The sequence below is a fragment of the Frankia sp. Mgl5 genome, assembly GCF_023242985.1.
Classification (GTDB): domain Bacteria; phylum Actinomycetota; class Actinomycetes; order Frankiales; family Frankiaceae; genus Parafrankia; species Parafrankia soli.
This window is the reverse complement of record NZ_JALKFY010000806.1, coordinates 1-57,671: the sequence shown is the minus strand read 5'-3', so window position 1 is coordinate 57,671 and position 57,671 is coordinate 1. Positions and strand designations below refer to the sequence as shown.

42 protein-coding genes and 2 pseudogenes (1 of these 44 running past the window's edge) are annotated in these 57,671 nt (G+C 73.5%); 21 read left to right on the top strand and 23 right to left on the bottom strand.

Annotated elements, in window-relative coordinates; all coding sequences use genetic code 11:
• The 5 genes from MXD62_RS29600 to MXD62_RS29580 form a co-directional block, all read right to left on the bottom strand.
• On the bottom strand, window positions 1-834 hold the 5' portion of the coding sequence (locus tag MXD62_RS29600; RefSeq protein ID WP_248832667.1) for a serine/threonine-protein kinase. The gene continues 636 nt to the left of window position 1, outside the view; the window shows 834 of its 1,470 coding nt (coding positions 1-834); the start codon lies at window positions 832-834; its stop codon lies beyond the left edge, outside the window.
• A 45-nt stretch (window positions 835-879) separates the two neighbouring features.
• Complete coding sequence (locus MXD62_RS29595; RefSeq protein ID WP_248832666.1) at window positions 880-2,061, bottom strand: TAXI family TRAP transporter solute-binding subunit; 1,182 nt, start codon at window positions 2,059-2,061, stop codon at window positions 880-882.
• A gap of 389 nt (window positions 2,062-2,450) precedes the next feature.
• Window positions 2,451-4,319 (bottom strand): hypothetical protein, encoded by a 1,869-nt coding sequence (locus MXD62_RS29590; RefSeq protein WP_248832665.1) that lies wholly within the window; start codon window positions 4,317-4,319, stop codon window positions 2,451-2,453.
• Window positions 4,320-4,597: 278 nt separating this feature from the next.
• Window positions 4,598-5,089, bottom strand: coding sequence for a hypothetical protein (locus tag MXD62_RS29585; RefSeq protein WP_248832664.1), 492 nt, complete (start codon window positions 5,087-5,089; stop codon window positions 4,598-4,600).
• Window positions 5,086-5,292: a hypothetical protein gene (locus MXD62_RS29580; protein WP_248832663.1), complete on the bottom strand. Its 207-nt coding sequence runs from the start codon at window positions 5,290-5,292 to the stop codon at window positions 5,086-5,088. The genes MXD62_RS29585 and MXD62_RS29580 overlap by 4 nt, the downstream gene beginning before the upstream one ends.
• 127 nt (window positions 5,293-5,419) lie before the next feature.
• Here MXD62_RS29580 and MXD62_RS29575 point away from each other — a divergent pair, with 127 nt between their 5' ends.
• A complete protein-coding gene (locus MXD62_RS29575) occupies window positions 5,420-6,301 on the top strand; it encodes a TIGR03854 family LLM class F420-dependent oxidoreductase (protein WP_248832662.1) in 882 nt (293 codons plus the stop codon).
• Window positions 6,302-6,322: 21 nt separating this feature from the next.
• Here MXD62_RS29575 and MXD62_RS29570 read toward each other — a convergent pair whose 3' ends face one another.
• Window positions 6,323-7,084 carry a glucose 1-dehydrogenase gene (locus tag MXD62_RS29570; RefSeq protein WP_248832661.1) on the bottom strand — a complete coding sequence of 254 codons (762 nt, stop codon included), beginning with the start codon at window positions 7,082-7,084 and terminating at the stop codon, window positions 6,323-6,325.
• Window positions 7,085-7,448: 364 nt separating this feature from the next.
• On the opposite strand from MXD62_RS29570, the gene MXD62_RS29565 reads away from it, so the two are divergent.
• Window positions 7,449-7,868, top strand: coding sequence for a hypothetical protein (locus MXD62_RS29565; protein ID WP_020463852.1), 420 nt, complete (start codon window positions 7,449-7,451; stop codon window positions 7,866-7,868).
• A 21-nt stretch (window positions 7,869-7,889) separates the two neighbouring features.
• Here the strand turns inward: MXD62_RS29565 and MXD62_RS29560 are convergent, their stop codons facing one another.
• Complete coding sequence (locus MXD62_RS29560; RefSeq protein ID WP_248832688.1) at window positions 7,890-8,678, bottom strand: SDR family oxidoreductase; 789 nt, start codon at window positions 8,676-8,678, stop codon at window positions 7,890-7,892.
• Window positions 8,679-8,779: 101 nt separating this feature from the next.
• Window positions 8,780-10,309 carry an adenylate/guanylate cyclase domain-containing protein gene (locus tag MXD62_RS29555; protein WP_248832660.1) on the bottom strand — a complete coding sequence of 510 codons (1,530 nt, stop codon included), beginning with the start codon at window positions 10,307-10,309 and terminating at the stop codon, window positions 8,780-8,782.
• A gap of 565 nt (window positions 10,310-10,874) precedes the next feature.
• Between MXD62_RS29555 and MXD62_RS29550 the strand changes: the two genes are divergently transcribed.
• From MXD62_RS29550 to MXD62_RS29540, 3 genes are all read left to right on the top strand, one after another.
• Window positions 10,875-12,152, top strand: a complete 1,278-nt coding sequence (locus tag MXD62_RS29550) for a phosphatase PAP2 family protein (RefSeq protein ID WP_248832659.1) — start codon at window positions 10,875-10,877, stop codon at window positions 12,150-12,152.
• Window positions 12,153-12,203: 51 nt separating this feature from the next.
• The gene (locus MXD62_RS29545) at window positions 12,204-13,601 is read left to right on the top strand and encodes an FAD-dependent oxidoreductase (protein WP_248832658.1); all 1,398 of its coding nucleotides are present in this window, start codon (window positions 12,204-12,206) and stop codon (window positions 13,599-13,601) included.
• A 162-nt stretch (window positions 13,602-13,763) separates the two neighbouring features.
• Window positions 13,764-15,770, top strand: coding sequence for a PAS domain-containing hybrid sensor histidine kinase/response regulator (locus MXD62_RS29540; protein WP_248832657.1), 2,007 nt, complete (start codon window positions 13,764-13,766; stop codon window positions 15,768-15,770).
• A gap of 6 nt (window positions 15,771-15,776) precedes the next feature.
• On the opposite strand, the gene MXD62_RS29535 is transcribed toward MXD62_RS29540, so the two are convergent.
• The 3 genes from MXD62_RS29535 to MXD62_RS39460 all read right to left on the bottom strand — a co-directional run bounded on the left by MXD62_RS29535 (window position 15,777) and on the right by MXD62_RS39460 (window position 21,288).
• Window positions 15,777-16,445 carry a histidine kinase gene (locus MXD62_RS29535; protein WP_248832656.1) on the bottom strand — a complete coding sequence of 223 codons (669 nt, stop codon included), beginning with the start codon at window positions 16,443-16,445 and terminating at the stop codon, window positions 15,777-15,779.
• On the bottom strand, window positions 16,442-16,852 hold the full coding sequence (locus MXD62_RS29530; RefSeq protein ID WP_248832655.1) for a response regulator: 411 nt from the start codon (window positions 16,850-16,852) through the stop codon (window positions 16,442-16,444). Before MXD62_RS29530 ends, MXD62_RS29535 begins: the two co-directional genes overlap by 4 nt.
• A 155-nt stretch (window positions 16,853-17,007) precedes the next feature.
• The gene (locus MXD62_RS39460; RefSeq protein WP_285224231.1) at window positions 17,008-21,288 is read right to left on the bottom strand and encodes a diguanylate cyclase; all 4,281 of its coding nucleotides are present in this window, start codon (window positions 21,286-21,288) and stop codon (window positions 17,008-17,010) included.
• A gap of 1,325 nt (window positions 21,289-22,613) precedes the next feature.
• On the opposite strand from MXD62_RS39460, the gene MXD62_RS29510 reads away from it, so the two are divergent.
• Together MXD62_RS29510 and MXD62_RS29505 are read left to right on the top strand one after the other, a co-directional pair.
• Complete coding sequence (locus MXD62_RS29510; RefSeq protein ID WP_248832654.1) at window positions 22,614-23,399, top strand: TetR family transcriptional regulator; 786 nt, start codon at window positions 22,614-22,616, stop codon at window positions 23,397-23,399.
• A complete protein-coding gene (locus tag MXD62_RS29505) occupies window positions 23,396-25,129 on the top strand; it encodes an acyl-CoA dehydrogenase family protein (RefSeq protein ID WP_248832653.1) in 1,734 nt (577 codons plus the stop codon). The genes MXD62_RS29510 and MXD62_RS29505 overlap by 4 nt, the downstream gene beginning before the upstream one ends.
• A gap of 844 nt (window positions 25,130-25,973) precedes the next feature.
• Here the strand turns inward: MXD62_RS29505 and MXD62_RS29500 are convergent.
• Window positions 25,974-26,126 carry a hypothetical protein gene (locus MXD62_RS29500; RefSeq protein ID WP_248832652.1) on the bottom strand — a complete coding sequence of 51 codons (153 nt, stop codon included), beginning with the start codon at window positions 26,124-26,126 and terminating at the stop codon, window positions 25,974-25,976.
• Between the two features lie 3 nt (window positions 26,127-26,129).
• Window positions 26,130-26,810 carry a hypothetical protein gene (locus tag MXD62_RS29495; RefSeq protein WP_248832651.1) on the bottom strand — a complete coding sequence of 227 codons (681 nt, stop codon included), beginning with the start codon at window positions 26,808-26,810 and terminating at the stop codon, window positions 26,130-26,132.
• Window positions 26,811-26,983: 173 nt separating this feature from the next.
• Between MXD62_RS29495 and MXD62_RS29490 the strand changes: the two genes are divergently transcribed.
• Window positions 26,984-27,913 (top strand): hypothetical protein, encoded by a 930-nt coding sequence (locus tag MXD62_RS29490; protein ID WP_248832650.1) that lies wholly within the window; start codon window positions 26,984-26,986, stop codon window positions 27,911-27,913.
• A 546-nt stretch (window positions 27,914-28,459) separates the two neighbouring features.
• On the opposite strand, the gene MXD62_RS29485 is transcribed toward MXD62_RS29490, so the two are convergent.
• Window positions 28,460-29,008, bottom strand: coding sequence for an NAD(P)H-dependent oxidoreductase (locus tag MXD62_RS29485; RefSeq protein WP_248832686.1), 549 nt, complete (start codon window positions 29,006-29,008; stop codon window positions 28,460-28,462).
• 477 nt (window positions 29,009-29,485) lie between these two features.
• Between MXD62_RS29485 and MXD62_RS29480 the strand changes: the two genes are divergently transcribed.
• From MXD62_RS29480 to MXD62_RS29470, 3 genes are read left to right on the top strand one after another with little or no spacing between them, the layout of a single operon-like run.
• Window positions 29,486-31,669 carry an HAD-IIIC family phosphatase gene (locus MXD62_RS29480; protein WP_248832649.1) on the top strand — a complete coding sequence of 728 codons (2,184 nt, stop codon included), beginning with the start codon at window positions 29,486-29,488 and terminating at the stop codon, window positions 31,667-31,669.
• The gene (locus tag MXD62_RS29475) at window positions 31,669-31,905 is read left to right on the top strand and encodes an acyl carrier protein (RefSeq protein ID WP_248832648.1); all 237 of its coding nucleotides are present in this window, start codon (window positions 31,669-31,671) and stop codon (window positions 31,903-31,905) included. The genes MXD62_RS29480 and MXD62_RS29475 overlap by 1 nt, the downstream gene beginning before the upstream one ends.
• Window positions 31,895-32,470, top strand: a complete 576-nt coding sequence (locus MXD62_RS29470; RefSeq protein WP_248832647.1) for a transferase — start codon at window positions 31,895-31,897, stop codon at window positions 32,468-32,470. Before MXD62_RS29475 ends, MXD62_RS29470 begins: the two co-directional genes overlap by 11 nt.
• A 779-nt stretch (window positions 32,471-33,249) precedes the next feature.
• On the opposite strand, the gene MXD62_RS29465 is transcribed toward MXD62_RS29470, so the two are convergent.
• The 4 genes from MXD62_RS29465 to MXD62_RS39455 all read right to left on the bottom strand — a co-directional run bounded on the left by MXD62_RS29465 (window position 33,250) and on the right by MXD62_RS39455 (window position 37,480).
• Window positions 33,250-34,245, bottom strand: a complete 996-nt coding sequence (locus tag MXD62_RS29465) for a hypothetical protein (RefSeq protein ID WP_248832646.1) — start codon at window positions 34,243-34,245, stop codon at window positions 33,250-33,252.
• Window positions 34,246-34,554: 309 nt separating this feature from the next.
• Complete coding sequence (locus MXD62_RS29460; RefSeq protein ID WP_248832645.1) at window positions 34,555-35,712, bottom strand: cystathionine gamma-synthase; 1,158 nt, start codon at window positions 35,710-35,712, stop codon at window positions 34,555-34,557.
• A gap of 125 nt (window positions 35,713-35,837) precedes the next feature.
• Entirely contained in the window at window positions 35,838-37,229 is a 1,392-nt protein-coding gene (locus MXD62_RS29455; RefSeq protein ID WP_248832644.1) for a cystathionine beta-synthase, read from the bottom strand.
• 128 nt (window positions 37,230-37,357) lie between these two features.
• On the bottom strand, window positions 37,358-37,480 hold the full coding sequence (locus tag MXD62_RS39455; protein ID WP_285224230.1) for a hypothetical protein: 123 nt from the start codon (window positions 37,478-37,480) through the stop codon (window positions 37,358-37,360).
• 91 nt (window positions 37,481-37,571) lie between these two features.
• Here MXD62_RS39455 and tnpA point away from each other — a divergent pair.
• Window positions 37,572-37,921: pseudogene (tnpA, locus tag MXD62_RS29450) on the top strand (IS200/IS605 family transposase); the annotation flags it as partial.
• Window positions 37,922-38,567: 646 nt separating this feature from the next.
• Here tnpA and MXD62_RS29445 read toward each other — a convergent pair.
• Window positions 38,568-38,978 (bottom strand): YccF domain-containing protein, encoded by a 411-nt coding sequence (locus MXD62_RS29445; protein ID WP_248832643.1) that lies wholly within the window; start codon window positions 38,976-38,978, stop codon window positions 38,568-38,570.
• 586 nt (window positions 38,979-39,564) lie between these two features.
• Here MXD62_RS29445 and MXD62_RS29440 point away from each other — a divergent pair.
• The 3 genes from MXD62_RS29440 (at window position 39,565) to MXD62_RS29430 (ending at window position 44,338) form a co-directional block, all read left to right on the top strand.
• Window positions 39,565-41,997 (top strand): EAL domain-containing protein, encoded by a 2,433-nt coding sequence (locus tag MXD62_RS29440; RefSeq protein WP_248832642.1) that lies wholly within the window; start codon window positions 39,565-39,567, stop codon window positions 41,995-41,997.
• A 110-nt stretch (window positions 41,998-42,107) separates the two neighbouring features.
• Window positions 42,108-43,769 (top strand): AlkA N-terminal domain-containing protein, encoded by a 1,662-nt coding sequence (locus MXD62_RS29435; RefSeq protein ID WP_248832641.1) that lies wholly within the window; start codon window positions 42,108-42,110, stop codon window positions 43,767-43,769.
• On the top strand, window positions 43,766-44,338 hold the full coding sequence (locus MXD62_RS29430) for a methylated-DNA--[protein]-cysteine S-methyltransferase (protein WP_248832640.1): 573 nt from the start codon (window positions 43,766-43,768) through the stop codon (window positions 44,336-44,338). Before MXD62_RS29435 ends, MXD62_RS29430 begins: the two co-directional genes overlap by 4 nt.
• Before the next feature lie 59 nt (window positions 44,339-44,397).
• On the opposite strand, the gene MXD62_RS29425 is transcribed toward MXD62_RS29430, so the two are convergent.
• The 3 genes from MXD62_RS29425 to MXD62_RS29415 all read right to left on the bottom strand — a co-directional run bounded on the left by MXD62_RS29425 (window position 44,398) and on the right by MXD62_RS29415 (window position 48,726).
• On the bottom strand, window positions 44,398-45,411 hold the full coding sequence (locus MXD62_RS29425) for a hypothetical protein (protein ID WP_248832639.1): 1,014 nt from the start codon (window positions 45,409-45,411) through the stop codon (window positions 44,398-44,400).
• 812 nt (window positions 45,412-46,223) lie between these two features.
• Window positions 46,224-47,414, bottom strand: a complete 1,191-nt coding sequence (locus MXD62_RS29420) for a serine hydrolase (protein ID WP_248832638.1) — start codon at window positions 47,412-47,414, stop codon at window positions 46,224-46,226.
• A 166-nt stretch (window positions 47,415-47,580) separates the two neighbouring features.
• Window positions 47,581-48,726 (bottom strand): acyl-CoA dehydrogenase family protein, encoded by a 1,146-nt coding sequence (locus tag MXD62_RS29415; RefSeq protein WP_020463826.1) that lies wholly within the window; start codon window positions 48,724-48,726, stop codon window positions 47,581-47,583.
• Between the two features lie 273 nt (window positions 48,727-48,999).
• Here MXD62_RS29415 and MXD62_RS29410 point away from each other — a divergent pair, with 273 nt between their 5' ends.
• Complete coding sequence (locus MXD62_RS29410; RefSeq protein WP_248832637.1) at window positions 49,000-49,887, top strand: SDR family oxidoreductase; 888 nt, start codon at window positions 49,000-49,002, stop codon at window positions 49,885-49,887.
• 87 nt (window positions 49,888-49,974) lie between these two features.
• Window positions 49,975-50,088: pseudogene (locus MXD62_RS39450) on the top strand (DUF1254 domain-containing protein); the annotation flags it as partial.
• A gap of 75 nt (window positions 50,089-50,163) precedes the next feature.
• Here the strand turns inward: MXD62_RS39450 and MXD62_RS29405 are convergent.
• The gene (locus MXD62_RS29405) at window positions 50,164-50,307 is read right to left on the bottom strand and encodes a hypothetical protein (protein WP_248832636.1); all 144 of its coding nucleotides are present in this window, start codon (window positions 50,305-50,307) and stop codon (window positions 50,164-50,166) included.
• A gap of 604 nt (window positions 50,308-50,911) precedes the next feature.
• Here MXD62_RS29405 and MXD62_RS29400 point away from each other — a divergent pair.
• The 4 genes from MXD62_RS29400 to lysS all read left to right on the top strand — a co-directional run bounded on the left by MXD62_RS29400 (window position 50,912) and on the right by lysS (window position 57,199).
• Window positions 50,912-51,379, top strand: coding sequence for a hypothetical protein (locus MXD62_RS29400; protein ID WP_020463824.1), 468 nt, complete (start codon window positions 50,912-50,914; stop codon window positions 51,377-51,379).
• Window positions 51,380-51,796: 417 nt separating this feature from the next.
• Window positions 51,797-53,530 (top strand): ABC transporter ATP-binding protein, encoded by a 1,734-nt coding sequence (locus MXD62_RS29395; protein WP_248832635.1) that lies wholly within the window; start codon window positions 51,797-51,799, stop codon window positions 53,528-53,530.
• Complete coding sequence (locus MXD62_RS29390; RefSeq protein ID WP_248832634.1) at window positions 53,527-55,476, top strand: ABC transporter ATP-binding protein; 1,950 nt, start codon at window positions 53,527-53,529, stop codon at window positions 55,474-55,476. The genes MXD62_RS29395 and MXD62_RS29390 overlap by 4 nt, the downstream gene beginning before the upstream one ends.
• Window positions 55,477-55,690: 214 nt before the next feature.
• Window positions 55,691-57,199 (top strand): lysine--tRNA ligase, encoded by a 1,509-nt coding sequence (gene lysS / locus MXD62_RS29385; protein WP_248832633.1) that lies wholly within the window; start codon window positions 55,691-55,693, stop codon window positions 57,197-57,199.
• Window positions 57,200-57,671: the final 472 nt, after the last annotated feature.

Here is a 57,671-nt window from a genome sequence, read left to right as displayed (position 1 = left end):
CCGACGTTCGCCGGCCAGCTCCGCGCGCAGGCCGTCTCCGGTCAGCATTGTGAGGAGGTCGTGGGCGTCGGGGCGGTCGTGCGGTGACTTGTCCAGGGCGGCGAGCACCGGTCGGAGCAGGCGCTCGGGGATGTCGCTCAGGTCGGGCCGCGCGGAGCTGATCTGTAGTGCCACGATCTCCTGGGTGTCGCCGCGGAAGAGCCGGCGGCCGGTCGCGGCGAACCCGACGCAGAGGGCCCAGGCGTGGACGTCCGCCGCGGGCCCCGCGGTCTGCCCGCTGATCTGCTCCGGAGCCATCCAGGCGACGGTGCCGACGACCTCGCCGGCCCGGGTGTAGCCGCTGTAGTCGGCGGAGCGGGCCACTCCGAAGTCGATGACCTTCGGTCCGGACCAGGACATCACGATGTTCGCCGGTTTGAGGTCGCGGTGCACCACGCCGGCCTGGTGGATGGCGACGAGCGCCTGGGCCAGCCCGACGGCGAGCGTGTCGAGCTGGCGGTCGACCAGCGGGCAGCCGTCGCTCACCGCCGCGTTCAGGCTCGGGCCCTCCACGTACTCGGTGGCCAGCCATGGCTGCGGGCCGTTCACCTCGGCGTTGATGACGCGGGCGACGGTGGGGCCGAGCACGCCCCGCGCCGCCGACACCTCTGCCCGGAACCGGGCGCGGAACTCCGGGTCGGTGGCGTGCTGCGGGTTCGGGACCTTCACCGCGACCGGCTGGTCGTCGGGGCTGAAACCGAGGTAGACAATGCCCATCCCGCCGGCGCCGATCCGGTTGTACAGCCGGTAGGGGCCGATGACGCGGGGGTCGGAGTCGGTCAGCGGGCGCAGCACGGCCCACCTCCGCGTGGCCGGAGCCGGGCCGCTGCCACCGCGCCGTTACCGGCCACAGTCGGGTCCGCGGTGGAACCGCAGCCGGTAGTACTCGGCGGCCGCCGGATGCAGCGGGACGTAGCAGAACAACGGGCTCTCGTAGACGGTCAGCGCGTCCGGGACGCGGCGGCCGGCGGGATTGTCGCCCCACAGGGCCTGCTCGTACTCGGCCGGATCGACGAAGAGGTCGCCCGTCGCCCGCCGGACCAGCGCCGGGTCGGCCTGTTCGTGTGCCAGGACGCCGTTGGGCAGCGAGACGGTGTCCACGTCGGTCATCCCCGGGTAGTCCCGTGGCCCGAGGTGCCCGGGTGGGAAGACCGTGCCGGGGAAGTACCGCCCAGGCGGGTGGTAGACCTTCTCCCAGTCCGCCATGATCGCGTCGCGGAACTGCGCCAGGTCGAGGACCTGGAGTTTCACACCGTTGGCGAGCTCGGTCCGGATGCGCTCGGTGCCGGCGCCGCCGGCCCAGAACACCGCGTCCACGGCACCGGCGACCAGCAGCCGCAGCCCGTCGTCGATGGTGCCGTCCTCCAGCCGGGGGGAGCAGCCCGGCAGCCCGACGCGGATGAGCACGGTGCCGATCTGACGGGTGCCCGAGGCCGGTGGCCCGGCGGCGATGGCCCGGTCGCAGAGGTCCGCGAAGGTCCGCACGTCCGCGGTGCCGGCCGGGCTGCTCCCGGGCGCGCGGACGATCACGTGGAGGAGGTCGTCGTGGGCGGGCCCGAGCGTGCGCAGCCCCTCGACGAGGTGGCCGCCCCGCTGGGGCGAGAACTGGTTGACCGCCGACCCGGCGTCCACGGTCGTGCCGAGCTGGGCCAGCGCCAGCGAGCACGTCCGGTACTGCTGTTCCTCCAGGTGGTAGATGTTCTCCGCGGAGCCGCCGGTCGGGACGACCTCGACGTCCCAGTGCTCGGGCGCGGCCTGCAGCCGGGTGCGCAGCACCCGCGCGAACCGGTTGTAGGGCGATCCCACCTGGCCGGTGAAGATCTTCACGTCGTGGCAGGACGTCGCCTGCCGTTCCGGCGGCCAGGCGGTGTCCGGCGGGTCGTCGCGGGCGGTCAGCCCGAGGCCGATCGCCACCGCGACGGAGAGCGCCACAAGGCCGACGACTGTGACCCGCTGCAGGGTCGTCAGCGTTGCGCTCGACTGGCCGTGCCCCGGCCGGTCGAGCCTGGATTCCGTGGGCAACCCTCGTCCTTCCGCGTCCGATCGCGTCTGCTGAGCCCGCGACGACCCGAAATCGCGCCGTCCGTCGTCCTCCGCGTACTGTTCGTCGCCGAACAACGGCGGGCGCCCGCTTGGCGTGGCCGGCGGGCCCCGCGATTTCCGGGACGCCGCGAGTTGTCTCCGGAGAACGACCGTCCGTACCCGACACTGTCCGGAGCGGACACGTCCGAACCGGACGCCGAAACGTTGCGCCGCAGGCTATCGACTGGCGATTAACCGGCAGTCAACAGCCGGGTCCGGGTCCTGTCCCACGCTTTGGGTGTCGAACACCGGACACCTGGTCACAGCGCGTCGCACTGGTGGAACATCCCGGACATACCGGGGCGCCAATGGTGATCACAAGGTGGTGATCAGGGCGCTGTCAGCCACAGCTGGACCCCGTCGACGTCCGCCGGCCCGGCGCCGGCCAGGCCGGTCACCAGCCGGGCGAGCTCGTCCCGGTTCGCGCTCGGGCCGAGGATCACCGCGGCGGGCGCGAGCCGGTCGAAGGCGGCCCGCACGGCGGGATCGGCCAGGGCGGCCGCCGCGTCCGACCGGCCCTGCTCGACCGCCACCAGCGCGCTGTTGAGCGGGTCGGTCCACGCGTTGAAGACGGCGCGGCCGTCCGGCCCCGGGACGGTGCAGTAGCAGCCCGGGAGCCGGAACCGGTAGCCCGCCTCGGCCTGCCAGAGCATCGCCTCGGTGCGGGCCGGATAGGGGTAGGGCAGCACCAGCGCCGTCGATCCCTCGGGAACCGCGCGGACGGCGTCGCCGGTGAAGAAGGCGGGCGTGGCGGCCGGTGTCGCCACGTGGCTGCGCGGCACGAGCGGCGCCAGCATCACCGCGGTGAGCAGCACGAGCCCGGCCCGGGTGACCGGCCGCGGGAACCGGGCGGCCGCGGCGACGCGGGTCAGGCCCACCGCGAGGACGATCGCCACGGACATCGCCAGGTACAGCGCGAGCCGGGACGGGAGCGCGCTGCTGATCACCGGGAGGTTCTCCAGTGGCAGCCAGGGCAGGCGGATGCCGGTGACCCGTCCGTCCACGTGCAGGTGGCCGCCCAGGGAGAGCAGCGCCGTCACCGCGCCGAGCGGGGCGAACACCGCCACCAGCGGCTCGCGGCGGAACCGGACGGCGATCGCGGCCACCCCGAGCAGCAGGGGAAGCCCGAGGTAGCCGGTCACCTCGACCGCGTTGCCGGTGAAGCGCAGGCTGTGCCGTAGCGCCGCGTCGGGTGCGATCCGCTGGGCGGGGGTCGGCGTGACGAAGGTCAGCAGATCGGACACCGCGACGTTGTGCGGCTGGATGTTGCCGTGGACCCGCTGGTCGCCGAGGAACTGCGCGGTCAGCGGCCAGGCGAGCAGCGCCCCGGCCGTCGTGCCGCAGGCCGCCAGGCCCCGCAGCAGCGCGCCCGCCCGCGCGCGGACGGCGGCGCGGTGGACCAGCCCGGCGATGGCGAGCCCGAGCGCGCCGAGCAGCGCGGCGGTGGCCAGCACCTCCTCGCTGATCATGGCCTGGGCGGCGACCGCCAGGCCGAGCAGCACGCCGGTGCGCCCCGGTGGGCGCCGGCGCACGATCAGGTCGTCGAGCAGGAGCAGCAGCAGCGGCGGGAAGACCGCGAAGGTGAGATGCAGGTGACCGTACGACTCGCCGACCATGTACGGGCCGAAGCCGTAGAGCAGGCCGGCGACGGCGGCCGGCGGCGCCGGCACCCAGCGCCGCAGCACCCAGAACAGGGCGAACGCGGAGAGCGCCGGCGCCAGTGTCAGCAGCAGGGTGAGTGAGACGACGGGGCCGAACAGCGCGGTCACCGGCGCGGTCACCAGCCCGAGCAGCGGGACGGGCGTGCTCCACAGGATGTTCGTGCCGGTCGGGGCGTTCAGGTACGAGGTGACGAACGGGTCGATGCCTGCGGACAGGGCGTGCGGGACCCAGCCCAGGTACCACGCGAACAGCACCGAGTCGCTGTAGCCGTAGACCACGCCGCCGGGATCGGCCCACGCGGCACGGAAGACGGCGACGGCGAGCGCCAGGTACCCCGCGAGGACCGCCGCCGGGACCAGGCCCGCGCGGCCCAGCGGGCGCCGGCGGCGCCGCTGACGTCGGTGCCGGTGACTCGGCCGCGGCCCGTCCCGCCGCGCACCGGCGGGGACGGGATCAGGGGGGACGGGATCAGCGGGGAGGGGGTCGCTCGGCTCGGCGGGGTCAGCGGGATCCGCCGCGGTGCCGGTTGTCCGCACGGTTCCCCCTCGCTGCGCGCCGTCGCGCCACCCGGGGCCGGGCGCGTCCCCGACCCGGGAGCGATCTACCGTGACCAGACCCGGTTATGCCCGCATCGTGCCGTTGCGTGCCGGTCTGACCCTAGTCGGCCGGTGCGCGATCTTTGTCGCCACGTGTGACGTTCTACGGGCACAAAGACACTTCTGGCTACCCCCGTTCAGGTATCGGCCATGCAAAAGTCACGTGGGGTGACCGTTCCTCGGTGGGTGCTCCCGGGTCGCGCCCATCGGTCATCGGGCTACTCGCCCGTCTCGTCAGGGTGTGCGCCGACCTGCTCGCCGCCGCGGGGCCCCGCGGCGTGCCACTCGGCGACCAGGGCCGGCCACCTGCGGTAACGCGCGACCGCGTACCGGGGCGAGACGATGCCGCGGGGGTCGAACACCGCGACCGGGTAGCCCAGCTGCGCCCGGTAGCCGCGCTCGGCGACGATCACCCGCCCGCCGAGCCGCGCCACGCCGATCACGCAGGGGCATCTCGTCCACCGGGGCAGCCGCGCCGTCACCAGCAGGGACGGATCACGCCAGGCGTAGAGGCCGCACACGCAGTCGTCGCCCGGCAGGCGGTCGTGCCGCTCCTGCCCGGAGTCGTCGGTGCGCAGGCAGTGCGCCTCGGTCAGACCGTCCGGGTGCCACAGCAGGAACTCGGGCGGGAACGGTGACCAGGGGGTCCAGGCGGGGCGCAGCAGGCCGTCGGAGTCGACCGCCCACTGGCGCCACCCGAGCAGGCTCACCGTGGGATCGGCACGCGGCCGTCCTGCCCCGCCTGCCCGGTGGGGGCCGGCTCCTTCGCCGGTTCGGCCGGTACCGGTACCGGTACCGGTGGCGCCGTGGCTGGTGGTGCGGGGACCGGGGCGGGAGCCGTCAGCGGCTCCTGTTCCGGGAATCCGATCGGTTCGTCCTCGACGATGCGTTCCGGCTTGCCGACGTCGCCCATCAGACGACGGTCCTCCGGGATTCACGCCGGGGTCAATGCCCCGATTTGCCTGTCTCGCCGGGGCAGGCGGGCTACCCGGGACACTCGGCGCGGGGCCCCGTTGGGCGCTTCGATCTAGGCTGACCGTATGAAAATTCGCATCGGTGTCGGGTTCGCCGCCGTCCCCGGCCGGGAGTTCGCCGCCCGGGTCGACACGGCCGAGGCACTCGGTGTGGATTCGTTGTGGCTTTCCGAGCAGCTCTCCGCCGCGAGCGTCGATCCGCTCGCCGGCATGGCGTACGCCCTGGGCCGCACCAGCTCGATCAAGGTGGGTACCGGGGTCGCGGTCCTCCCCGGCCGCAACCCCGTCCTGCTGGCCAAGCAGCTGGCCACCATGGCCGCGCTGGCGCCGCGGCGGGTCCTGCCGGTGCTCGGGCTCGGGCCGGCCCGTCCGGCCGAGCGTGACGCGTTCCCGGTGCCGGCCGGGCGGCGCGGCGCGGTGTTCGACGAGGCGCTCCAGCTCCTGCGCCGGATGCTCGCCGAGGAGACGGTGACCTTCCGCGGCGAGTTCTTCGACGTCACCGACATCGGGATCGGGGACCGCCCGGCCCGTCCGCTCGACATCTGGCTCGGCGGGGCGGCGCCGGCCGCGCTGCGCCGTATCGGCCGCTACGGGGACGGCTGGCTGGCGAGCCTGGTCGACCCCGCCGAGGCCGCCGCGGGCATCGCCGCGATCAACGCGGCCGCCGCGGAGGCCGGGCGCGAGGTCGATCCGGAGCACCACGGGCTGAGCCTGCGGATCGCGTTCGGTGAGGTCCCCGCGGCGACGGCGGCGGCACTGCGGGGGCGGCGCCCCGAGCGCGACCCCGCCGACCTCGTCCCGCGCGGGTGGGCGCAGGCGCGCGAGCTCGTCGCCCGGTACGTGGACGCCGGGGTGAGCAAGTTCGTCGTGTACCCGCTGATCGACTCCGCCGGCTGGCCGGAGTTCCTCGACGGGTTCGCCCGCGAGCTCATGCCGTTGGAGACCTGACCGGCTCCCTGCGCAGCGCGGTCAGGTGATGGAGACGCCGCCGTCCACGACGAGGGTCTGCCCGGTGACGTAGCCGCCGGCGTCGGAGGCGAGGAAGACCAGCGCGGCGGTCAGCTCCTCAAGGTCGCCGAAGCGGCCGGCGAGGATCCGTGCCGACTGGCTCTCCAGGTACCCGGGCAGGTACTGGTCGGTCATCTCGGACTCGAAGAACCCGGGCGCCAGGGCGTTCACGCGGATCCCGCGCCGGCCCGTCCACTGCTGGGCGAGGTCGCGGGTCAGCCCGAGCAGGGCCGCCTTGCTGGCCGAATAGGCGGCCTGCGGGAGGCCGGCCGTCGTCAGGCCGAGCACGCTGGAGATGTTGATGATGCTGCTGCCCGGCCGCATGACGGCCGCGGCGGCCTGGGCCATCCAGTAGCAGCCGTTGAGGTTGACGTCGATGACCGAGCGGAACTGCTCCGGGGTCTCCCGCAGCGCCGGGTGGGCCGAACCGACCCCGGCGTTGTTGACCAGGATGTCGACCCGCCCGAAGGTGTCCATGGCGGCCGTGACGAGGTTCCGGCACGACTCCGGGTCGGCCACGTCGGTGCCGACGGCGACGGCCCGGCGGCCTTCCGCCTCGACCAGCGCGGCGGTCGCGGCGAGCCGGTCGGTGCGCCGGGCACCGAGAGTGACGTCCGCGCCGGCCTGGGCGAGCCCGCGGGCGAAGCCGACGCCGATCCCCGACGAGGCCCCGGTGACGATGGCGACCCTGCCGTCGAGGCGGAATCTGTCCAATACCGACATCTGTTTTCCGCCTTCGTGTGACCGGCGATGACATACCAGGACGGGCGGCGCGTACCCGCTGGGTGAGCTTCACCGGCGCGCCCCGGATCTCAGGATTCTCGGCTCCGCGGCGACCGGCCGCGACTGGTCCGCGTACGGGCGATCGGGGCGGGGCAGAAAGAGGAGGACGGCACCCGGATCACGTGGTACGGGCAGGTCGCCGCGTGCGGGCGATCGAAGGGACGGCGAGTCGGATGCGTGAACCACGAGCGTTCGACAAAATCAGGTCTCTTCGGTACTTCCCCTTTCTGGTGTTTCCCATCACAATCGTGGCCACCATCCTCGGCGGTAACCCGACCGGGACGGCGCCGGTGGAGGAGGAACCGTGGAGCAGGCTGAGGGACGTCGAGTCGCCGCGCGGACAACAACGGGAAGTCATGTGATCGTGGGCCTACGCGCGGGTGACGCCGGAGATCTCGCCGATGTCCTGCTCGCGGCGGAGCTCGCGGCGCGGATGGGTTCCTGCTTAGTCGTGGTCGCCGTGCGTGACCGATGGACGCGATGGGCCCGGTGGTCGGCCGGGATGTACGGAGCCTTCGGCATGGAGGGCGTGGCCTATGCCTCCCGCAGCGCCGAGCAGGAGGTCGACGACGAGTTCCAGCAGCGCGTCGCCGACGTCGTGGGCCTGGTGAACGTCGACTGGACGCTGGAGTGGGTCAGCGGCTCCTGCGAGCGGGCGGCCCTGCGCTACGCCCGCCGGAACCCCACCGCCCTGGTCATGTTCCGGCCCCCGTCGGCCCGGTAGCCGCGCCCGTTCGGCCTCCGTTCAGCGGCCGCCGGCGACGTCCAGGATCGCGCCGGTCGTGTAGGACGCGGCCGACGAGCACAGCCAGGCCACGGCCTGGGCGACCTCGTCGGCGGTGCCCGCACGGCCGATCGGGATGCTGCCCGCCATCCGGGCGGGCCGCCCCGGGTCCCCGCTGCTGAAGTGGATGTCGGTGGCGATGATTCCCGGGCGCACCGCGTTGACCCGCACGCCCTCGCCCGCGACCTCCCTGGCCAGGCCGAGTGTCAGCGTGTCGATCGCGCCCTTGCTCGCCGCGTAGTCGACGTACAGCCCCGGGCTGCCGAGCCTGGCCGCCGCCGACGACATGTTGACGATCGACCCGCCGGTGCCGCCGTGCCGGGTCGACATCCTGCGGACGGCCTCCCCGGCGCACAGGATCGACGAGACCGTGTTGACGGTGAACATCCGGGTCAGCCGGCCGGCGGTCATCTCGTCCACCCGCATCTGGCGGTCGACGATCCCGGCGTTGTTCACCAGGACGGTGAGCGGGCCGAGGCGGTCGGCCGCGGCGAAGACCCCGGGGATCTGCTCCGGATCGGCCAGGTCCACGGCGACGGCGGCGGCCCCGGCCGGCGTGCCGAGGGCCCGCGCGGCGGCGTCGCACTCCCGGACAACCTCCTGCGCGGCGGCCTCGTCCGAACGGTAGGTGACGCAGACCGTCCACCCGGCCCGCGCCAGCAGACGGGCGCAGGCGGCGCCGATGCCCCGGCTGCCCCCGGTCACGACGGCGACCCCCCTGCCCGCGTCCGACTGCTCCGGCTGAGTCATCGCGGTCATCACGACCCTCCCGATCAGCCGGGGATCTCCCCGGCGGCCCCGGCCTGCGTTTCGGGGCCCATTTTCCATCGGGTGGGGCTCGTGCCCGGCGCTCAGGCGGCGGAGCGGGCCAGCAGACGGCGGCGGCGCGGCCGCGGGACCGGCGCGGTGAGCGCCGGCCCGGTGAAGGCAGACGCGGTGAGGGCAGGCGCCGGAACGACGGGAGCGGGGACGGAGGCGGGAGCGGGAATGGGGGCGGAGGCGCCGCCGGCGATGACGCGGTAGGCCCGGACGTCCCCGACCCGTCCCTTCACCGGCCGCGGGTCGAGGGGGACGACGACGTCGGCGGGCAGCGCCGCCGCGGTCGCGGCGCTCACGATCGTGACACCCGCCTCCGCCATCGACTGGAGCCGCTGCGCGAGGTTCATCGTGTCCCCGACCAGCGTGTACTCCCGGTGCGCGTCGCAGCCCAGCAGGGCCGCCGCGACCTCGCCGGTGGAGACCCCGATGCCCAGCCCGAACGGCTCCAGACGGCGCCTGATCCACCGCTCGTCCAGGCCGCGCTGGCGCTGGTGCATCGCGGCCGCGGCGCGCACCGCACGCTCGCGATGGTCACTGGTCGGGTCCGGCGCGCCGAAGACGGCGATCACCGCGTCCCCGGCGTACTGCAGGACGGTGCCGCCCTCGGCGAGGATCGCCGCGTTCATCTCCCGGCGGTGCTCGTCGAGCTGGTGCGCCAGCACCATCGGGTCGGTGCGCTGCGCGATGCCCGAGTACCCGCGGACGTCCGACATCAGCACGGTGACGACGAGGCGTTCGGCGCGGCTCGCGGCGGTGGCGTCGTCGCGCAGCTTCTGAGCCAGGCCGCTGGGGAGCAGCCTGGTCAGGGCGACGTCCTGTTCCTCACGCTTCATCAGCGCCTCGTGCAGCATGCGCAGGCGGCGCAGCGCGCCGGCCTGGCCCGAGCTCGCGCCCTGCGCGAGCCGCAGCAGCAGCGCGTCGATCGCCGCGTTGACGGCGGCCGGGGTGTCGCCGTGGCCGGCGGCGATGGCGGCCACGGGGCGCCCGTGGGCGACGTCGCGCAGCAGCTCCTCCTGCTCGTGGGTCAGCGTCCCGGCCTCGCGGACGGGAGTCATCACCGCGGCGACGATGTCCGGGTCCAGCATGGAGCCGCCCGCGGCGACCTCGCGGATGGCGCGCGCCAGCAGGTCGGGGTCGGCGACCCGCTCCTTGAGCAGGTAGGCGTAGCCGGACAGGCCGTCACGCAGCAGCGTGATCGCGTAGTCGGGCTCGTCGTACTGGGAGAGCAGCACGATGCCTGTCGCCGGGCTCGCCGCCCGGATGCGCTGGGCCGCCCGGACCCCCTCGTCGGTGAAGTCCGGCGGCATCCGGATGTCGGTGACGACGACCCTGGGGCGCAGCCGCGCGGCGGCGCGGACCAGCTCGTCGTGGTCAGCGGCGACACCGATGACCGCGATGTCGGCGACGCGGGAGAGCAGCGCCCGCACGCCCTCCCGGACGATCAGGTTGTCGTCGGCGAGCAGCACGGTGATCGCTCCGGTGCTCCCGGTCTCGTCCGCTGGTCGGTGGCTGCCTGGTTCGTGGCCTGGTGTGGTGTCGCCCGCCGTGCCGTTGCGCGCCATGGCTCCATTCAGCCCGGTTCGCCTACACCGTCGCCAGCAGGCCAGGGTCACCCGCGCGGGGGTGCTGGCACCACCTTCGGCGGGCCGACTGCCCCCACCGGCGACGGCTCACCGGGGCCCGGCAAGGTCCTGGCCGGGGCTTTCGCGGCTTAGGCCGGCCCTCGGCGCCTGCCGGGCGCGCCGGGGCCGCCCGCCGGGCCCGAACCGAGCCGTACCAAGGCCGGGGGCGGTGACCCCATCGCGATCGGGGGGCTGGCACCACTGCCTTTCCGGGCCGAAACGCCGACACTCGGACAGGTCGCGGCCCACGCCCGTCGAGGCCGCGCACAGCCGGGGACGGCGGCGCCCGGGAACTGTCGGACCTGTCGGCGACACTCAGGGCGTCGTGTCCGTGGTGCCCAGCGTCATCGGTCGTCCGGCGGTAACGGTTGCCGAGCGAAATCGGTTGCCGTGTGGCGTTGGTTTGCCGAGTGTTGGTCTACGGGGGCGGCTGCCGGGTGTCACGTCCGGTGCGGTGGGCCCGTCCTTGTGGCGGGTCCGGAACGCGTCGACGAGGAGGGGAAACATGGTCGGGGCTCCTTCGGCCGCGCTGCCACGGCAGCGACCCGCGGCCGTACCGGTGGCGTTGCCTGGGCTGATTCCCTTCGCGCCACCACCAGCCGCCGCGTCCGCGCGCCGCGCCGGCGCGGCGCACGCCGGCGCGCCGCCCGGCCTGGGCGACGCGCCGCCCGCCGGGGCGGGGGCCGTGGCCCGGCTCGCCCATGTCGGGTCGTGGCCCTCGCACGCCTTCGAACGGGTGCGCCCGCGGTGGGCGGGAGCGCGGCTCGGCCTGCTCGCCTACACGGTGGGCCAGGTCATCCTGCTCGGGCTGCTCTACGTCGGCTACAGCCTGAGCCGGCACCTGGCTACCGGCCGCGAGCCCGACGCACTCGGGCACGCTGTTGACGTCTGGCGGCTGGAGCGGTTCCTGCGCCTGCCCGACGAGGCCTCGCTGCAGGGCGTCGCGCTGGCGCACCAGTGGCTGCCGCACGGGGCGAACTGGTACTACGTCGGCGTCCACTTCCCGGCGGCCATCCTGCTGCTGGTGTGGGTGTTCGCCCGGCACCGCGACCACTGGCGCCGAGTCCGCAACGTGATCATCCTGGCGACGGGCGCCGGCCTGGGGATCCACCTGCTCTACCCGCTCGCGCCGCCGCGTTTCCTCCCACGGGTCGACTCGTCGGTCGGCCTGGTCGACACCGGAACGCTCTTCGGGCCGTCGCCGTACGGGAAGGGCAGCGGCGGGGTCGCCAACCAGTACGCCGCGATGCCCAGTCTGCACGTGGGGTGGGCGATCCTCGAGGCGTGGGCGGTGGTCACCATCCTGCGCCACCGGATGCGCTGGCTCGCGGTGATCCAGCCGCTGGCGACCGTCGCCGTGGTCGTGCTGACCGCCAACCACTTCTGGCTGGACGGCATCGTGGGCGGCACCCTGGTCGCGGGCGCGGTGCTGCTCGTCGGCCGCCGTCGCCCGGTGCCGGAGCAGCCCGCCCTGGTGAGCCTCGGGTTCCGGCCGTCCGTGGCCCCGCGGCCGGCCGCATCCGCGGGGTCCGCGGAGGTCTCGGCTGTGTCCCCGGGTGTCTCGGCGGTGCCTCCGGCGGTCGTGCCCTTGGCGGTCGTGCCCGCGGAGCCGGTAGTGCCCGCGCAGTCATCAGTGCCCGCGCAGTCATCAGCGCCCGCGGAGCCGGCGGTACCCGCGGAGCCGGCAGTGCCGCCCCAGCACGGGCTCGAGAGCCCCGGAACCGGGAATGCCCCGGGGGACAGGCCGACTGCGCACACCGATCCCGTGTCGGCCGTGACGTAGCGTGACACGGCCGTGGGAGTCCCGCGGCCACCCGGATCTTCGGAGGGCAGTGTGGAGACCGTCGACGTCGTGATCGTCGGGGCGGGGCTGGCCGGGCTCTCTGCGGCGGCCGAACTCACCAACACCGGGCTCGCTGGTACCGGGTTCGCCGGCACCGGGCCGGGTGCCGTGTCCGATGCTTCCGGTGCCTCGGGTGGGCTGGGCGTCCTCGTCCTGGAGTCCTCCGACGACGTCGGCGGCCGGGTCCGCACGGACGAGGTGGACGGCTTCCTTCTCGACCGCGGTTTCCAGGTGCTTCTGCCGTCCTACCCGGAGATCCGCCGGCAGGTCGACCTGCCGGCGCTCCAGCCGCGCTCCTTCCCCCGTTCCGTGCTGTTACGCGACGGCGTGCGGTCGGTGCTGCTCGGCGACCCGCTCCAGGATGTCGCGGCTCTCGGTGGTCTCCTTCCGGGCCGGGCCCTCGGTGCCTTCGACCTCGCGAAGCTCGCCGCGACCTCGGCGCGGGACCTGCTGGCCCGGCCGGAGTCGATCATCGCCGGTCCCGAGCGGACAACACACGCCGAACTGCTCGCCGCGGGGCTGTCGCCCGGCGCGGTCGAACGCGTCCTGGCACCGTTCCTGCGCGGTGTGTTCCTGGAGGGCGATCTCGACACGTCCAGCCGCTTCTTCCACCTGGTGTGGCGCTGCTTCCTGCGCGCGGCTCCCGTCCTGCCGGCGCGCGGGATGGCCGAGCTGCCCCGGCACCTCGCCGCCCGCCTGCCCCCCGGGACCATCCGGTTCGGACAGGAGGTCGTCGAGATCGCCGACGCCCCCGGGCCGAACGGGCCGTCCACCGCTGGGCTGACGGAGGTGCGGCTCGCCGGCGGCGGCGTGGTGCGCGCCCGTGCCGTGGTCGTCGCCACCGATGGTGAGGTCGCCGCCCGGCTGCTGCCCGGCCTGCGTGCGCCGAACTGGCACGGCGTCACGACCTGGTACTTCAGTGCGCCGGCACCGCCGATGCGCGGCGGCGCGCTCGTGCTCGACGCCCGCGCCAGTCCCGGCCCCGTGGTGAACACCGTCGTTCTCAGCGCGGTCGCGCCGGAGTACGCCCCGGCGGGTGCCGACCTCGTCGCCGCATCCGTGCTCGGCGCGGGCAGCGGCGGCGTGAGCGGCAGTAGTGGTACGAGCGGCGTCGCCGGCGGTGCCGGCGGCGCGGTGGACGAGTCGACCGTGCGGCGCCAGCTCTCCCTGCTCTACGGCGCGGAGACGGCTGACTGGGTGACGCTGGCCCGCGTCGACGTGCCTCGGGCGCTGCCCGCGATGCCCAGCCCGCATCCGCTGCGCCGGCCGGTGCGGCACTCGCCCGGCCGCTACGTGTGCGGCGACCACCGCGACACCAGCTCCATCCAGGGCGCCCTGTTCTCCGGCCGGCGGGCAGCCGAGGCGGTCCGCCGGGATCTCACATCCTGACCGTGCCACCGGTTCCCGGGCACCTGGGCACGCTGACCTCGGCACCTGCTGACATGATCGTGGCACGGTCCGACTGATACCCGTTCGCGGTCGAACGTCCCGCGCCCTCCGGGCTACCATGTGTCATTGCGTGACACATCGTTCACGATCTGGGGGTAGTCGTTGGCGGGCTATGCCGACGTGCCGCCCGGCAGTCTGCTGGACGCCGCGCCGGACGCGATCGTCGGCGTGCGCCCGGACGGGCGGATCGCGCTGGTGAACGCGCAGGCCGAGCGGCTCTTCGGGTACGGCCGGGACGAGCTCGTCGGGCAACCGATGGAGATCCTCGTCCCGGAGGCGTTGCGCGGGGCGCACCCGGCCCGCCGCGGTGCGTACCTCTCCGACCCGCGGCCGCGGCCGATGGGCGCGGGCGTGGAGCTCGCCGCGCGCCGCCGGGACGGCACGGAGTTCCCCGCCGAGATCTCGCTGTCGGCCGTCCAGACCGCCGAGGGCATCTTCGTCACGGCCGCGGTCCGGGACGTGACGAGCCGCAAGCGGGCCGAGGCCATGTTCCGCGGCCTGCTGGAGGCGGCGCCGGACGCGATCGTCGGCGTGCGCCCGGACGGGCGGATCGCGCTGGTGAACGCGCAGGCCGAGCGGCTCTTCGGGTACGGCCGGGACGAGCTCGTCGGGCAACCGATGGAGATCCTCGTCCCCGAGTCGGTGCGGCACCTGCACCCGCGGCACCGCACCCGCTACTTCGACGATCCGCGGCCGCGGCCGATGGGCGCGGGGATGCAGCTCGCCGCGCGCCGCCGGGACGGCACGGAGTTCCCCGCCGAGATCTCCCTGTCCGCGCTGGAGACCGAGGACGGGCTGCTCGTCTCGGCCGCGATCCGGGACGTCACCGACCGGCTGGAGGCGCAGGCGGAGCGCGAGCGGCTGCGGGCCCAGGCGGAGCGGGAACGGCTCGAGGTACAGCTGCACCAGTCGCAGCGGCTGGAGAGCCTCGGCCAGCTCGCCGGCGGCGTGGCACACGACTTCAACAATCTGCTCGCGGTGATCATCAACTACACGGCCTTCGTCAGTGAGGTGGTCGGAACCGCCGCCAGGGAGCAGGGCGGCCGGTGGGAGTCCGCCCGCCGCGACATCGAGCAGGTCCAGCGGGCGGCCGACCGGGCCGCCCAGCTCACCCACCAGCTGCTCGCCTTCGGCCGGCGCGAGGTGGTCCAGCCGCGCCCGCTGGACCTCAACGGGGTCGTCCACGACATGGAGCAGTTGCTGCGCCGCACCCTCGGCGAGCATGTGGAGCTGCACACCTCCGCCCACCCGGACCTGTGGACGGTGCTGGCCGACGTGGGCCAGATCGAGCAGGTGCTGGTGAACCTCGCCGTCAACGCGCGGGACGCGATGCCCGGTGGCGGCACGCTCACCATCGACACCTCGAACGTGAGCATCGACGACGAGACGGCGGCCGCCCGCCCGGGGCTGCGCAGCGGGCGCTTCGTGCACCTGCGGGTCAGCGACAGCGGGACGGGCATGTCGCCGGAGGTCGCCGCGCGCGCGTTCGAGCCGTTCTTCACGACCAAGACGAAGGGCGAGGGCTCCGGGCTCGGCCTGGCCACCGTCTACGGGATCATCACCCAGGCGGGCGGGCACGTGGAGATCCTGTCGACGGCCAACGTCGGCACCACCGTCAGCGCGCTGCTGCCGGCCGTCGACGGCGCCGTCCCGGCGGCTGAGGAGCAGCTCGCCGACGGTGAGCTGTTCGGCGGCGAGACGATCATGGTGGTCGAGGACGAGCCGGCCATGTGCGAGCTCACCCGTCGCATCCTTGCCCGCAACGGCTACCAGGTGATCACCGCGGCGAGCGGGCCCGAGGCGATCTCGCTGGCGTCGACGACGCGGGAGGAGATCCACCTGCTGCTGACCGACGTGGTCATGCCGCAGCTGCTCGGCAGCGAGGTCGCCGAGCGGATCCGCCAGCAGCGGCGGGACCTGCGCGTCCTCTACATGTCCGGGTACGCCCAGCCCGTGCTCGCCCAGAACGGGACGCTCGCCCCGGGGCTTGCCCTGCTGACCAAGCCGTTCTCCGAGCGGGTGCTGCTGTCGAAGGTGCGGGAGGTTCTGGATTCCCTCAGCGGCCCTTTCCCCCCGCACGGCGCGCCGCCCTGGCCCCGCGACAGCTGACGGCGCCTACCCGCCCGCCTGGGACGGCGCCCGCGGCAGCCGCACCGCCGCGGACCACGCGCTGGTGACCGCGTCCGGGCTCAGCCGGGCGCCGAGGACGTCCGCGACCTGCCGCAGCCGCTCCAGCCGGCCCGCCGTCGCGGCGTCGGGGCGGAAGCCGTCGGCGTAGGCGACCCGCAGGGCCAGCTCGACATGCTCGGCACTGCTCCGCACCGCCACCAGCGCACGCGCCGGGCGCTCCAGCGGGTCGCTCTCCTGTAGCAGGAGCTGGACGGTCGCCAGCACGACGGCGACCTCCGCGAGCGCGGGCGGGGCGACGTCGATGTCCAGGCTGGTGTAGAGCCGGTCGACGAGGACCCCCTCCACCCGCTGGGTCAGGCCGAGCTCGAGCATCTGCCGGGGGCCGTTGCCGGGGCGGAACGGCGGCTGGGGCCGGTGCAGCGCGGCGGCGGCGTCGCGCAGGCGGGTCTCGATCTGGGTGATCTGCGCGGCGGCCTCGGCCGGCAGGCCCCGGCGCAGGCTCGCCAGCGACAGCAGGATGCCGGTGAGCTCCTGCATCGGCCCGTCGTGCAGCTCCTCGGCGAGGGCCCGGTTCGCACGCTCCTGGAGCGCGATCATGAGGAACATCAGGCGGTCGACGACACGCGCGTCGCCGGCCGTCCCGGACTGGGTCATCCGGTCCGCCGCCGGCGCCCACCGCCCGGCGGGTCGCCGTCGACCGTGGGCCGGCCCGAGAGCCTGTTCACCGCGTCGAGCAGGTCGTCCGCCCGGAACGGCTTGAGCAGCACGGCGACGTCGTCCGGCGCCGGGTCGGTGGACGCGCCGCTGAGGATGAGGCACCGGCGCGGCACCAGCGGATCGTCGAGCCGCAGGGCGGCGAGCAGCTCGGTGCCCCGCTCGGCGCCGAGCCGCATGTCGATGACCAGCGCGTCGAAGTCGAGCGGCCGCAGGGCGAGCGCCTCGGCGACGCCGCCCGCCGTCTCGACGGACCAGCCGCCGTCACACAGCACCCGGGCCGCCAGCAGCCGGATCATCTCCTGGTCGTCGACGACGAGCGCTCGTGGCCGGCCGTGGGTGCGCATCTCGCCTCCGCATGGGTTCCGCACACGCCACCTCGGTCGCCCCGAACCGGGGCCATCTCGCCGCCTGTCAGCCCGAACGGCGCCACCATACGGCACGACCCTGACACCGGACGGCGCAACCGGCGAAGTTGCATTTCCGATGTTCCGGGTTTTCGTCACAACGCGTGCTCGGCCTCGGTGTCCGCTGGCGCTGCGGCCTCGGTGACGGGGGCTGGCTCGGTGCCGGGGGCGCGCAGCGGCCTGGCGGGCGGGGAGGTGCGCAGCGGCTCGCCCGGAGGGCGGCCGTCAAGCCTGGACCGCTTCGCCTGATACATCGCCGCGTCCGCGAGGCGCAGGACGGCCTCCGGAGCGGCCGCCCCCCGCGACAGCGCGACGCCCACCGTGGCGCCCACCGTCACCAGCCGCCCGCCCGCGTGAATCGGTTCCCGGACGATCGCGGTGATCTGGTCGGCGGTCTGCCGGGCCACGGCCTCGACGTCCAGCCCGCCCGCGAGCGCGGTGGCGGGGCCGGCCAGCACCGCGACGAACTCGTCGCCGCCCACCCGGAAGACCTCACCCTGCTCCGGCCGGTTCCATGATCCGCCCAGGTCGCCGCCGAACCAGGACGACGGGCGGCGGCGGAAACGGGGCCGCTCCCCGGCGCCCGCGGCACCGCCGGGAGCGGGCGCCGTGTCAGGCCGGCGCGGGCTGTTGTCGCCGCTGGCGCCGACCCCGCCGTCGGTGTCGCCGCTGGCGCTGCCAGTGCCGCCGCCGGCACCGTCTCCGCTACCGCTACCGGCGCCGCCGCCGGTCAGGACCCGGCGGATGCGCGTGGCGGTCACCCGCAGCACATGATCGCCCACCTCGTGGCCGAAGCTGTCATTGACCGGCTTGAAATCGTCCAGGTCGACGAGCAGGACCGCGTACGCTGTCCTGCGCCGCGCGACCGCGTCGAGGTGCTCGGCCAGCGCGGCCCGGTTGGGCAGCCCGGTGAGCGGGTCGTGCCGGGCCCGCCGGCGCAGCTGCTCGGTGAGGCCGCGCCGTTCCCCGATCTCCCGGCAGGTCAGCACCGGGCCCCGGGCGCGGGCGGCCGGCGGCCGCGGGGCGCAGGCCGTCGCCTCGATGTCGAACCAGCGGTGGCTGCCGTCACGCGCCTCGAGCCGGACGTCCTGCAGCGCCCGGCCGTCCGCCGCCTCGCCGGCCGGCCCGGCGAGGAACTCGCGGACCGCTGCCTGGTCCTCCGGGTGCACGTATCGCAGCAGGTCGTGGCCGAGCATCTCCTGGCTGTCCCGGCCGAGCAGCGGTTCCGCCGCGGAGCTGACGAAATCCAGCCGGCCGCTCCGGTCGAGGAGGATGACGATGTCGTGCGCGCCGTGCAGCAGCATGTCGAGCTGCTCGAAGTCCTGGCGCACCGCGCGCTCCCGGCGCCGGTTGGCCACGGCCAGCCCGATGACGGTGACGCCGATGATCCCGAAGAGCAGCCCGTCGCCGATCGAGCGGTACTCCAGCAGGCTCAGCTGGAACAGGTCGGCGGTCTGGTCCAGCAGGACGTATCCGCCGCCCGGGATCGCCGTGGCGACGGCGATCGTGTCCGGCCGGCTCGCCGAGCGCACCAGGCCGGGTGTGCCGTCGCGGACCTGCTCGAGGTCGGCCGGTTCGACCAGCGTCCTGCCGACCAGCGCCTCGTCCCAGGACAGCACCGCCCGGCCGTGCACGTCGAGCACGGAGATGCCGCCCCGGCCGAGGTCCCCGGACAGGCCGTTCATGGAGCGCAGCGTCCGGGCGGCGGGCAGCACGTTCGTCGGGCACAGCAGTAGCTGCGCCGCCGCGGACCCGCCGCGCAGGATTGGCACGATGGAGCAGATCCGGGAGCGGCCGTTGACGAGGATCATCGGGGTGAGCGTCCCTTTGTGGCTGGCGTCGAACCAGAGATCGTCGCCGACGGGTATCGGCACGGGCGTACCGGGCGGCTCGGTCGCCAGCGGCCGGCCATCGGGAGCGACGACGGCCAGCAGCGAGCCCGGGCCGGCAACGGCTGAGGTCCCCATGACCCGCAACACCTCGGTCAGCGCGGCGGGGTCCCCCAGCGGCCAGGGCATCTCCGAGACGACCCCGGTGAGGCGCCCGGGGTCGCTCAGGGCATGGGCGTACTCGGCGACGTGGGTGACGAGCTCGACGCCGGCGTCGATCCGCTGCTTCTGAGCCCTGTCACGCGCCGTGGTCTCCATCGCGAGCCCGGCGGTCACGGTCCCCAGCAGCACTACGACGACGGTCGCGGACGGGATCGCCGCCGCGAGCCGGTGCCGCAGCGGAGCGGGCGGCCGAGTACCCCCTCGGCGCCGGACGGACGGCCGCCGGACCGACAGGCGCCGGACCGACAGGCGCCGGGTGGACGGGTGCGCGACTGACAGACGCCGCGAGGACGGGCGCGCGGCGGGCGGAGGCGAGACGGACGGGTTCCCCGTGGCCGGCGTCCCGGACGCCTGGGACGCCGCCGGTGTCATCGGGGGAGTGGGCGCGGCCTCCTCGGACGGGTCGGGCTCCGCCTCCGCCACCACGCCGATCGAGTACCGGGCCCGGCCGGCCGCCTTCGCCTGGTACATCGCCTGGTCGGCGGCCCGCAGCAGCTGTTCGGGACGGCATGTCCCGCGGGCGACGGCGACCCCGACGCTGGCCGCGACCGTCACGCGGGTCTCGTTCAGGTCGATCGGCTCGCCGAGCGCGGCGACGACGCGGGCGGCGATCGCGCCCGCGGCGGTCTCGTCCGCCCCGGGCAGCAGGATGCCGAACTCGTCGCCGCCGAAACGGCTGACGGTGCTCCCGGCCCCGGCCCCGGCCGCGGCGTCGGGCCCGGCCGCGATCCCGGCGCCGACCGTGCCGGTGAGGCGGCTCGCCACGACGGTCAGCACCCGGTCGCCGGCCGCGTGCCCATAGGTGTCGTTGATCGGTTTGAAGTGGTCCAGGTCGATGTACAGCAGGGCGAGCGCGCCGCCGGCCGGCTGGTGGTCGAGGGCGCCGGCGAGCCGTTCGTCGAAGGTCGCCCGGTTCGCCAGCCCGGTGAGCGGGTCGTGCCCGGCCTGGAACCCGAGCTGGTCGAGCAGGGACTTGCGCCGCTCGATCGAGTGGAAGGTCAGGATCGCCCGTGGCGAGCCCGTCTCGTCGGCGAGGCGCCGGGCCGACACGTCGAACCAGTGCTCGTGCCCGGCGGCGGACAGCAGCCGGACGTTCATCACGGTCGCCGGCAGCGGCTCGTCGAGCAGCGTGGCGACCCGTTCCGCGTCGCCACCGCGCATCAGCTCGGACAGCGGCCGCCCGCGCAGCGCCGCGGGATCGTGGCCGAGCCGGGTCGCCGCGGCGGGGCTGACGTACTCGAGCCGGCCGGCGGCCGAGACGGTCATGACGATGTCGCGGGTGGCGGCCAGCAGCGAGCTCAGCTTCCCGTGCCGGCGCCGGGCGCGGGTCTCCTCGTGCAGCCCGACGACCGCGATCGAGAGCACCGCGGCCATCGTCACCACCAGCAGGGTGATGTTGCGGTGCGACCGCTGCTCCCGTAGTTCCGCGTAGAGCTGCGCGGTCGGCTGGACCAGGTAGGTCGTGTACCCGGTCGCCGGCTGGGCGGCGGCGACGTGGGTGTAGCCGTCTTCGCCGCCGGTCGTCCAGACCCGGGTGCGGTTGGTCGAGCGCCAGGCCGCGCTGAGCTCGGCGGGGTCGAGCACGCGGGTCCCGGGCAGCGAGGGGTCGGTTGAGATCACAGCGATGCCACGCGCGTCGATGGTGGAGACGGCGCCCTGCCCGCGTAGCCGGAGGAGCGTGCCCATACCGGTGCCGAGCTGCCGCTTCGACTCCTCGGTGGACACGCTGACCAGGACCGCCCAGGGCCGCGGGCCGCCGACCGGGACGACGGTGGCCCGCGCCGCCTGCCCGTTGAGCGTGAAGACCGGCGAGACGGCGCTGCCGCCGCTCCACGCCGTCGACCAGGCCGGCCCGAGATCCCCGACGCTCACCGCGCCCTGAGCCGGCCGAACGGACAGGAGCGTCCCGGCGCGGTCGAGCAGCGCGACCAGCAGTGTGGTGTCGCCTCCGGGGGTGATCTGGAACTGGGCGGCGAGCTGGTGGTTGCGGGCCGGGTAGTTGGGGTCGAACGCGGTCCGCTCGACGACGGCCCGCAGGCCCGCCGGGTCGTCGACCGTCGACTCCCAGGTGGCCAGGTTGCTGATCAGACTCACCCGGTTCGCCAACCGGTCCCGTTCGATGTCAGCCAGCCAGCGGCTGCCGCCGACCAGCGCCACCCCGCTCAGCGCGAGGATCGCGATCAGCCCGCTGACCAGCGGCCAGCCGGCCAGCCGGCCGCGGCCGAACGACCACCTGGCCCAACGGCGCTCACGCTTGACCCGCCGCCGCTCGACCCGCCGCCGAGCGCGGTCGCCGGGCGTCATCCGGTGTCGCCGGTCGCCCATGGTCATCCGCCAGTTTCCATTCCCCCGCCGCTGCCGATGCGACGGCACTCCGCCGGGACCGTGTTTGGTGACGGTATTCGGTTTTGATCCGTCGAATCCCGGCAGGGGAAGAGCATACGAGTTGCGCCGCGGACTGTTTCACTCGACGGGTGCCTGTGTGGTTCTTACACCGCCGGGCCCGGCCGGCCGAATTGCTCCCAGTGGGAATCGGACGCGCCGTCGCGCGCCTGTCGGGGTGTCTTTCGCTCGCAGCCGGGCCGGTGGGTCAATCGACGGAAGCTGTGTTACCGGCCACTTCGAGGCCGGTTCGGCAAATCGGACCGGCGGCCCGGCGCCGGATGACCGGCCGTGGGCGATACACCGGATACCGGTGGCGGCCGGGCCGGTGAACGCCGCGAATCCGGGGCCGGGCCGGGGCGGGCGGGCGCCGTGCGGGCCGAGTCGGTGCCGCCTGCTTGCGCCCGCGCCATCACGCCGCGGTCGCGGCGGCGCGGGCGCCGCGGTAGCGCCGTGATGCCCGGCGCGACCGTGCGGAGGCACTGCGGCCACAGCGACCTCGTTGATATTCGTCCGAGCGTCTGTTTGTGATACTCACAGTTACCGGTGTGTCTCCGTGTACCGGGCTCCTGGAGTCACCGTCACCACGGGCAGGCTCCTGTGGGGGACGTCCAATGCGCTGTTCGTGGCGTCGTCGCGGGGCGCCGGCGGGCCCGGCGGCGACGGGGGCCGGGGTGACCCTGCGCAACCGGTGGGCCGGAAGCTCGCCCGGCTAAACGGCGGTGAAGCGGTGGGGCGGGGCATTGCCGTCGGCACCGCTAAGCGGCCCTGTGGTAGAAACGATGGGTCGGAAAGTCGCCGTCCGTCCACCGCGTATATCACGAAGTCGTATATCACGAGCGCACGCATCCCGCGGCCGCATATCGGCGGCCGTGGCGGTGGCGCGGCGGCGATGGTGCCCGCGCATGGCGGCATTGGGTGTGAGATGCCGGCAGGCGGGCGCCGGTGACATCTGTGCGTATCCGGTCGGCGTTCGGTTTGCCGGTCAGCATGCGCTGGTGTGCCGGCGTGCCGCCGGAAGCCCGTGGCTTCTACCGGCATCAATGCCGGCTGGGATTTTCCCGGGCACTTTTTCTGTTTGCGTGCCGTCGGTTGATGTTTCCCGCGTCGTCCGGTCGCGGGGCGGTCGCCGGCCGGCCGCCCCGGCCTGATCGGCCTGATCGGCCTGACCAGGCGATCGGCGTGACCGGCCTGATCGGGTTGGTCCGTAGGGGCCGAATCGGCGCCGCGCCGTGGCCTGAAGGCGCGAACGGTGATTCACTCCTTCTGTGCCCTACCGTCGCACCACCGCAGTCGACGACCGGTTGGCCGCCGCACGTGAGCGACTGATCGTCGCGGCCACCGACCTGGTGGCGGACACCGGGTGGGCCGGCGCGTCGGTCACCGCGGTCGCCGCCGCCGCGGACATGTCGGTCGGCTCGGTCTACCAGCACTTCCCGTCCAAGTCGGCGCTGGTAGTCGAGGTCTTCCGGCGGGCGGCCGACCGCGAGGCAACCCTGATCTCCGCCCTGGCCGCTGTGCCGACCGCCGCTGTGCCGACTGCCGCTGTGCCTGATGCCACGGTCCCGGGTGCCGCCGAGGCGCCTGCGGCCGGGGGCGATCCCGTCGACCGACTCGTCCAGGCGGTCGCTCTGTTCACCCGGCGGGCGCTGGCGCGTCGCGGCCTCGCCTACGCGCTGCTCGTGGCACCGTCGGACCCGGCGGTGGAGGCCGAGCGCCTGGACTTCCGCCGCCGGTACCGGGACGTGTTCGCGGCTCTGGTCCGCGAGGGCGTCGAGGCGGGGTCGCTGCCGGCACAGGACCCGATGGTCGCGGCGGCGGCGCTCACCGGCGCGATCGGCGAGGTGCTCGTCGGCCCGGTCTCGATGACCGAGGAGCTTCCCCGCGGCGGCCGAGAGGCCGAGCGGGTGGTCCGGGAGGTGGTGGCGATGGCGTTGCGGTGCGTCGGCGCGTGCCCGGTGGAACGCGGCTGGCCGTCCTTCTCGGCCGGTCCTGTCCCCGTGGCCGGGCAGGTCCCGGCGCCGGCGGGCCGTCCGCCCGGTGGCACCGGATGACGGCGGACGGCGGTGGCCCGACGCATCGCGTCACCAACCAACCACCGCCGCTGGTCGGCCACGACGTCGCCGAGGATCCCGCCCTGTTGGAGGCGCTGGCCCGCGAGGGCGCCGCCGGCCACGCGGACGACCTGCACCGTCTCGGCCGGCTCGCCGGCACGGCCGAGGCGCAGCGATGGGGTGACGAGGCCAACCGGTGCCCGCCCGTCCTGCGCACGCACGACCGGTACGGGAATCGCGTCGACGAGGTCGACTTCCATCCGGCCTGGCACGAGCTGCTCCGCGTGGCCGTGGGCGCCGGGCTGGCGGGAGCGCCGTGGGCCGCCGACCGGCCTGGCGCGCATGTGGCCCGCGCGGCCGGGTTCCTCGTCTGGGGGCAGGTCGAGCAGGGCCATCTGTGCCCGGTGTCGATGACCTACGCCGTCACACCGGCGCTGCGGGCCGCCCCCGACCTGGCCGCGGCCTATCTGCCCGGCCTGACCAGCACCGTCTACGACCCAGGCCTGCGCCCGCCGCTGTCCAAGCGCGGCCTGCTCGCCGGCATGGGGATGACCGAGAAGCAGGGCGGCTCGGACGTCCGCGCCAACGAGACCATCGCCGTCCCGGCCGGGGACGGCTCGTACCTGCTGCGCGGGCACAAGTGGTTCACCAGTGCCCCGATGAACGACGTGTTCCTGGTGCTGGCGCAGGCGCCGGGCGGCCTGTCGTGCCTGCTCGTCCCGCGGGTGCTGCCGGACGGCGGTCGCAACCCCTTCCTCATCCAGCGACTCAAGGACAAGCTCGGCAACCGCAGCAACGCCAGCGCCGAGCCGGAGTTCGACCGGACGCTGGGCCACCTGGTCGGAACGGAGGGCCGCGGGGTGCGCGCCATCATTGAGATGGTCGCGCTCACCAGGCTGGACTCCGCCGTCGGCGCGGCCTCCGGGATGCGCGCGGCGCTCGTCGCGGCGGCGCATCACACCCGCCACCGCTCGGCGTTCGGCTCGCTGCTCATAGACAAGCCGCTGATGCGCAACGTGCTGGCCGATCTCGCGGTGGAGTCGGAGGCGGCGGTCGCGCTCGTGATGCGCGTGGCCGGCGCGGTGGACCGCGCCGAGCACGGCGACGAGGGCGAGCGGGCCTTCCGTCGTCTCGCGACCGGCCTCGCCAAGTACTGGGTGTGCAAGCGCCAGCCGGCCATGGTCGCCGAGGCACTCGAATGCCTCGGCGGCAACGGGTACGTGGAGGAGTCGGGTCTGCCGCGGCTCTATCGCGAGGCCCCGCTCAACGGCATCTGGGAGGGCTCCGGCAACGTCAACGCGCTGGACGTCGTGCGGGCCCTCGGCCGCGAGCCCGCGAGCCTGGCCGCCTACGGCGCCGAGGTCGACGCGGCCGCCGGTGGCGACCCCCGGCTCGACGCGGCGTGGGGCCGGCTCCGAGCTGAGCTGGACGACCTGCTCACCGGCACCAGCGGCGCGGCCGGCACGAGTAGGGCGGCCGGCACGAGTAGGGCGGCGGGCGCGGGTGGGGTTGGCGGGGCGCCGGTGATCGAGCTGGTCGTGCGCCGGCTCGTCGAGCGGATGGCGCTCGTGCTGCAGGGCTCGCTGCTGGTGCGGCACGCGCCCGCCGCGGTGTCCGACGCGTTCTGCGCGGCCCGGTTGGGCGGGGACGCGGGCCTGGCCTTCGGGACCCTCCCACCCGGGCTCGACCTCGAGGGCATCCTGCGCCGGATCCCGCCCGCCACCGTCTGAAGTCGGCTGGCGTCGCCTGGCATCGCCTGACATACGAGGTCGCAGGCCTGCCTCCCGGCTCGACGCGGGCGGCCGAGGCCGCGACCGGGGCCGGCCAGGCCGGCCGTCCGGGCCGGGAGCCTGATCGCGTGGCCGTGCGTAAGCGATCAGACGTGTGCGGAGAGTGTGCCCGGAGGGTGTGACAAACGTCGGATGTGACTCTGGGCGGTACGTCCCGTTCTATCCTGACTCTGGACAGTTTGTAGCGGTCCGAGACTCGCGCTACTGGAAACGCAATGTAGTGTTCGCGTAACGGAAGGTGACGGGCCACCTCCTGGGCTGGGCCCGCGTCGCCTGCCTCCGGGGGTGTGATGATCGTCTTCTTTCTCGCTGTGGCGTCCCTGGTGGTCGTCGCAGGCCTCTTCGGGCTCGTCCGAGGAGTGGCCGAATGGGCCTGGATCTATGACCGCCGTCGGGCCGGAATCGTCACCGCGGCCGGCGTCACCGTGGTTCTCGCGCTGAGCGCGGTCGCGGTGCGCCTCTCCGGCCCGGCCGACTCGGCCGCGACCGCACCGCCGGCCAGCCCGGACGTGCCCGAGGCCTCCGGCCTCGTCGTCAAGGAGCCCGACCCCGCGCCGTCACCGGCCACGGCCGGCTCGCGCCCGGTCGCGGCCGGCCCCGATCCGGACGCCGAGACGGCCACGGCCACCGGCGCCGGATCGGGCTCCGGTTCCGGCTGGCCCGTGCCGGCCACGGGGGGCGGCGCCGGTGGCGCATCCGGCTCCGGCGGGCCGCGCACCACGTCCGTGCCGCCGGTGCCGACCCAGGGCGGGCCGTCCGGGCCGTCCTGGCCGACGGGGTGGGATCAGCCCACCACCGTGCCGGGCCGTCCGGGCGTGCCGGCGACGGGGAACGGCGGGCCGAGCCGGTCGCCGTCGCCCAGCACCAGCCGCACGCCGAGTCCCAGTCCGACCACGCCCGCCGGTCCCCGCCGGACGCCGCCCGCCAGCACCGGCACCGGTCACGTGCCCGCCGGGCCGCGGTCCACGGCCCAGCCGACGGCGAAGCCGACCTCCAGGCCGACACCGAAGCCGACCACCGGCAGGTCGACCACCGGCCGGCCGACGGTGGGGCCGACGATGACGGTGCGGCCGTCACCGAGCCCGACCAGGCCGTACCGGCCCTCCAACCCGTACGAGACGGCCGTCCCGGCCCAGACCTCGTCGCCGCACACCGCGCGGCCCCAGACCGGTCCGGTGGCGGGTCCGGCGTCCGGGACGACCCGGCCCAGGTACTCGCCCGCGGCGCCGGCAGGCGGCACACACGCATCCGCTCCGGCGGGTTCGCAGGGGCGGCTGAGCGCGCCCGCCGCACCGGCCGTCTCGACGGCCTCCTCGAAGCCCTCATCGACGCGCCCCGCGCCGGGTCGGCACACCGCGGGCCGGCCCACGGCCGGGCGGGTCGCGTCGCGGGCCATCACCGCCGCCCGGCCGCCGGTGTGCCCGCCGAGCAGCGACCGCCGGGCGCGGGGCACCCAGTCGCGCCCGCACGACGCGGCGGCCCACCCGCGGAGCGGTGACCAGCGGGTCCAGAGCTCGCAGGCGCACCCGAGGGTCGCCTCGGCGGCGTCCAAGCCCGGGTCGGCGGCACGGCCCGCGGCCCGACCGCCGCGGCAGAGCCATTCCAGGTGAGTCACCGCCATTCCCGGTGAGCCGGCTATCCCAGGGTGAGTCGGGTTCGTCCCACGCCAACACGCTTCTCAAAGTGTCGAAGTTATCACTCTGGGTGAGATAGGTTCCCGCGGACACTGCACCGGCGAGGCTGGGGGACGGATGCGGGCAACCGCGGCGCCGCGGAGGCGGCCGTGATCCACCCGTGGAGCGCGGACGTGACTATCGGGTACCGGTCGAGGCGGCCGTGATCGTGCTTCTCGCCGGATCGGTCGCCACCATCGCCATGGCCGTCCTCCTGGTCGGCATCACCGGCCTGCTGCGCGGGCGGGTGGCCTGGGCAATGATCGAAAGTCGGCCCGGGGCCGGCCTGGTCACGGCGGTCGGCTTCACAGCCGCCGTGGCCGCCTTCGGCGCGATGGCTCCGTCCGGCGGCGACCGGGACGCGACGATCATCGCGCGGCAGTCGGACGGCGATGACCACCAGAGCGGACAGATACCGGCGGGTCTGCAGCGCGGCGACTCCGCGACCGGCGTGCCGCGGGCGGCCCCCCGGCAGTTTCCCGCTCCCGCCATGTCCGCTCCCGGAGACGGCTACAGGGCCGGTCTCGGCGGTGCCTCTCCGTGGCCGGACAGGACCTCGGTCGGCCCTGGCCCCGGCCCTGGCCCCGGCGTCGGTGGTGGTGGCGGCGATCCGTGGGCGCAGCCGGGCGGCGGCCAGGCGTCCGCGAGCCCGACCGGCCCGCCGGGCGGTGCGACGCCGACCGCCGGGCCGACCCCGACCGCCTCGCCGAGCACCGTGCCGTCGCCGACCGGCCCGGTGACCGCGCCGGCCCCGCCTGTCCCGCCGGCCCCGCCTGTCCCGCCGGGCTCTCCGGCGCCGCCGGCCATGCCCGGACCGCGGCCTGGCCCGGACGTGCCCGGTGCCGACAACCGGATCCCGTCCGGTCAGGGGCCGGGCTCCGGCGCTGGTCAGCAGCCCCCGACGCCGCCGCCGGGGTCGGTGCCGGCACACGGCCATCCAGCGCGTGGCGCGGACGAGGCATGCGGCCCGGCCGGCCCACGCCCGCCCGACGGCCTGCCGGAGGTCTGGGTCGGCGACATCTTCTCGGGCCTGGCAAGTCGCTGCGTCTGACAGTCGCTGCGTCTGACAGTCGCTGCGTCCGACAGCCGTCGCGCCGGGCGCGCCGCGCTCCTGGCGTTCCCTCCGCCCTGGTACTGGTCCCGAGCCGGAGGTAGCCGAGAGCCGGAAGCAGCTCGGCGTAACGGCCAGCTCTCGCCGTGTCCATCCCGTCCCGGGTGGCGCAGGCACGGTGCCGGGGCAGGCTCGGGCGGCGCGGGCACGGGGCCGGGGCGCGGTACGGGATTTATGCACCAGGGCCCGTCGCCCGGTGATGCGTGGCGGGTGGGTGAGTCCTGGCTGTCACTCAACCGCCGCGGTTGCTCGGCACCGTGCATGTGGATCTGGTCGGCGGGAATGTGTATCACTTCCGGCCGTTTCCGGGATCCTCGGTGCTCCTGCGCACGCCGCCCGTCGATGACGCGGCCACCACCGACCGCGGTTGATCATGGTGTTCCGCGGAACCGGAACGCCCGCCGGCCGTGGTCGCCGCCAACCTCGGTCGATCCTGGTGTTCTGTGCGGGTGGTTGCTCGGCCGGCCGGATCAGCCGAGCGCCGGATCAGCCGAGCGGTTGTGGCGCGGTGCGGCGGGCCGCGACGAGTGCGGTGACGGCCGCGATGTTGCCCGCGGCCCACGCGTCGAGCTGGGCGGGCAGGTCGGCCAGGGCGGAGTCGAGGACGAACACCCCGCGGGTCGGGCAGGACGCGCCGATCTCGACCAGTACCGGTCGCAGGTGCACCTCGACCGCCAGCGCGTGCTCGGGCGCGGCCGCGACCAGCACGGGAATCGTCGGCACCCCGGCGAGCTCGCCCTGGCCGATCTGGTCCAGCAGCAGCTTGAGCAGCCCGGTGTAGGTGGCCTTGTACGTGGGCGTCGCGACGACCAGGACGTCCGCCGCCTTCATCGACGTGACGGCCGCCTTCACCGCCGGGTCACCCCAGCCGAGGAGCCCCGGCCCGAGCTCGCTGACCTCGATCACCTCGGCCACCGCCTCAATGTCGGCCGGAAGGGCGCGCACGACCTGGGCCGCGACCGCCTCGGCGACGGCCCGCGTGCGCGAGTTCGGCTTCGGGTTGCCGACGACACTCAGGATGCGGCACTGCGCCATGGTGTTGCCCTTCTGTGTGCACTCCGCCCACGCGAGCGCCCCGTCGAGAGTCATGAGCGGGCCACGAGCGGGCCCCGTCGAGCACCGACGCGCGGCTGCCGCCCGGCGCCCAGCCTAGCCCGCGCCACTTGTCGGCACCGTTGATCGCGAACTGCCGGGAGACCTGATCCTGCTCCTGGGTCTGGCCGGTTCCGGCCCGGGGGCCACGAAGCGAACACACCAAAGTCGCCGGGAGCGTTCGAGTCGTCTCCTGGGGTGACAGAGTGATGCGGAAGCTTTGCGGAAGACTCGTCTGTGTGACCTAAAGCCGCGAGAAGAGTTCGATTCGTGCCGACGTGGTCGACCAGTGGCCTCCTGGTCGTACCGGGAGGCGTTCCGCGCATATCCGGAGACCCTTACGTAAGGGTAGGGTTGAAGTGTGTGCATCTCGAGGACGGGGGCGTCCGGAGCGCGGCGCCTGGGGGAGGAGTTCGATCAATGGCTGATCCCGCGGGGACGGGCCGGCACCGGCTCGCCGAGCTGACGGCCGCCGCGACCGCGGCCGAGGTGCCGCCGGCCGGGCTCTGTCGTGATCTCGCGCTCGCCTACGAGAGGGCGGGCGATCCGGCCGCCGCCGTGCGCTGGGCGCTGGCCACGACCGACGCCGGAGGCGACCTGACCTGCTGGACGGCCGCCGCCGGCGTCCTGCGCCGCGCCTCGGCCGGGGCGGCCGCGTCAGCCGTGTCACCCGGAGTGGCTGCGTCGGCCGGAGTGGCTGCGTCGGCCGGAGTGGCTGTGCCAGCCCGGGCGGCCGTGGCCGCCGCTGTGGGAGGGGCGGTCGTGCCGTCGCCCGTCGCGGGCCACGCGGCGCGCTCGGCGCGGGTCGCCGTGCTCGGCAGCTACACGACCGCCCAGCTCGCGGCGCTCCTGCCGCTCGCAGCCGCGCGCGCCGGGGTGGCCGTCGAGGTCTACGAGTGCGGGTACGGCCAGTACCGGCAGGAGGTGCTCGACCCGGGCAGCGGCCTGTACCGCTTCGGGCCGGACGTCGTGATCCTCGCGGTCCACGAGGGCGAGGCCGCGCTTCCAGCCCTCGCCGAGGACCCCGAGCGCGCGGTCGCCGCCGAGGTCGGCCGCTGGACGTCGCTGTGGGAGATCATCATCTCCCGGTTGGATGCCCGCGTCATCCAGCACACCTTCGTCGTCCCGGAGACGGAGGCGCTCGGGCACCTGGCCCTGCGCACCCCCGGGTCGCGGTCGTCGATGCTCGCCGCGGTCAACGCGGCGCTCGGCCGCGCGGCGGCGGGCGGTCAGGTCGCCTTCGTCGACTGTGAGCGGCTGGCCGCCACGGTCGGCAAACGATCCTGGTTCGACCCGCGGTACTGGCACCGCGCGAAGCAGGCCGTCTCGCTCGCGCACGTGCCCGCGCTGGCCCGTCACACCGCGGCGGTGCTTGGCGCGCAGCTGGGCACCAGCCGTAAATGCCTGGTGCTCGACCTCGACAACACGCTGTGGGGCGGGGTGCTCGGGGAGGAGGGCCTCGCCGGCATCGCGCTCGGGGACGGGCCGGTCGGCGAGGCTTTCTCCGCGTTTCAGGAGTACATCGGCCAGCTCCGTGCCCGCGGCGTGATCCTCGCCGTCTGCTCGAAGAACAACGAGGCGGACGCGCGCGAGGCGTTCGAGCGGCACCCGGCGATGCGGCTGCGGCTGGACGACATCGCCATGTTCAGTGCCTCCTGGGAGGACAAGCCGACCCAGATCCGGCGCATCGCGAGCACCCTCGGGATCGGTCTGGACTCCCTGGTCTTCGTCGACGACAACCCGGCCGAGCGCGAGGTGGTCCGCCAGCTCGTGCCCGAGGTGGACGTCATCGCCCTGCCGCGGGACCCGCACGGCTACGTGCGCGCGGTCGCCGACTACCCGTTCTTCGAACCGGCCGCCCTGACCACCGAGGACACCGCCCGCACGGAGCAGTACCGGGCGCGGGCCCGGGCGGCGGAGCTCGCCGCGTCCGCGAGCTCGCTGGAGGAGTTCCACCGCGGGCTGGAGATGGTCGCGACCGTCGTACCCCTCGACGAGCTGACGCTGCCCCGGGTCGTCCAGCTCATCGGGAAGACCAACCAGTTCAACCTGACCACCCGGCGCCGCGGGGAGGCCGAGGTCGCCGAGCTGGCCGCGGACCCGTCCACCGCGGTGATCTGCGTCCGGCTGGCCGACCGGTTCGCCGACCACGGCCTCGTCGCGGTCGTCATCGCCCGGCGTGCCACCGAGCCCGTCGGGGCCGTCCTCGACGTCGACACCTGGCTGATGAGCTGCCGGGTCATCGGCCGGACGCTGGAGGACGAGATCGCCGGGCTGATCGTGGCGGAGGCCCGGCGGCTGGGCTGTTCCTCCGTGCGGGGGCACTACCTGCCGACCGCGAAGAACGCGCTGGTGGCCGACCTGTACTCGCGGCTGGGCTTCCGGCCGGACCCCGCGGCTCCCGCCGACGCCGGTCGCGCCGCCCCGGCCGGTGGCCCCGGTGTGGCTCCCGCCGATGGCACCGGCGCGGGGGCCACCCGCTGGGTGCTGCCGGTCGCGAGCGCCCTGAACCGGCCCGGGCTCATCCGGGTCGTCGACGCTCGCGCGGGCGGGGCCGCCGTCGCGAGCGCATCCGTGCGGACGATGGAGGAGGTGGCCGGCTGATGGTGCAGGAGCGCCTCGCCCAGGTCTTCCGGGAGATCTTCAGCGACGACGACCTGGTCGTCACGGACGCCACCACGGCGGCGGACGTGCCCGGCTGGGACTCCCTGGCGTACATCAACCTGATCTACGCGGTGGAGAACGAGTTCGCGGTGCAGATCCCCGACGAGCGCCTCGGCTCGTTCGCGAACGTCGGTGAGCTGCGCGTGTGTATCGAGGAGCTCGGCGATGTCGGCTGAGCCCCGCACTGCCGGGCCCGCCGTGGCCGGGTCGAGGGGCGCGCCGCTCTCGCTGCGGGCGCAGCTGCGCGAGGACAGGGACGTCCACTACGGGTCGCGGCTGCACCCGGGCTACCAGGCGCTCGCCGTCCACCGGTTCGGCCGGTGGTGCCGCGAGCGCGGCGGGCTGGTCGGCAGGTTCGGCACGATCGCCTTCAAGGCCGTGAACAACATCGTCATCCGTAACCTCCAGGGCACCGAGATCTCCGTCGACGCCGGCATCGGACGTCGCGTCCTGATCGGGCATCACCAGGCGGTCATGATCCCGCGCTACTGCGTGATCGGCGACGACACGATCATCCGGCACGGCGTCACGATCGGGTACGCCTCGACGGACGCCCCGCCCGATGCCGTCCCGAAGATCGGCGCACGAGTCGACATCGCGCCGGGCGCGCACCTGATCGGGCCGATCACGATCGGGGACGACGTGAAGATCGGACCTGGCTCGATCGTCACGACCGACGTCCCGGCGGGTGCCACCGTCTTCGCCGCTCCCGCGAGGATCATGCGCCCGCCCGCCGGGTGAAGGGCGCGGCCATCGCCGCGCCGTAGCGCTCGGCACCCGCGGAACGCACCGGGCCCGGCTGCGTCGGGGCGGTGTCCACCGGGCAGAAGCGCACGCCGTCCGGCTCCCGGACCATCACCCACACCGGGCCCGCGGTCGCGTACGCGGACTTCAGCCGTCGGCCGGCGGCGCCGCACGACGGGCTACCTCTCCTCGGGGGGTGTGTGAAACCTGAGCAGATGAGCGAATGGTGTGCGTCCGGTGCTGACGGCGGCGGTTTATACTCGATATAGTCAGCCCACGGACTAGCCCTTTAGTGCGACCGTGGTGTTACGGGTTGTACATATTACTTATCAAGGTAATAGGCGGGGCTGCGCGGAAAATAAGCTGAGTGATCGCCACTGCACTTTTGTGGACATGATCAAGTCACCTGAAGCTGCTGGTCGGGCATCCGCTACCGTCCCGGCCGTGTCTTTGAGTTCGCTGTCGCAGATTTCCGTTGGCCCGCCTTCCGTACCGGCTGCGGTGCCGGTGCCGGTGCCGACACCCCCGCCCATTCGCATGAATGGACACTCTGTCCCCGGAACTTCCGGATCGCGGGGATCCTGGCTGGCCGATGTCCTGACCGGTTCGCCGTTCACCGCGGTGCTTGCTGCGCTGGTTGTCGTCATCGCGGTCGCCGTGGTCGCGGCCGCTGTCGCCTGGTTGGTCCGCGCCGTCACATCCGCGCCGACGTCCGCGTCGCGCGGGAACGCGCGCGCCGTGCGGACACCGCGCGCCGCCACTGCCCCGTGGCGGTCTCACACCGCCGCCGGTGCCCATTCCCGCGCCTGGTTGACCAGCCCTGTCCAGTCAGCGCCGCGGCGCCGCGCCCGGTCGGCGAGCGACATGATCCCGTTCGTCAGCCAGGCCGTGGGACGTACCGCGGAGGTCGCCAGCGCCCGGGTCGCCAGGGTCTGCGCCTCGTCCAGCGCGTCGGCGTGCACCGCGGCGGACGCCTGGTAGAGCCGCACCGCGGCGAGCGCTCCGGGCGCGCGTGAGCGGTCGAACAGGGCGGCCGCCGTCGCCAGTCGCTGACGTCCCTCGTCGAGGGCTCCCGCGCCGATCAGTGCGGCGCCGCCGAACGTCGGCAGGTAGCCGGGGTGCAGGCCGTCGAGGGCGTAGCCCTGGGTCGCCGGGGTCAGCTCGCGGGCGAGATCCTCGGCCTCCCGCAGCACCGCCATCACCCGGTCGGCCGGCTCGCCGCGCCCGGCGCGGATGTTGGCCTCGGTGGTCATCGCGAGTACCGCGGTGTGGGAGCTGGGTGCCGTCGCCCGTGCCGCGAGCGCGAGCGCGAGACCGTCGTCCACACTGTCGAACGTGTAGGCGGCGAGCTCGGCGAGCACGACGCCCGCGTGTGCCGCGGTCGGCGCGTCACCGACGTGCCGGGCGAGAACGAGCGCGGTGCGGGCCGACACGACCGCGCGCCCGGACATGCCGTTGTCGCCCTGGGCCACCGCCGACATCACGAGCACTCTGCTGTGCGTTCGGCGCCAGTCCCGGCGCACCGCGGCCGACTGGCGGCTACCCGCCATCGTCTCGGTGTGCCGGGCGATCAGATCGAGGCGTTCGACCAGCTCCCTGGGAGCCATCGTCTCCCAGCGACGGGCCATGGTCCGCAGGCCCGTCTCGATCCGGTCGAGTGTGTCGCGGCCCCGGTCCTCCGGCGAGATCATGAGACGCGAACCGCCCAGCGCGAGTGCGGCTGTGGTCGCACAGGTGGCAACGACCAGCCGCCGGTCCGCCGCTTCGTCCATCCCGCACTCCTGAGCGTCGTTGTCCGGTTACGGCGGTGGAGGCCCGGATGATCCGGACGTAATCTCATGATTATTCTCCGGAAAGAGACGATCTAGAAGCTACTCTGACGGTAGCGAGCACAAAGCTCTATGTCGTCACTCCGGTCCAATGTCGGGACCTTCGTCATGTGGTGCCATGTTCGTGCGCGCGCGACGGCGGAGTGTGCTTGGCTTCGCCCACACCTCATGAGCCCGGCCCGGCGGGTAACCGCCGGTCGGGGTCGGGGTCGGGGTCGGGTCGGCGAGTGGCGGTTTGCGGGAAACCGCGCGTCAGGCCGAGTCGAGTGCCTGTTCGAGGTCGGCGACCAGGTCGTCGGCCGCCTCGATGCCGACGGAGAGCCGCACGAGGTCGTCGGGGACGGCGAGCGGTGAGCCCGCCACCGATGCGTGCGTCATCCGCGCGGGATGCTCGATCAGCGACTCCACCCCGCCCAGCGACTCGGCGAGGGTGAACAGCCGGGTGGCGGCGCACACCGCGAGGGCGGCCTCGGCGCCGGCCCGGACCTGGAACGAGACCATCCCGCCGAAGTCACGCATCTGCTTGGCGGCTACGTCGTGGCCGGGGTGGCTCGCCAGCCCCGGGTAGTGGACGGCCGACACGGCGGCGTGGCCGGCGAGCAGCGCGGCGATCTCCCGCGCGTTCGCGCAGTGCCGGTCCATCCGCACCGCGAGGGTCCTGATCCCGCGCAGCACCAGCCAGGCGTCGAACGGCCCCGGCACGGCCCCGGCAGCGTTCTGTACGAACCGCACCCGCTCGGCGAGCTCCGCCGACGCGGTCACCACCGCCCCGCCCACCACGTCGCTGTGCCCGCCGAGGTACTTCGTGGTCGAGTGGACGACCGCGTCCGCGCCGAGCGTCAGCGGCTGGCACAGGTAGGGCGAGGCGAAGGTGTTGTCGACGACGAGCAGCGCGCCCGCCTGGTGCGCGACGGCGGCGAGCGCGGCGATGTCGGCGATCGCGAGCATCGGGTTGGTCGGCGTCTCGCACCACACCAGCGCCGTCGCCCCCGGCCGGATCGCGGCCACGGCGGCGGCCGGGTCGCTCAGGTCGACCGCCGTGTGCTCGACGCCCCACTCGGCCAGCACCCGCGCGAACAGGCGGTACGTGCCGCCGTAGGCGTCACCGGGGATCACCACGTGGCTGCCGGGACGGCACACGGCCCGCAGCAGCGCGTCCGAGGCGGCCAGACCGGAGGCGAACGCGAGCGCCGCGGCCCCGCGCTCGAGCGCGGTCAGACTGGCCTCCAGCGCGGCGCGGGTCGGGTTGCCCGAGCGGGCGTACTCGAAGCCGGCCCGCAGCCCGCCGACGCCGTCCTGCGCGAACGTCGACGCGGGATGGATGGGGACGACGACCGCGCCGGTGGCAGGGTCGGGCTCCTGGCCCGCGTGCACCGCGACGGTCTCGAATCCCGCGTTCCGATCACCCATGGCCACAACCCTTGTACTCGAGCCCGGACTCAGACAGGCAGCTACTTCACCAGACGGCGATGCCGCCGGACGGCGTGCCGCCAGGCGGCGTGTCGACGGGCGGCGATGTCGACAGGCGGAACGACTCAGCGGACGGCGAGAAACCCCAGCAGGTCGGCCCGGGTGAGGATCCCCGTCGGGTTCCCCTCGTCCAGGACGAGGGCGGCCGGGTTCTCGCCGAGCGCGCTCACCAGCACCGAGACGGGCTCACCGGCGCCGACCGTCGGCAGCGGTGGCGACATGTGGTCGGCGACGGGCGCGTCCACCGTCCCCCGGTCGGCGAAGACGGCGTCGAGCAGCTCGCGCTCCAGCACGGCGCCCGCCACCTCCGCGGCCCGCACCGGCGGCTCGTGGCGCACCACCGGCATCTGCGAGACGCCGTACTCCCGCAGGTACGAGATGGCCGCCCCGACGGTCTCGTCGGGATGCACGTGGACGAGGTTCGGCGGCCCGGACGTCTGCGCGGCCTTGTGCGCGAGCACCGAGGCGACCGTCGGCTCGTCGGACGGCGGGTCGAGGAAGCCGTTGTCGTACATCCACTCGTCGTTGAAGATCTTCGACAGGTAGCCGCGGCCGGAGTCGGGGAGCAGGACCACGACGCAGGCGTCGGTCGTCCCGGCCGCGTCGAGCTCGCGGGCGACCCGCAGCGCGGCGACGACCGCCAGGCCGCAGGAGCCGCCGACGAGGATTCCGGCCCGGCGCGCCAGCTCGCGCGTCATCAGGAACGAGTCGCGGTCGCTGACGGCCTCCACCCGGTCGACCACGGCCTTGTCGTAGGTCGCCGGCCAGATGTCCTCGCCGACGCCTTCGACCAGGTAGGGACGTCCGCTGCCGCCGGAGTAGACCGAGCCCTCGGGGTCGGCGCCGATCACCTGCACGGTGCCGCCGCTGACCGCCTTGAGGTAGCGGCCCGTCCCGCAGATCGTCCCGCCGGTGCCGATGCCGGCGACGAAGTGCGTCACCCGCCCGCCGGTGGCCCGCCAGATCTCCGGGCCGGTGGAGGCCTCGTGCGCGGCCGGGTTGTCGGGGTTGGAGTACTGGTCGGGGCTCCAGGCGCCGGGGGTCTCGCTCAGCACCCGGCGGGCGACCGAGTAGTAGGAGCGGGGGTCGTCCGGCGCGACGGCCGTCGGGCAGACGATCACCTCGGAGCCGTAGGCCCGCAGGACGGCCCGCTTCTCCTCGCTGATCTTGTCCGGCATGGTGAAGACGCAGCGGTAGCCACGCCGCGCGGCGACCATGGCGAGGCCGACACCGGTGTTCCCGCTGGTGGGCTCGACGATGGTCCCGCCGGGGGCGAGCCGGCCGTCGCGCTCGGCCGCCGCCACCATCGACAGGGCGATGCGGTCCTTCACCGAGCCGCCCGGGTTGAGGTACTCGAGCTTGCCGAGCACGGGTGTCACCGTGTCGGCGATCGTCGGCGTCAGCCGCACCAGGGGCGTGTCACCGACCAGGTCGGTGACGTGGTCGTACACGTCCATCTGCCCGCCTCTCGCCGGAGACGTCGCCCCGATCGCCGCCAGTAGCCGCCAGCGACGACGTTACCGGCGGTGTGTCGCGTCCGCCTTCCGGACGCGGCACATGCCGCCGGCGCGGGCCGAAGGAGCAGCTATGTCCGGACGGGTTCCACTCCGGACGTCATGGCATGGACGATTGCCGTGTTGTCCCTGACCGTGGCGTCGTCCCGGGCGACGAAGTGCGCCCGGAACGTCACGTCCTTCTGGTTCTCCATCAAAATTTCCCGAGGGACTGACGCCTTCAGGTGCCAGGGGGGTCGGGCACGGATCGTAACCATATGTGTACGTTGCTGGTATATTCGGATCATGGTTCGGCGGGTGACGGTGGGTGCGGGTGGCGTCTGCGACCTCGGGTATCACGTTGTGTGGTGCCCGAAGTACCGCCGCCCGGTGCTCGCCGGTCTCGTCCGTGACCGCTGTGGGAGCTGATCCGGCAGAAGTGCGCGGAGCACGATGGGACGGTCGTCGCGCTGGAGGTCACGCCCGGCCACATGCATCTGTTCGTCGAGGCTTACCCGAAGCACTCCCCGTCATATGTCGCCAACCAGCTCAAGGGGTTGACGTCCCGGGTGCTGCGTGAGGAGTTCCCGCACCTGCGTTCCCGGTTGCCGACCCTGTGGTCGCGGTCGTACATTGCCGCCGCCGTCGGCACGGCCGCCGGGGCGTCGGCGGGGAGAGCCGCGACGGCGTGCGCCCGCAGCAGCTCGTCGAGCATGGCGGTGGTCACGTCGGAGAGGCCTACCGGGCCGCCCGCGACGACGAACCTGGACGGCATCGCCGTGTGGACGGCGGCCTCGAACCAGTCCGAGCCCAGGTCGAACGTAGCGGCCGGGGGCCGCGCGGCCCGAGCGGGTCAGTAGCGCGCCGAGCGCGTCGGCGGACGGTCGCGCGGCGCCGGTTCTCCTAACCGTTCGACGAAACGTGCCGCGTGCCGGTCCGGATCACTCCGGGCCAGTCGGGCGGCTGTCCGGCCGCCGCGTGCCGTCCCGTCCGTGCCGATGTGCAGAATTGTCGGCACGGATGCGGAGCCGCCGATCGGAACGACGGCAGGCCACCCCGCCTCGATGGCCACGACGGTTGTTTCGGATACACCCAGATCGATTCCGAGCTGATAACCCACGATTTCCCCCCATGGCACCTTGTACCAGCCCGCAGATGGTACCGAAGGGGAATAGACGGGCGAAGCCGCGCATCGGCGCGATTGACGCGGAACACGTCGTCAGACACGCCGCGCCGACGGGGATCGGGCAGCCCTCGGCGGCACACCGCCACCGCCCGCCGACGGCCTACCGGCGGGCCGGCCTATCGGTATCCGGCCAGGTAGGGGTCGCTGTCACGACTGTCGACCGGGACGATGTCCTTCCCGAGCGGCATCAGGGACACCGGGATGAGCTTGAAGTTGGCCAGTCCGAGTGGGATGCCGATGACAGTCAGGCACAGCGCGAGGCCCGTCGTCAGATGTCCGAGCGCCAGCCACCACCCGGCGAGCACGATCCACAGAACGTTGCCGATCAGTGACGCCGTTCCCGCGGTCGGCTTGTCGACCAAGCGGCGTCCGAACGGCCACAGCGTGTAGTTCGCCATGCGCAGCGACGCGATGCCGAACGGAATCGTGATGATGAGAAGAAAACAGACGAGGGCGGCGAGGGCGTAGCCGATCGCCAGCCACACTCCACACAGCACCAGCCAGATCACGTTGAGTACGATGCGCATCTGCGCGGTCGCCTCCCTGTCGCCCGCTCAGGGGCTCCCTGTGTCTTCTGTTTCGCGGTGTCTTCCGTTTCGCGTGTCCGCTGCTCCGGGGCCACCGCCTGCTCCGGGACCTCCGGCATCGTCCACCTGGGGACCGGCCCGGATATGCAGCCCCGGACGGACCTCCCCGGACGGGCCGTCCGGCGCCCGCGGCGCATTACCACGGCCCCGCGCGGCACACGCCGGGCTCCTCGGCTCGGGCGAGGCGTTCCGCCGTCGCCCCCGGCCGCGCCTTCGCGTCTCCTTCTCGTTCTTTTCCTTGGGCGGCACCGGAATCTCGGGCCACCGGTGGGGTGGTACTCCTCACAGGAGACCCGTGCCGGCATCCGGCCTCATGGTGCTTTCCCGGCGTGGTGGCCACGGGTGGATGCCCGGTTCTCGAGTGGTCAAACGGCGGCGGGACGGCAATCGTGCCCATGGCGCGCTTGGGCTGGAGACCGCCGTGGCCGTGCAGACTGGAGTACGGTTTGCGGCGGTTGGGAGAATCCGACCGTTTTGTCCGAATGATAACGCGAGGTAAGCGAGCAGTTCCGGTGAATGACCGGCAATGCGGAAGCGGTACTCCACGGCGGGACTGAGGTATCCGGTGACGATCGAGACCGAGACGGCGGACCTGGTGGACCGGTGGTTCGCCGAGATCACTGCGGTCGATCTCCTTCCGCTCGCCGCCGCGGACGCCCGCGCCTGGCTGGCACGCCTGGCGGCGGCGCTGGTCCGGGCGGTGAGTGCCGAGCCGTTCCGGCCCGAGATCGGCTATGACGTGGGCGCGCGGCTGGTCCACGGCCACGTGACGTCCGGTGAGGCCCTCGGACGGACCGTCCGGCTGTTCGGCCGGCACCTGGCCCACCACACCGGCGGCTGGGCCCGCCCGGCAGACGGCCCCGAGACCAGCCCGGCGGGCACGGTTCACCCGGGCACAGCTCACCCGGGCGCCGCGACGGCGACCGCCGCGATGGGGCTCGCCGGCGGCGCGCCCGCGGCGACGGGGCCTGCCGCCACCACGGCCACCGCCGCGAAGGGGCTCGCCGGGCGGGTGCCCACGGGTACGGCGACCGCCGCGATGGGGAACAGCGGCGCGGCCGCTCCCGGGGCCGGGCCGTCGGGCGAGGGCGCTCTGCTGCGCCGGCCGCCGCGGGCCGACACGCTGTCGGGCCGGGTGTCCGCCGCGTCGACGGAGCGGGTCGTGGACCTGCTGGGCGAGCTCGTCCGCGGCCACACCGAGACCCTCCGGGAGCGCACGCGGGACGGCCAGGCCGCAGCGCGTCGCGTCGACCTCGGCGCCCGGGCCCGCGCCGAGCGCGAGCGGCGGATCTCCCAGACGAGGCTGCACGCCGTGCTCAGCGGCACCGCCCTCGGCATGCTCGTCGCCGACCGGACGGGGCGCATCGTGGAGGCCAGCGACGCCGCGCTGGAGATCCTCGGCCTCAGCGGGCACACCGCCCCGCTGGCCTGGCAGCTGCCCGAGATCGTCCATCCGGCCGACCGGGAGGCGGTGCGCTGGCTGTGGCGCGAGGCCCGGCGCGGCCGGTCCCGCGGAGAATGCCGCATCCTGCGGCCCGACGGGACGCCGACCTGGGTGGCGCTGACGCTCTCGACCACCTGGCCCGGAGTGGCCGGTGACTGGTTCGGCGTCGCGATGCTCGAGGACATCACCGAACGCCGCCGCCTGCAGGAGGAGCTCCGCTTCCACGCCCGGCACGACCCGTTGACCGGGCTCGCGAACCGGGCCGAGTTCCTCGACCGGTTGCAGGCGGTGTTCCGGGAGGCGCCGCCGTCCGCGCGGGTCGGTCTGTGCTACCTCGACCTCGACCGATTCAAAATGATCAATGAGGGCTTCGGCTACGAGGTGGGCGACCAGCTCCTCGCCGAGGTCGCCCGCCGGCTGGGCGGGATCGCCGTGGCGGAGCGCACCGTGGCCCGGATGGGCGGTGACGAGTTCATGATTCTCGTCCCGGACTGCGGCGGGCTCGACGAGATGACCGGCATCGCCCGGCGGGTCCTGGACACGCTGCGCGAGCCCGCCCGCGTCGACGGCCGCGACCTGCCCGCGACGTGCAGCATCGGTGTGGTCGAGATGGCGGTCGCCGACACCAGCCCGTCCGACCTCGTCGCGGCGGCCGACGCCGCGCTGACCTGGGCGAAGAACGGCGGCAAGAACCGGTGGACGGCCTTCGACCCCGACCGCGGTACCCGGGAGGCCGCGCGTGGCCTGATGTCCCGATCGATGCGCCCGGGCCTGGACAGAGGCGAGTTCTCGCTGGCCTACCAGCCGATCATCGACCTCCGGCACGGCACGGTCGCCGGGGCCGAGGCATTGCTCCGCTGGGACCACCCCCGCCTCGGGCCAACCCGTCCGGGTGAGTTCATCGCTCTCGCGGAGGACTCCGGCTTCATCGTCCAGCTCGGGCTGTGGGTGCTCGAACGGGCCTGCGAGACCGCGCGTGACTGGCCGGCGCACATGTTCATCAGCGTGAACCTCTCCGCCCGCCAGCTCCGCGAGCCGGGCCTGGTCGGCGCGGTCGAGAAGGTGCTGGACCGGACGGGCCTGCCGCCGCGGCGGCTCCAACTCGAGCTGACCGAGACGGTGCTCATGGACTCCGGCGGCGACCAGGTCACCGCGCTGCACGCGCTCAACGACCTGGGCGTCCGCATCGTCATCGACGACTTCGGCACCGGGTGGTCGAACTTCGCCTACCTGTCGACCATGCCGGTGCGCGGGCTGAAGCTCGCCGGGCTCTTCGTCGAGAAGCTCGGCCGGGGCACCGAGCCCGGCCGGGACGACCACCTCGTGGAGGCGATCGTGGAGTTCGCCCGCAGGCTGCGGCTGTCGGTCACCGCCGAGGGGGTCGAGGAGCCGGAACAGGCGGCGGCGCTGCGCTCGTTCGGCGCGGACCTGGGCCAGGGCCACCTGTTCGGAGAGCCGGTCCCCGCCGACGAGTTCGCCGCGACCATGCTCAGCCGCGCCTTCGCCGCCAGCTGACCGAACCCCCGCCCGGCCCGGGTCGGTGGCCACCGACCCGGGCCCGACCGCGGACCGTGATGTCGGATTCTCGCTGGACCTGGCGGTTCCCGCGCGCGAATGCTGGACGGGTGCCCACCACCGCGCCCGCCAGCCCGCATCTCGACGCCGAGCTGTGCGCGCGGGCCGTGCGGTCGCGCGACGCCCGGTTCGACGGGTGGTTCTTCGTCGCGGTGACCTCCACCGGCATCTACTGCCGGCCGAGCTGCCCCGCGCGGCCACCCAGGGCCGAGAACATGCGGTTCCACCCGACCGCCGCGTCCGCCCAGCGCGCCGGGTTCCGGGCCTGCAAGCGCTGCCGCCCGGACGCGAGTCCCGGCTCGCCGGAGTGGAACCACCGCGCCGACGTCGTGGCGCGCGCGATGCGGCTCATCGTGGACGGCGTCGTCGACCGCGACGGTGTCCCCGGGCTTGCCGGTCAGCTCGGCTACAGCGCACGCCAGGTGGAGCGGCACCTGTCAGCCGAGCTCGGTGCCGGGCCGCTCGCGCTGGCCCGCGCCCAGCGCGCCCAGACCGCCCGGCTCCTGCTCGAGACCACGGACCTGAGCATGGGCGACGTCGCGACCGCCGCCGGCTTCAACAGCATCCGCGCCTTCAACGACACCATGCGCGAGGTCTTCGCCGCCGCGCCGAGCGATCTGCGACGCCGTCGCAACCCGGCGACGCCCCCGTCCGTCGTGCCGGTACCGAGGGCGGCCACCGGTGCCGTGACGTTGACCGTCCGGCTGCCGTTCCGGGCCCCGCTGTATCCCGACAACCTGTTCGGGCACCTCGTCGCGACGGCCGTTCCCGGGGTCGAGGAGTGGCGGGACGGTGCCTACCGGCGCACGATGCGCACGCCGCACGGGCACGCGATCGTCGCCCTGCGGCCGCTGCCCGACCACATCGGCTGCCGGCTCGCCCTCACCGACGTGCGCGACCTCGCGCCGGTCATCGGCCGCTGCCGCCGGCTGCTCGACCTCGACGCGGACCCGATCGCCGTCGACGGGCAGCTCGCCGCCGACCCGGCGCTGGCGCCGCTGGTCGCGCGGGCACCGGGCCGGCGTGTTCCGCGCACCGTCGACCCGGCCGAGCTCGCGGTGCGCGCAGTCCTCGGGCAGCAGGTCTCCGTCGCGGCGGCGCGGACCCACGCCGCGCGGCTCGTCACGGCCGTCGGCACGCCGATCCATGATCAGGAAGGCGGCCTCACCCACCTCTGGCCACAGATCGCGGACCTCGCCGAGCACATCGAGTACGCCGAGCGCACTGAGTACGCCGAGCGCACTGAGTACGCCGAGTCCACCGACCTCGCGGACGCCGTCCCGGCCGGCCGCCGGGCCGGGGCGCCGCGCGGGCTCGCCCTGCCGGCCGCCCGGCGGCGGACCTTCGCCGCGCTGGTCGGCGGGCTGGCGTCCGGCATGATCGAGCTGGGTGCGGGCGGAGACTGGGAGCGGACCCGCGCCGCGCTGGCGGCCCTGCCCGGCATCGGCCCGTGGACGCTCGAGACCATCGCGATGCGGGCCCTCGGCGACCCGGACGCGTTCCTGCCCGGTGATCTCGGTGTCCGCCGAGGGGCCGAACGGCTCGGTCTGCCGGCCACCCCCGCCGCGTTGTCCCGGCATGCCGCCGCCTGGCGCCCCTGGCGGGCCTATGCCGTCCAGCACCTGTGGGCGGTGCTCGACCATCCAGTCAACCGGATGCCCACGCCGGATCACCCCGGCCCGGCCACCGCCCGCCGAGAGGAACGCCTGTGACCCGCAGCCAACCCGTCCCGCCGGACGCCGCCGAGCGCACGCACGCCGTCGTGGAGAGCCCGGTCGGGCCGCTGACGCTGGTGGCGAGCGGCGGCGCGCTCGTCGGCTGCTACCTGGACGCCCAGCGCCACCTGCCGGACCAGGCCTGGTTCGGCGAATCGGCCCCGGCCGCCCCCGGGACCACCACCTCCGGAGCAGCCGCCCCCGGAGACGCCGTCCTCCAGGCCGCCGCCGGCCAGCTCGCCGAGTACTTCGCGGGCCGCCGGACGTCCTTCGACCTGCCGCTGAACCCGACCGGCACCGACTTCCAACGCAAGGTGTGGAAGGCACTGCGCGACATCCCGTACGCGGAGACGATTTCGTACGGCGAGCTGGCGCGCCGCCTCGGCCAGCCGGGCGCGTCACGCGCGGTGGGACTGGCCAACGGTCGCAACCCGATCAGCATCATCGTCCCGTGCCACCGGGTGATCGGCGCGAACGGCAGCCTCACCGGCTATGGCGGCGGCCTGGAGCGCAAGCGCCACCTGCTCGCCTTCGAGCAGCAGGCCGCCGGCCTGTCACTGCTTTGACGCCGTTCCGCGGCGCTGTTCCGTGATGCTGCTCCGCCGATGAGGTGCTCCCCGCGCCCTCAGCGTGGCCTTCCGCGGCGGCGCTTCTCCCGTCCCACGAGGATGTCGAGCCCGAGGTCGTCGGAGGCCTGCTCGGGCGCCGGGAGGCGGTACAGCGCCGCCGTGACCGACCGGTTGCGGGCGAGGGCCGTCAGCGTCGACGGCGGGGCCTGCGCCGCCCCGGAGAGGTACACGGGGGTCTTTCCCCCGGGCCCCGGCGCGTCACCCGCGCCGGCCGGTGAGCCCGGCCGGCGGCGCTGCCCGGCGCGATGGCCCTGCCGGCGCACGATGGGAGCGGTGGCCGGGTCGATGAGCGGGTGTGCCCCGCCGCCGCCGTCCGATCCGGGCCGGGCTCGCCGAGCGGACCGGTCGCGCCCGTCGCCCGCACCGGCTCCGCCGCCAGGCGCGCCCGTGCCGCCGACCGCGGTGCCGTTCGCGCCGCCGGCCTTGCCACCGGCCGCGGGGTCAGCCGCGGCGCCGTCGTTGCCGGGGGCGCCGGCGGTGGCCGCCGCCGGGCCGAACCAGTCGAACGACGCCCCCCGCCCGCGCAGCGCGGTGTTCTCCGCCTGGACGATCACGAGCAGCGCGGTCGCGAACGAGGCGCGGGTGCGGGACTCCTCGAGCTGACGCTTGAGCTCGGCGACGTAGGCCGGGTCGATGGCCGGTGGCTCGGGCTCGGGGGTGGGCTGGCCGTCGGGGTCGACGGTCGCGCCGAACGCCTGGACGTGCAGCTGACGCAGGTTCTCCAGGTGTGCGGCGCGCGCCGGATCGGTTTCGGTGAACAGCAGGTTGACGTAGACCTCGACCACCCGCCATTCGATGGCCTTCTCGCCGCGGAACTGGCGGCTCAGGTCACGCGTCCGCGAGCGCTGGATCTTCGTGGGACCAGGGTCGGACCACAGCGCCCGGGCCACCATCTCATAGCTGACCCGATAGGGATTGTTAAGTTCATTTAAACGGGTAAGGAGGATTCGCTGCGGCCCGTCCTTCAAATCGGCTCGCGGCCCTTTGGGACGCGCCCCCGCGAGGCTCACCCACACACCACCCGGACTTGCACTGGCAGGCTGGCCGAAGGACGAGTTCGCGGCACTGCGCAGATCCTCTCTCCGGTCCGCTCGTCGGCGCGACCTCGATGCGCCGGACGGGGGGACGGTGGCACCGGCGGGTTCCCCGACCCCCCGCTCCGGTCGCTGCGAATGATACGACCCGTGTGCCCGTGATGTGTGGATGCTGGCCGTCTGGCCGGCGTTTTCGTCCTGTCCGGAACGGCCGCCCGTCACGAACCGTGTGTCTTCCCGAACCGGTCCGCCCGGACGTCCGACGTTGAGCCCATCTCGTTCGCGTGCCGGTGAGCGCCGCTCACGGGCACGCCACCCGCTATGTGTTCCCACACCAGTTTCCCCCTTTACCGGATGAACATCCCGTAATGCCGTGAAACGTTGCATCCTCAGGAAACCCGGCACCCGGATGCGCGGCAAGGCCGCACAACCCGAGGATCGGGACGCCGTCGAGTCAGGCCTTGACCAGCCGGAACGGGGCTTGCGTCGCAACGTACCGTCGCAACCCGGCGGCCCTCCGATCAATGTCAAGATGATTGCCCTGACCCGACCGAAACGGACCGACGGCCACTGGACGTCACGATGGATCAGGAACGGCGAATCCGGATGGCGACGGATGGCCGTCCGCGATCCTCCGGACTATTCTGATCTTTCCCGCCGATTGCCGCGAATTGCCCCCGCCCGGCCGGCGCCGGCCATGGACGGCCATGGACAGGCACGGACAGCCACGGGCGACCGCGGACCACAGGGAGACCGGCTGGCACGGCCACCGGGAACCGCGGGTGGGCTCAGTTGGCGACGAGGGCCTCGGTGACCACCCGGCTGGCGTCCGCGACACCGAACGTCGGCGGCTGCGGCCGGGCCTCCCCGCTACCCAGTCGGACGACGACCGTGCCGGACCCGGGGTCGATCTGCAGGATCTGGTTGCCGAGCCCGATCGCCCAGTACATGTCCGCCGGCGCCGTCGGCACCAGCTGACCGTGGCGGGTGGTGGGGTCGGCGGCCGCGGAGATGTCGGAGGCCGCCAGCGGCTGGGCGAGGACGCCCTCGCGGTTGAGCCACCACAGGTACCCGTAGGCGGCGTTCATCTCCGTGGACGACCGCCCGGTGGCCTCGGTGACCCAGTCGCTCGACACGACCCGCTGACCGTTCCACTCCCCGTGCGCGAGCATCAGGTAGCCGAGACGGGCGACGTCCCGGCAGGTCGTCTGCAGGCCCATGAACGTCAGGGTGTTGCCGGCGCGGTCGGTCGTCATCCGACTGTCGGCCATGCCGAGCGGCTCGAAGACCCGCTCCCGGGCGTAGTCGCCGACCTCCTGCCCGGTGGCGCCGCTCAGCACCTGCTCCAGCGTCTGGATGGCCGAGTTGTTGTAGGCCCAGACCTCGCCGGGCGGCCGCTCCTGGGGCAGCGCGACCGCGAACGCGGTCTGGTCGGGCGCCGCGATCAGCTCCTGGTAGTCGATCGTCGTGCTCCACTGCCGCCCGGAGTCGTTGCTCACCAGGTCGCGCACGGTCACGGCCTGCGCCGGCGTGCCCTTCCACTGCGGCACCCAGGTGGCGGCGGAATCGTCCAGCCGCAGGTCGCCGTCGTCCTGCGCGATGCCGACGAGCGTGGACGTCAGCGACTTCGTTATGGAGAAGACCGGCTGTGGTGTGGTCGGGGTGAAGCCCTTGAAGTACCACTCGCCGGCGATCCTGCCGTTGCGCGAGACCAGCAGACAGTTGGACTTGCCCTGCTCGGCGGCGTGCGCGATGTCCTCGAGCTTCGCCGGGTCCAGACCGACCGCGCGTGGGTCCACCGTCTCCCAGCGCTCGCCCGGCACCGCCACCGCCGTCGGCGCGGCACCTGACGCGGTGGCCGGCCCGGATGTCGTGGCGGGCGTCCTGGAGGCCCCGCCACCCTGCGTGCAGCCGGCGACAAGGGCGGCCGCGAACGGCGCGGCGGCGAGGACAAGGACGAGACGGGGCGGACGGCGCATCTGGGACCTCGATCAGCCGTGAGTTCCGGATCCAGGGCGAGGATGCACCGTATTGACGCCGGATGTGAGGTCTGTGTGACCTCGGTCCTCAACAGGCGTCGTCAGTCCTCAACAGGCGTCGTTCTGGGCGGGTTCCGTCCTGCCCGATCCCCGCCACCGCGTCCGGTCAGCCGCGGGCGAGGTGGCGGCTGATGACGAGGCGCTGGATCTGGTTGGTCCCCTCGAAGATCTGCATCACCTTGGCCTCGCGCATGTACCGCTCCACCGGGAAGTCCTTGGTGTAGCCGGCGCCGCCGAGGACCTGCACGGCGTCCTCGGTGACCTTCATGGCCGCGTCCGTTGCGACGAGCTTTGCGACGGACGCGGCGCGCCCGTACTGCAGCCCGGCGTCCCGGCGCCGGGCGGCGGCCAGGGTGGTGGCCCGCGCGGACTCGACGGCGGCCGCCATGTCGGCCAGCAGGAAGCCGAGCCCCTGATGGTCGATGATCGCCTTCCCGAACGCCTCCCGCTCCTTCGCGTACGCGACGGCGTCGTCCAGCGCGCGCTGCCCGAGCCCGACGGCGGTGGCGGCGATCCCCAGCCGGCCCGAGTCGAGAGCCGACAGCGCGATCGACAGGCCCTGCCCCACCTTGCCGATGAGGCGCGACGCCGGGACCGCGACGTCGTCGAAACTGATCTGCGTCGTCGGCGACGCGGTCAGCCCCATCTTCTTCTCGGGCGGGTGGAACCTGATGTTGGGCGTGCCCGCGTCGACGAGGAAGCAGGAGATCCCGCCGCGGGTGTCGGACGACGTCCGCGCGAAGACCGTGTAGAAGTCGGCGGCGCCGCCGTGGGTCACCCACGCCTTCGTACCGTTGAGCAGGTAGCCGTCGTCGGTGGCGGTGGCCGTCACGCGCATCGCCGCCGGGTCCGACCCCGCGTGCGCCTCGGACAGGCAGTAGGCGCCGAGCAGGTCACCGGACAGCAGCCGGGGAAGGTGCTCCTCCTGCTGCTCCGGGGTGCCGAAGGTCGCCAGCGGGTAGCAGGACAGCGCGTGCACGCTCACCCCGACCGCCACGGCCGCCCAGCGGTAGGAGATCTCCTCCAGCACCTGTAGGTACACCTCGTACGGCTGCTCGCCGCCGCCGAAGCTCTCCGGGTACGGCAGGCTCAGCAGCCCGGCCTTGCCGAGCACCGCGAACTCCTCGCGCGGGAAGCGGCTGGCGGCCTCGTACTCCGTGACTCTCGGAGCAAGCTCGCGGTCGCACATGGTGGCGGTGAGCTCGATCAGCTCCCGCGCTTCCGATGAGGGGAGCTGCCGTTCGGCGGGCATGGTGTCCTCCCGTGCGTCGTCGGTCATCGCCCTCGCGCCGCGTGGAGCCGGAACCCCCGCGCGCGATCGTCTCCGTCGGTGCCGGATCCGTCCGTCTCGGAACGTGCGACGCAAGAGTTGTACCGCGCCTCGTGGTTGAGACGACGGGCTTGCCGCGTTTCCGACGCCTCGCTGCATCGGCTCCGTTTCGATCTACCGCATCGACGCGGAGACGGACCCTCGCGGATGAACGCACGGCGCGCGATCATGGGCGGAAGGTGACACCCTCGACCGGTGACCGAGCACGAGACCGAGACCCGGCCCGCCGGCCCCCACGTGCCCGCACGGCCGGGTGCGGCCCCGGGGCAGGGCCCGGAGCCGCAGTGGCCCGACGACGCCGAGGCGGCCCGGCACGTCGCCATGTTCGGCCTGCCTGGCATGCCCGCCACGGGACGGATCGCCGTCGTCACCGGTGCGACGAGCGGCATCGGCGCGGCCACCGCCCGGCGGCTCGCCGCCGACGGCGCAGTGGTCGCCGCGGTCGGCCGCCGGGAGGCGCGCCTGCGGTCCCTGGCCGACGAGAACGAGCGGATCCTGCCCGTCACGGGCGACGTGACCGACCCGGACGGGATGCGTCGCATCGCCGACCAGGTCCACGAGCGCCTCGGCCGCGCCGACCTGGTTGTCGCCAACGCCGGGACGATGCTCGCCGCACCCTGGGCCGCGGCGGACGTCGACGAGTGGCGCCGCATGATCGACACCAATCTGGTCGGCCTGCTGTGGACGGGCCGGCTGTTCGTCGACGACCTGCTGGCCGCCGCCGCGGAGGGCCGGCGCGCGGACCTCGTCCACATCGGCTCGGTCGGCGGCCACCAGGTCTTCCCGAACTTCGCGGTCTACGACGCGACGAAGGCCGCCATCGAGCATCTGACCCGTCACCTGCGCGTCGAGCTGGGCCCCCGCGGGGTGCGGGTGCGCACGGTCGAGCCCGGCCTGGTGCAGACCGAACTGGGCGACGACATGGTCTTCCCTGGCTCCCGCGAGGCGCTCGCCGAGTTGCGCAGGTCAGTCGCAAACCCCCTGAGTGACGTGGACGTCGCCGAGGTCATCGCCTGGTCGGCCTCCGCCCCACCCCACGTGAACGTCGCGGAACTCGTCGTAGTCCCGGTGTCCCAGGGCTGACCCCATCCCCTGCTGCCGGCTCCGGACTGCGCGAACCAGAGCCCGATCCGCGGACACCGTCCGACGCGGGTGCCGCGTTCTTCGACGAACTGGCTGCCCGCCCCCGCGGGTTCGTTCAATCTGATGGTCCGGGCCTACCTGCCGAAGGCGGCCGCGCTGGACAACACCTGGAACCCGCCCGCGGTGGTCCCGGAGTCCTGACCGACCGGCAGGCGCCGACGACGGGGTGGGGCGCGGGATGCTGGTGCACCGCCTCCCACCCCGTCCGAAGCCTGCTCAGCAGTGGTGGTTGTAATGGTTCGGCGGATACGGGCACGGCTCATGGGGCTGGCAGCCCGCGGCCGTCGTGAGCACGCCCAGGGATGCCGCCGCGACGACGGTCAGCACGATGCGGCGGATCCTGCGGATAGATCGGTTCATGGTGGGTGTCCCTTCCCGCGCCATCCCCGATCCGGTAATCCCTATCGCAGTCACGGACGGCTTTCTCTCTGCCGTTCCGGCGTGGGCCGTTTCGGTGATCGGTGCTGCGCCTTCGGCCGCAGTTGCGCTCGTTTGCGGCGTGTTCCGCGGTGCCGGTCGTTGCGCGGTGGCGCAAGGGACGGATCCGGGCGGTGTCCTGCCTGCGGCAGAAGCGATCGCGCCGGTGGCGCGGGGAGCCGCCGGCGTAGCGTGTTCGCGGTTCGCCGGGGGCACGGGTACGCGGTGGCGCATCGGCGGCGCCGCCGGCGGTGTGGGCGGCCGGGGCGGGTCCTCCCGGGCGGCCGGGTGGGACCGGTCGTCCCGGGCGGACTATGCCGGACGGTCCGTATCGGGCAAGACGGGCAAGGCAGGCAAGGCGGGCAATGAGTCCACTCGTTCGCGGGTTCCTCCGAAAGTGACGGAACGCGCGCGTCGGCGTGCCGTCCTGCAGGACGATTGGGTGGACGCGTCCTCGCGGTCGAGGGCGGACGGTCCGCGCTGCCTGGGGGACGCGGCCGGTCCCAGCGGGACAGGACGGACGGGGGCCGTCGAGGGGAGGAACACGATGGTCAACATGAACCCGGGCGAGGGTGGCCGGCGGGGCGAGCGGTTCGCGCAGGCGCGCCGGTTCGCTGGGCAGGCCCGGCAGGACCGCACGACCGGCTGGTACATCCCGTTGGCGATCACGGTGATCGGGGCGGGCGCCTCGTTCGACGCGTTCGGACGGGGGGTCGGGTTCCTCTACGGGTGGGGCCTGGCCATCGCGTTCGCCGCGCTCACCTGGTCGACGATCCGGGTGATGCCGTCGATGGTCGACGAGCTCAACATCCAGCGGGAGAGCGGGCCGCGCAAGCTCGCCGCGCTGTTCAACGCCCCGGTGCGCAGCCGGGGGCTCTTCCTGCTCGCCGCCGCTCTGCCGATCTTCATCGCGCTGGTGAAGACGGTGGGGTTCTACATCATCGGCGGTCTGCTGATCGTCGGTGTGGTACTTGCCGTGGCCTTCGCGGCGTCCTGGGCGCTCGAGCGCCGCTGAGCGCATGCGCGCTCGGTCACCGCCGAGCGAGTTCCACCCGGCCCCGGGCCCCGACCATCGTCGGAAGCCCGGGGCCGGTACGCGTGCGACCGCCGCCGAACATCCCGGGCGTCGGCGATCTCCCGCCGGGAGTCTCTCCCACTGTCAGTCACGGTGATCTCCGATCATGACGGTCCGGGCATCGTGCGGCGCCCGCCAGGAATGGTCGGTGCGCCCCGGTACGCTGTATCGCCAGCTTCCCGACGCGTCGGTCGACCTGCCAACGGACGGCCCACGCCACCAGTGTCCGATCACGCCAAGCGTCCGATCACACCGAGCGCCGGATCACACCCAGCACCCGGATCAATGGAGGACCCCGCGCCGCCCAGCACCCGGATCAGCCGGGCGCGGGCCGGGTCACCCGCCGACGGAGATCACATGCTGACCAGGCTGTTGCGGAACCACCTACCCCCCTACTCACGGCCGATCGCGCTGCTGGTCGTGCTGCAGCTGACCGCGACCCTGGCCATGCTCTACCTGCCGACCCTGAACGCCGACATCATCGACAACGGTGTGGTGCCGGGCGACACGGGTTACATAGTCCGCCTCGGCGGGATCATGCTCGGGGTGACCTTCCTGCAGGCCGTCTGCTCGGCCGCGGCGGTGTTCTTCGGCGCGCGCACCGCGATGGGGGTCGGCCGCGACATCCGGGCCGCGGTGTTCGACCAGGTCCAGTCGTTCTCGGCCCGCGAGGTCGGCCGCTTCGGCGCGCCGTCCCTGATCACCCGGGCGACGAACGACGTCCAGCAGATCCAGATGCTGGTGCTGATGGCGTTCACCATGATGATCTCCGCGCCGATCATGTGCCTGGGCGGGATCGCGCTGGCGGTGCACCAGGACGCCGGCCTCTCGCTGCTGCTCGTCGCGATCGTGCCCTTCCTCGCGGCGATGATCACCCTGCTGGTCCGGCGGATGCAGCCGCTCGGCCGGAAGATGCAGGAGCGTCTCGACGAGGTCAACCGCACCCTGCGCGAGCAGATCACCGGCCTGCGGGTGATCCGCGCCTTCGTCCGGGACGACCACGAGAAGCGCCGTTTCGGCACCGCCAACGCCGACCTCACGGATGTCTCCCTGCGCTTCGGTCGGATCATGGCGCTGCTGTTCCCGCTGGTGATGGCGGCGGTGAACGTCTCGAGCATCGCCGTGATCTGGTTCGGCGCGCACCGGATCGACGACGGTGCGATGGAGATCGGGGCGCTGACGGCCTTCCTCAGCTACCTGATGCAGATCCTGATGTCGGTCATGATGGCCACCTTCATGTTCTCGATGATTCCGCGGGCCGAGGTGTGCGCGGAGCGCATCCAGGAGGTGCTGGGGACGGAGTCGACGCTGCTCCCGCCCGCCGAGCCGGTGCGGACGCTGGCGCGCCGCGGCGAGCTGGAGCTGCGCGACGTCGTGTTCAGCTATCCGGGGGCCGAGGCGGCGGTGCTGCGCGGGGTCAGCGTGCGCGCTCGCCCCGGGCGGACCACCGCGATCATCGGGAGCACCGGCAGCGGCAAGTCCACGCTGCTCGGCCTGGTCCCGAGGCTGTCCGACGTCTCCGAGGGCGCCGTCCTGATCGACGGGGTGGACGTCCGCGACATCGACCCGAAGCTGATGGCCGAGACCGTCGCCCTCGTCCCGCAGAAGCCGTACCTGTTCACCGGGACGATCGCGTCCAACCTGCGCTACGGGGATCCCGAGGCCACCGACACCGAGCTGTGGCGTGCTCTGGACATCGCCCAGGCCAGGGACTTCGTCGAGGCGATGCCCGACGGGCTGGACACCCCGATCGCCCAGGGCGGGACGAACGTCTCCGGCGGGCAGCGCCAGCGGCTCGCGATCGCCCGGGCGCTGGTCCGGCGTCCGGACATCTACCTGTTCGACGACTCGTTCTCGGCGCTCGACTACGCGACCGACGCCGCCCTGCGCGCGGCGCTCGCGCGCGAGACAGCCGGCGCCACGATGGTGATCGTCGCTCAGCGGGTGGCGACCATCCGCGACGCCGACCAGATCATCGTGCTGGACGACGGCCAGGTCGTGGGCACGGGGACCCACCACGAGCTCCTGGCGGGCAACGACACCTACCGGGAGATCGTCTTCTCGCAGCTCACCGAGGAGGAGGCGGCATGACCCGCCCACCCGCGGGCGGGGCCCGCCCCATGGCAGGCCCCGGTCGGTTCTTCGCCGCCGGGGGTGAGAAGCCCGAGGATTTCGCGGCCTCGACCCGGCGGGTGCTCCGCCTGCTGGGCCGGCAGCGCGCGCTGCTGATCCCCGCGGTCGGGCTGGCCGTGGTCGGCATCGGCCTCACCGTCACCGGGCCGCGGCTGCTCGGGCACGCCACCGACCTGGTGTTCGCCGGCCTGCTCAGCTCCCGGCTGCCCGCCGGGACGACCAAGGCCGAGGCCGTCGCGCGGCTGCGCGCCGAGGGCCACGGCACGCAGGCCGACCTGCTGTCCTCCGTCGACGTCACCCCCGGCGAGGGGATGGACTTCGGCGCGATCGGCCGGGTGCTGCTGGTGGTGCTGGTGGTCTACCTCGTCGCGGGTCTCTGCGCGGTGCTGCAGGCCCGGCTGGCGAACAAGGCCCTGCAACGGATGCTGAGCGACCTGCGGGCCGATGTGCAGGAGAAGATCACCCGCCTGCCGCTGCGGTACTTCGACCGCCGCCAGCGCGGCGAGGTGCTCAGCCGGGTCACCAACGACATCGACAACCTCGGGCAGAACCTGCAGCAGAGCCTGTCCCAGATGATCGCCTCGGTGCTGACCATCATCGGCGTGCTGGCCATGATGATCTGGATCTCCTGGATCCTCGCGCTGATCGCCGTCGTCACGGTGCCGGTGTCGATCGTGATCACCACCCGGATCGGCAAGTTCGCCCAGCCCCAGTTCGTCAGCCAGTGGAAGACGACCGGCCGGCTCAACGGCCACATCGAGGAGATGTACACCGGGCACGCCCTGGTGCGCGCGTTCGGCCGGCAGGAGGAGTCCGCCGGGATCTTCCGGGAGCACAACGAGCGCCTCTACGAGGCGAGCTGGCGGGCCCAGTCCATCTCCGGTCTCATGCAGCCGGCGATGATGTTCATCGGCAACCTGAACTACGTGCTGGTGGCCGTGGTCGGTGGCCTTCGGGTGGCCTCCGGTGCGCTGTCGATCGGCGACGTCCAGGCGTTCATCCAGTACTCGCGCCAGTTCAGCCAGCCGCTGACGCAGCTCGCCAGCATGGGGAACATGGTGCAGTCCGGGATCGCGTCGGCGGAGCGGGTGTTCGACCTGCTGGACGCGCCCGAGCAGGAGCCCGACCCGCTGGCGCCGGCCCGCCCGGAGCAGGACCACGGCCGGGTCGCCTTCGAGCACGTCGCGTTCCGCTACGAGCCGGACAAGCCCCTCATCGACGACCTGTCGCTGGTCGCCGAGCCGGGGCACACCGTGGCGATCGTCGGGCCCACCGGCGCCGGAAAGACCACACTCATCAACCTGCTGATGCGCTTCTACGAGGTCACCGAGGGCCGGATCACCCTGGACGGCGTCGACATCGCCGAGATGTCGCGGGCGGACCTGCGGCGATCCATCGGGATGGTGCTGCAGGACACCTGGCTGTTCGGCGGCACCATCGCGGAGAACATCGCCTACGGCGCCGAGGACGCCACCCGCGAACAGGTCGTCGAGGCGGCCCGCGCCGCGCACGTCGACCGGTTCGTGCGCACGCTCCCCGACGGCTACGACACCGTGCTCGAAGACGAGGGCGTCGGGGTCAGCGGCGGTGAGAAGCAGCTCATCACCATCGCGCGCGCGTTCCTCGCCGAGCCGCTGATCCTCGTCCTGGACGAGGCGACGAGCTCGGTGGACACCCGCACCGAGGTGCTGATCCAGCGGGCGATGTCCCGGCTGCGCGCCGGCCGCACGGCCTTCGTGATCGCCCACCGGCTGTCCACCATCCGGGACGCCGACACGATCCTCGTCATGGAGGACGGCGCGATCGTCGAGCAGGGCGACCACGACGCCCTGCTGGAGGCGGACGGCGCCTACGCGCGGCTGTACAAGGCCCAGTTCGCCCAGGCCGTCGTCGAGACCGGCTGAGCGCACGGGTCTGCGCGGGCACTGGTCTCCGGGGGCACCGGCCGTCCGGGTGGTGGAGGGCGGGCGGTCGGGCCCTCGCGGGCGCGTGGGCGGCGGGGGTGGCTGAGGCGGCCAGTAGGCTTGACTACGCGGGCCGCGGGAACTGCGACGTGCGCGGCGCCGTCAAGACGCCTGGGATTCTCGGGCGGAAGCCTCTCGCAAAAGGGTGTTGTGCATGGCGACGGACGAGTCCACGGCGGGTCCCCGCTCCGGGTATCTCACCGACTCGGTGACCTCCGCCGCGGCCGCCGCCGCGGACGGGACGGCCGTCCGCCTCGCCGGCCGGGTGGTGCTCTGGCGACGCATGGGCGGGCTGGTCTTCGGCCACATCCAGGACCGCGCCGGCCGGGTCCAGGTGTCGCTGTCCCGGGACGAGCTCGGGGTCGAGACCTTCCAGGAGTGGGCCCGCGCCGTCAAGATCGGCGATTTCGTCGGCGTCACCGGAACCCTCTACACCACCCGCCGTGGCGAGAAGACCGTCGGCGCCTCCGAGCTGGTCGTCCTGAACCGCACGGTGCGTGCCCTGCCGGACAAGTGGCAGGGCCTGTCGAAGGTCGAGGCCCGGCTGCGCCGGCGCTACCTCGACCTGCTGGTGAACAACGACTCCCGGGAGCGCTTCCGCACCAGGGCCAGGACGATCTCCCGCATCCGCCGCTTCCTCGACGACAACGACTTCCTCGAGGTCGAGACGCCGATGCTGCAGGAAGCGGCGTCGGGCGCGGCCGCCCGTCCCTTCGTCACCCACCACAACGCCCTCGGCGAGGACTTCTACCTGCGCATCTCGCCGGAGACGTTCCTCAAGCGGGTCGTCGTCGGCTCCCTGGACCGCGTCTACGAGCTCGGCCGTAACTTCCGCAACGAGGGCATGGACCCCTCGCACCTGCAGGAGTTCACGATGCTCGAGTGGTACGCGGCCTACTGGGACTACCGCGACAACATGCGCTTCGTCCGCGAGATGATCCTGGCCGTCCTCGACGACGTCTTCGGCAGCCGGACGGTGACCTACGACGGCGTGAAGCTCGACTTCGGCGCCGACTGGCCCGAACTGGACTACCGGGCCGAGGTCGCCCGGCGGACGGGCATCGACCTCACGGTCGTCCGTGATCTGCCGACCCTGCGGGCGCGCATCAGCGAGCTGGGGCTCGAGGTCGACGACGCGGCCTCCTACGCGGCGCTCGTCGACCTGCTCTACAAGAAGGCCGTCCGCCCGCACCTCGTCCAGCCGTGTTTCCTGGTGCACCATCCGGCGGAGCTCGTCCCACTGGCCCGGCGCAGCGACGAGGACCCGTCCCGGCTCGACATGTTCCAGGTCGTCGTGAACGGCTGGGAGCTGGTGAAGGCCTACTCCGAGCTCGTCGACCCGGTCGAGCAGCGCCGCCGGCTCGAGGAGCAGGCCGAGCTGCGCGCCGCCGGCGACGACGAGACCATGATGCTGGAAGAGGACTTCATCGAGGCGATGGAGTACGGGATGCCCCCGATGTCCGGGCTCGGCATCGGCATCGACCGCCTCATCGCCCTGCTCACCGATGCCCCGACGCTGCGAGAAGTCGTCCTGTTCCCGCTGATGCGAGACTCCCGCCGCGGCCAGACCGACCCAGCCGCAGACAACGACGCGAACGCCGCCGACGCATCCGACGCATCCGACGCATCTGACACGACTGTCGCGGGCCCAAGCGCCGGCTGACGCGGGGTCGCGTTGACCCGGGCGTCAGCTGACACGGGGCTGTGCCGACCCGAGTCGACACGCGGGTTCAAGGTCGCTGATGAGACTGCTGCGGATTCCCCACATAACGCCGAGGAAAACATCCGGGGAGCCGGCCGTGTCGCTGGCGTCGATACGTCATAGTTTCTGAGTCGTGGGTTCGTCGGTAGACGAAATGGGCTAGTGCCTGGTCCAGGCACGGAATCCCTCAGGTTGTCGTCCACCGGGTGTCGGGCGCTGGAGGGGTGGGCCCGGCGGCCGCGTCCAGCGAGATTTCCGGAGGGCTGGTCCGCCTGCTGCCCCGAGGGAGGCCGCCGCCGCCCTGCCGCTGGCGGTGTGGATGCCCGAGCGCAGATGGCCATAGGAACCCAGCCAACTCCGTGTCCAAACCCCGAGCGCATCGGCGCTTGACTGAATGTGTGGCGGGTGAATGAGTCCATGGACTCATTCACCC

What these genes read in the sequence shown, in the direction of transcription:
- MXD62_RS29580 (WP_248832663.1), bottom strand. Translation starts at nt 5,292, where the DNA reads ATGGGCGACGTCGGCAAGCCGGAACGCATCGTCGAGGACGAACCGATC.
- MXD62_RS29575 (WP_248832662.1), top strand. Translation starts at nt 5,420, where the DNA reads ATGAAAATTCGCATCGGTGTCGGGTTCGCCGCCGTCCCCGGCCGGGAG.
- MXD62_RS29570 (WP_248832661.1), bottom strand. Translation starts at nt 7,084, where the DNA reads ATGTCGGTATTGGACAGATTCCGCCTCGACGGCAGGGTCGCCATCGTC.
- MXD62_RS29560 (WP_248832688.1), bottom strand. Translation starts at nt 8,678, where the DNA reads ATGACTCAGCCGGAGCAGTCGGACGCGGGCAGGGGGGTCGCCGTCGTG.
- MXD62_RS29555 (WP_248832660.1), bottom strand. Translation starts at nt 10,309, where the DNA reads ATGGCGCGCAACGGCACGGCGGGCGACACCACACCAGGCCACGAACCA.
- MXD62_RS29550 (WP_248832659.1), top strand. Translation starts at nt 10,875, where the DNA reads ATGGTCGGGGCTCCTTCGGCCGCGCTGCCACGGCAGCGACCCGCGGCC.
- MXD62_RS29535 (WP_248832656.1), bottom strand. Translation starts at nt 16,445, where the DNA reads ATGACCCAGTCCGGGACGGCCGGCGACGCGCGTGTCGTCGACCGCCTG.
- MXD62_RS29530 (WP_248832655.1), bottom strand. Translation starts at nt 16,852, where the DNA reads ATGCGCACCCACGGCCGGCCACGAGCGCTCGTCGTCGACGACCAGGAG.
- MXD62_RS39460 (WP_285224231.1), bottom strand. Translation starts at nt 21,288, where the DNA reads ATGGGCGACCGGCGACACCGGATGACGCCCGGCGACCGCGCTCGGCGG.
- MXD62_RS29505 (WP_248832653.1), top strand. Translation starts at nt 23,396, where the DNA reads ATGACGGCGGACGGCGGTGGCCCGACGCATCGCGTCACCAACCAACCA.
- MXD62_RS29495 (WP_248832651.1), bottom strand. Translation starts at nt 26,810, where the DNA reads ATGGCGGTGACTCACCTGGAATGGCTCTGCCGCGGCGGTCGGGCCGCG.
- MXD62_RS29485 (WP_248832686.1), bottom strand. Translation starts at nt 29,008, where the DNA reads ATGGCGCAGTGCCGCATCCTGAGTGTCGTCGGCAACCCGAAGCCGAAC.
- MXD62_RS29480 (WP_248832649.1), top strand. Translation starts at nt 29,486, where the DNA reads ATGGCTGATCCCGCGGGGACGGGCCGGCACCGGCTCGCCGAGCTGACG.
- MXD62_RS29475 (WP_248832648.1), top strand. Translation starts at nt 31,669, where the DNA reads ATGGTGCAGGAGCGCCTCGCCCAGGTCTTCCGGGAGATCTTCAGCGAC.
- MXD62_RS29470 (WP_248832647.1), top strand. Translation starts at nt 31,895, where the DNA reads ATGTCGGCTGAGCCCCGCACTGCCGGGCCCGCCGTGGCCGGGTCGAGG.
- MXD62_RS29465 (WP_248832646.1), bottom strand. Translation starts at nt 34,245, where the DNA reads ATGGACGAAGCGGCGGACCGGCGGCTGGTCGTTGCCACCTGTGCGACC.
- MXD62_RS29460 (WP_248832645.1), bottom strand. Translation starts at nt 35,712, where the DNA reads ATGGGTGATCGGAACGCGGGATTCGAGACCGTCGCGGTGCACGCGGGC.
- MXD62_RS29455 (WP_248832644.1), bottom strand. Translation starts at nt 37,229, where the DNA reads ATGGACGTGTACGACCACGTCACCGACCTGGTCGGTGACACGCCCCTG.
- MXD62_RS39455 (WP_285224230.1), bottom strand. Translation starts at nt 37,480, where the DNA reads ATGGAGAACCAGAAGGACGTGACGTTCCGGGCGCACTTCGTCGCCCGG.
- MXD62_RS29445 (WP_248832643.1), bottom strand. Translation starts at nt 38,978, where the DNA reads ATGCGCATCGTACTCAACGTGATCTGGCTGGTGCTGTGTGGAGTGTGG.
- MXD62_RS29440 (WP_248832642.1), top strand. Translation starts at nt 39,565, where the DNA reads ATGCGGAAGCGGTACTCCACGGCGGGACTGAGGTATCCGGTGACGATC.
- MXD62_RS29420 (WP_248832638.1), bottom strand. Translation starts at nt 47,414, where the DNA reads ATGCGCCGTCCGCCCCGTCTCGTCCTTGTCCTCGCCGCCGCGCCGTTC.
- MXD62_RS29415 (WP_020463826.1), bottom strand. Translation starts at nt 48,726, where the DNA reads ATGCCCGCCGAACGGCAGCTCCCCTCATCGGAAGCGCGGGAGCTGATC.
- MXD62_RS29405 (WP_248832636.1), bottom strand. Translation starts at nt 50,307, where the DNA reads ATGAACCGATCTATCCGCAGGATCCGCCGCATCGTGCTGACCGTCGTC.
- MXD62_RS29400 (WP_020463824.1), top strand. Translation starts at nt 50,912, where the DNA reads ATGGTCAACATGAACCCGGGCGAGGGTGGCCGGCGGGGCGAGCGGTTC.
- MXD62_RS29395 (WP_248832635.1), top strand. Translation starts at nt 51,797, where the DNA reads ATGCTGACCAGGCTGTTGCGGAACCACCTACCCCCCTACTCACGGCCG.
- MXD62_RS29390 (WP_248832634.1), top strand. Translation starts at nt 53,527, where the DNA reads ATGACCCGCCCACCCGCGGGCGGGGCCCGCCCCATGGCAGGCCCCGGT.
- lysS (WP_248832633.1), top strand. Translation starts at nt 55,691, where the DNA reads ATGGCGACGGACGAGTCCACGGCGGGTCCCCGCTCCGGGTATCTCACC.